Annotated in this window: 37 protein-coding genes, 4 tRNA genes, 2 pseudogenes and 1 riboswitch; of the genes and pseudogenes, 31 read left to right on the forward strand and 12 right to left on the reverse strand. The window is 59.7% G+C overall.

Features of this window, described 5'->3' with window-relative positions; genetic code table 11:
• Together J1G37_RS26630 and J1G37_RS26635 are read right to left on the reverse strand one after the other, a co-directional pair.
• Positions 1-370 (reverse strand): annotated as a pseudogene (locus tag J1G37_RS26630) (ribonucleotide-diphosphate reductase subunit beta); the annotation flags it as partial.
• 485 nt (positions 371-855) lie between these two features.
• On the reverse strand, positions 856-1,125 hold the full coding sequence (locus tag J1G37_RS26635; protein ID WP_207046536.1) for a DUF2790 domain-containing protein: 270 nt from the start codon (positions 1,123-1,125) through the stop codon (positions 856-858).
• A 397-nt stretch (positions 1,126-1,522) separates the two neighbouring features.
• Here J1G37_RS26635 and acs point away from each other — a divergent pair, with 397 nt between their 5' ends.
• The 7 genes from acs (at position 1,523) to argR (ending at position 9,569) form a co-directional block, all read left to right on the forward strand.
• A complete protein-coding gene (acs, locus tag J1G37_RS26640) occupies positions 1,523-3,478 on the forward strand; it encodes an acetate--CoA ligase (protein WP_017734150.1) in 1,956 nt (651 codons plus the stop codon).
• Between the two features lie 694 nt (positions 3,479-4,172).
• Positions 4,173-4,958, forward strand: a complete 786-nt coding sequence (locus J1G37_RS26645) for an ABC transporter substrate-binding protein (RefSeq protein WP_207046538.1) — start codon at positions 4,173-4,175, stop codon at positions 4,956-4,958.
• 91 nt (positions 4,959-5,049) lie between these two features.
• A complete protein-coding gene (locus J1G37_RS26650; protein ID WP_124528185.1) occupies positions 5,050-5,739 on the forward strand; it encodes an ABC transporter permease in 690 nt (229 codons plus the stop codon).
• Entirely contained in the window at positions 5,736-6,434 is a 699-nt protein-coding gene (locus J1G37_RS26655; RefSeq protein WP_207046540.1) for an ABC transporter permease, read from the forward strand. The genes J1G37_RS26650 and J1G37_RS26655 overlap by 4 nt, the downstream gene beginning before the upstream one ends.
• Before the next feature lies 1 nt (position 6,435).
• Positions 6,436-7,548 (forward strand): succinylglutamate desuccinylase/aspartoacylase family protein, encoded by a 1,113-nt coding sequence (locus tag J1G37_RS26660; RefSeq protein ID WP_207046542.1) that lies wholly within the window; start codon positions 6,436-6,438, stop codon positions 7,546-7,548.
• Positions 7,549-7,575: 27 nt separating this feature from the next.
• On the forward strand, positions 7,576-8,340 hold the full coding sequence (locus J1G37_RS26665; protein ID WP_124528187.1) for an ATP-binding cassette domain-containing protein: 765 nt from the start codon (positions 7,576-7,578) through the stop codon (positions 8,338-8,340).
• 248 nt (positions 8,341-8,588) lie between these two features.
• A complete protein-coding gene (gene argR / locus J1G37_RS26670) occupies positions 8,589-9,569 on the forward strand; it encodes a transcriptional regulator ArgR (RefSeq protein ID WP_207046544.1) in 981 nt (326 codons plus the stop codon).
• 3 nt (positions 9,570-9,572) lie between these two features.
• On the opposite strand, the gene J1G37_RS26675 is transcribed toward argR, so the two are convergent.
• Positions 9,573-15,452 (reverse strand): DUF6543 domain-containing protein, encoded by a 5,880-nt coding sequence (locus J1G37_RS26675; protein WP_207046546.1) that lies wholly within the window; start codon positions 15,450-15,452, stop codon positions 9,573-9,575.
• 245 nt (positions 15,453-15,697) lie between these two features.
• Between J1G37_RS26675 and J1G37_RS26680 the strand changes: the two genes are divergently transcribed.
• From J1G37_RS26680 to astE, 7 genes are all read left to right on the forward strand, one after another.
• Positions 15,698-16,918: an aspartate aminotransferase family protein gene (locus J1G37_RS26680; protein WP_207046548.1), complete on the forward strand. Its 1,221-nt coding sequence runs from the start codon at positions 15,698-15,700 to the stop codon at positions 16,916-16,918.
• 184 nt (positions 16,919-17,102) lie between these two features.
• On the forward strand, positions 17,103-18,122 hold the full coding sequence (aruF, locus tag J1G37_RS26685; protein WP_124528191.1) for an arginine/ornithine succinyltransferase subunit alpha: 1,020 nt from the start codon (positions 17,103-17,105) through the stop codon (positions 18,120-18,122).
• A gap of 51 nt (positions 18,123-18,173) precedes the next feature.
• The gene (gene astA, locus J1G37_RS26690; protein WP_124528192.1) at positions 18,174-19,199 is read left to right on the forward strand and encodes an arginine N-succinyltransferase; all 1,026 of its coding nucleotides are present in this window, start codon (positions 18,174-18,176) and stop codon (positions 19,197-19,199) included.
• On the forward strand, positions 19,196-20,665 hold the full coding sequence (gene astD, locus J1G37_RS26695; RefSeq protein WP_207046573.1) for a succinylglutamate-semialdehyde dehydrogenase: 1,470 nt from the start codon (positions 19,196-19,198) through the stop codon (positions 20,663-20,665). Before astA ends, astD begins: the two co-directional genes overlap by 4 nt.
• A 174-nt stretch (positions 20,666-20,839) precedes the next feature.
• The gene (gene astB, locus J1G37_RS26700; RefSeq protein WP_207046550.1) at positions 20,840-22,186 is read left to right on the forward strand and encodes an N-succinylarginine dihydrolase; all 1,347 of its coding nucleotides are present in this window, start codon (positions 20,840-20,842) and stop codon (positions 22,184-22,186) included.
• Positions 22,187-22,211: 25 nt separating this feature from the next.
• Positions 22,212-22,502, forward strand: a complete 291-nt coding sequence (locus J1G37_RS26705; protein WP_003214319.1) for a hypothetical protein — start codon at positions 22,212-22,214, stop codon at positions 22,500-22,502.
• Between the two features lie 12 nt (positions 22,503-22,514).
• Positions 22,515-23,525: a succinylglutamate desuccinylase gene (gene astE, locus J1G37_RS26710; protein WP_207046552.1), complete on the forward strand. Its 1,011-nt coding sequence runs from the start codon at positions 22,515-22,517 to the stop codon at positions 23,523-23,525.
• On the opposite strand, the gene J1G37_RS26715 is transcribed toward astE, so the two are convergent.
• Positions 23,518-25,014, reverse strand: a complete 1,497-nt coding sequence (locus J1G37_RS26715) for a M91 family zinc metallopeptidase (protein ID WP_207046553.1) — start codon at positions 25,012-25,014, stop codon at positions 23,518-23,520. The genes astE and J1G37_RS26715 overlap by 8 nt on opposite strands.
• A 131-nt stretch (positions 25,015-25,145) precedes the next feature.
• Positions 25,146-25,655 (reverse strand): 6,7-dimethyl-8-ribityllumazine synthase, encoded by a 510-nt coding sequence (locus J1G37_RS26720; protein ID WP_207046555.1) that lies wholly within the window; start codon positions 25,653-25,655, stop codon positions 25,146-25,148.
• A gap of 88 nt (positions 25,656-25,743) precedes the next feature.
• Positions 25,744-25,913: riboswitch (FMN riboswitch) on the reverse strand.
• Between the two features lie 190 nt (positions 25,914-26,103).
• On the opposite strand from J1G37_RS26720, the gene ltaE reads away from it, so the two are divergent.
• From ltaE to mgtE, 8 genes are all read left to right on the forward strand, one after another.
• Positions 26,104-27,108, forward strand: coding sequence for a low-specificity L-threonine aldolase (ltaE, locus tag J1G37_RS26725; protein WP_207046557.1), 1,005 nt, complete (start codon positions 26,104-26,106; stop codon positions 27,106-27,108).
• Positions 27,109-27,254: 146 nt separating this feature from the next.
• Positions 27,255-29,873, forward strand: a complete 2,619-nt coding sequence (gene alaS / locus J1G37_RS26730) for an alanine--tRNA ligase (protein ID WP_207046560.1) — start codon at positions 27,255-27,257, stop codon at positions 29,871-29,873.
• Between the two features lie 97 nt (positions 29,874-29,970).
• Entirely contained in the window at positions 29,971-31,212 is a 1,242-nt protein-coding gene (locus J1G37_RS26735) for an aspartate kinase (RefSeq protein ID WP_017738212.1), read from the forward strand.
• A 178-nt stretch (positions 31,213-31,390) separates the two neighbouring features.
• The gene (gene csrA / locus J1G37_RS26740) at positions 31,391-31,579 is read left to right on the forward strand and encodes a carbon storage regulator CsrA (RefSeq protein WP_003175645.1); all 189 of its coding nucleotides are present in this window, start codon (positions 31,391-31,393) and stop codon (positions 31,577-31,579) included.
• Positions 31,580-31,641: 62 nt separating this feature from the next.
• Positions 31,642-31,732: transfer RNA gene (locus J1G37_RS26745), tRNA-Ser, on the forward strand.
• A gap of 107 nt (positions 31,733-31,839) precedes the next feature.
• Positions 31,840-31,916, forward strand: a tRNA-Arg gene (locus tag J1G37_RS26750).
• Between the two features lie 72 nt (positions 31,917-31,988).
• Positions 31,989-32,065 (forward strand) — tRNA-Arg (locus tag J1G37_RS26755).
• Between the two features lie 349 nt (positions 32,066-32,414).
• On the forward strand, positions 32,415-33,857 hold the full coding sequence (mgtE, locus tag J1G37_RS26760; protein WP_017738211.1) for a magnesium transporter: 1,443 nt from the start codon (positions 32,415-32,417) through the stop codon (positions 33,855-33,857).
• A gap of 102 nt (positions 33,858-33,959) precedes the next feature.
• On the opposite strand, the gene J1G37_RS26765 is transcribed toward mgtE, so the two are convergent.
• From J1G37_RS26765 to J1G37_RS26775, 3 genes are all read right to left on the reverse strand, one after another.
• A complete protein-coding gene (locus J1G37_RS26765; RefSeq protein ID WP_003193592.1) occupies positions 33,960-34,286 on the reverse strand; it encodes an Arc family DNA-binding protein in 327 nt (108 codons plus the stop codon).
• Positions 34,287-34,677: 391 nt separating this feature from the next.
• Positions 34,678-34,857, reverse strand: a complete 180-nt coding sequence (locus J1G37_RS26770) for a PA3371 family protein (RefSeq protein ID WP_207046561.1) — start codon at positions 34,855-34,857, stop codon at positions 34,678-34,680.
• A gap of 10 nt (positions 34,858-34,867) precedes the next feature.
• Complete coding sequence (locus J1G37_RS26775) at positions 34,868-35,095, reverse strand: hypothetical protein (RefSeq protein WP_207046564.1); 228 nt, start codon at positions 35,093-35,095, stop codon at positions 34,868-34,870.
• Between the two features lie 325 nt (positions 35,096-35,420).
• On the opposite strand from J1G37_RS26775, the gene J1G37_RS26780 reads away from it, so the two are divergent.
• Positions 35,421-35,497 (forward strand) — tRNA-Arg (locus J1G37_RS26780).
• 267 nt (positions 35,498-35,764) lie between these two features.
• The gene (locus tag J1G37_RS26785) at positions 35,765-37,153 is read left to right on the forward strand and encodes an MFS transporter (protein ID WP_124528203.1); all 1,389 of its coding nucleotides are present in this window, start codon (positions 35,765-35,767) and stop codon (positions 37,151-37,153) included.
• 63 nt (positions 37,154-37,216) lie between these two features.
• Here the strand turns inward: J1G37_RS26785 and J1G37_RS26790 are convergent, their stop codons facing one another.
• The 4 genes from J1G37_RS26790 to flgA all read right to left on the reverse strand — a co-directional run bounded on the left by J1G37_RS26790 (position 37,217) and on the right by flgA (position 39,812).
• Positions 37,217-37,966 carry a flagellar brake protein gene (locus tag J1G37_RS26790; protein ID WP_207046565.1) on the reverse strand — a complete coding sequence of 250 codons (750 nt, stop codon included), beginning with the start codon at positions 37,964-37,966 and terminating at the stop codon, positions 37,217-37,219.
• Positions 37,967-38,062: 96 nt separating this feature from the next.
• Positions 38,063-38,533 (reverse strand): flagellar protein FlgN, encoded by a 471-nt coding sequence (locus tag J1G37_RS26795; RefSeq protein ID WP_207046567.1) that lies wholly within the window; start codon positions 38,531-38,533, stop codon positions 38,063-38,065.
• A 48-nt stretch (positions 38,534-38,581) separates the two neighbouring features.
• Complete coding sequence (flgM, locus tag J1G37_RS26800) at positions 38,582-38,905, reverse strand: flagellar biosynthesis anti-sigma factor FlgM (protein WP_017738197.1); 324 nt, start codon at positions 38,903-38,905, stop codon at positions 38,582-38,584.
• A gap of 142 nt (positions 38,906-39,047) precedes the next feature.
• Entirely contained in the window at positions 39,048-39,812 is a 765-nt protein-coding gene (gene flgA / locus J1G37_RS26805; RefSeq protein WP_207046569.1) for a flagellar basal body P-ring formation chaperone FlgA, read from the reverse strand.
• Positions 39,813-39,906: 94 nt separating this feature from the next.
• Here flgA and J1G37_RS26810 point away from each other — a divergent pair, with 94 nt between their 5' ends.
• From J1G37_RS26810 to J1G37_RS26840, 7 genes and pseudogenes are all read left to right on the forward strand, one after another.
• Positions 39,907-40,839, forward strand: a complete 933-nt coding sequence (locus tag J1G37_RS26810) for a chemotaxis protein CheV (protein WP_026136978.1) — start codon at positions 39,907-39,909, stop codon at positions 40,837-40,839.
• A gap of 42 nt (positions 40,840-40,881) precedes the next feature.
• Positions 40,882-41,709: a protein-glutamate O-methyltransferase CheR gene (gene cheR / locus J1G37_RS26815; RefSeq protein WP_016979774.1), complete on the forward strand. Its 828-nt coding sequence runs from the start codon at positions 40,882-40,884 to the stop codon at positions 41,707-41,709.
• Positions 41,710-42,017: 308 nt separating this feature from the next.
• On the forward strand, positions 42,018-42,425 hold the full coding sequence (gene flgB / locus J1G37_RS26820; RefSeq protein ID WP_017529461.1) for a flagellar basal body rod protein FlgB: 408 nt from the start codon (positions 42,018-42,020) through the stop codon (positions 42,423-42,425).
• A gap of 3 nt (positions 42,426-42,428) precedes the next feature.
• Positions 42,429-42,872: a flagellar basal body rod protein FlgC gene (flgC, locus tag J1G37_RS26825; RefSeq protein WP_124528208.1), complete on the forward strand. Its 444-nt coding sequence runs from the start codon at positions 42,429-42,431 to the stop codon at positions 42,870-42,872.
• Between the two features lie 16 nt (positions 42,873-42,888).
• Entirely contained in the window at positions 42,889-43,608 is a 720-nt protein-coding gene (gene flgD / locus J1G37_RS26830) for a flagellar hook assembly protein FlgD (protein ID WP_017738192.1), read from the forward strand.
• A gap of 31 nt (positions 43,609-43,639) precedes the next feature.
• Positions 43,640-44,956, forward strand: coding sequence for a flagellar hook protein FlgE (gene flgE, locus J1G37_RS26835; protein ID WP_207046571.1), 1,317 nt, complete (start codon positions 43,640-43,642; stop codon positions 44,954-44,956).
• Between the two features lie 145 nt (positions 44,957-45,101).
• Positions 45,102-45,493, forward strand: a pseudogene (locus tag J1G37_RS26840) (hypothetical protein); the annotation flags it as partial.

Raw genomic sequence — 45,493 nt, forward strand, 5'->3', positions numbered from 1 at the left:
CCTCTTGCGGCATCCAGTGGTTGGCGCAGCCGTCGAGGTACTTCTGCCAGGCCCAGTCGTACTTGAACGGCACGAGTTGGTTGAGGTCGGCGCGGCAGTTGATCATGCGCTTTTCGTCAACGGCGACGCGGGCGGAAGCGCCTTCGAGTTCGGCGAGGCCTTCGGCAACGTCGAGTTTGTCGAGGGCGGCCTTGGCGCGCACGATGGCGGCGGAGTCACTGGCGGTGACGGCGCGGGCTTCGATGGCGGCGGCAGCGCCGGCACCGTCGAGGCGATCCATGTTGGCTTCGGTGGCGTGGCCGGCGTTGGCGCCTTTAGCAGCGGCTACTTCGCCTTCTTCTTCTTTGTCGAATTCGTCCCAGCTCAGCATGACGTGTCGTCTCCTGCGTGAGGGCTCAAAGGTGCCCGTGTGAAACCGGATGGTTGGGTGTTCACACGGCCCAGAGGCCGCGGTGGATCTTAAGGAATCGTTTCTTGCAACAGCTCGCGCAGGCATTAAACGGAATCAGGGTTACGGGTGGTCTGCTTGAGGCTTGAGGGGCGGAGCGCAGGTGTTTGCTCCAGCGGGGCCTCAGGTCTGGCTCTTCATCCCAGTGTAAAGGGATATTGCAGGCCCGATTTACCCGCGCATTATAGGGAAAAAATCGGCTTTGTGTTGTGGCGGATGGTCACGGATCGCAGACAAAAAGCCTGCTTTTCAAGCCAAGGCACGGGTTTGCTGGGGTTGGCTGGAGGGACGAGCGGCAGGATTTTTTTCGAGGGCGCGCAGCGAGGGGAGGAGGGGGCGGTTTTTTTGCCGCAAGAACGATTTCTTGCGGCGAATAAGATCAGGTTCAACTTGCACTAACTAAGTGGTTATCCGTTAGAGCAACCATTCCCCATCACGTGGTAATTAAGAATATGACGCTGACCTTGCGAATCTTCATATTCCATCTTCACCGGTACAACTTCGCAGACTTCTGGAATGCTGCTCATGGACACTACTTTGGCCACATCCAGGTGCGTGCTGTAAGTGTAGTCTTCAACAATCGGGGCGTTGCGGCTAGCTACGTCAGTCGGGGCTTCGTCGGCCAGGGCGGCGGTGGCGCACAAGCTGCTGAGGGCCATAACTACTAGAGCTTTCATTTCTTTATTTACCTTATTCAGGGCGAAAGGGGCCACGGGGCCTTTGTGAGGCCGCGTGTGTAACTTAGGGTTGGTTGTTTCGGATTAACGTTGCCTTCGTGGGGGCTGTTACGGTGTTAATCACAGTGCCTGTGTTGGCGGAAGTGATTCTAGGCCTGCGGGTTATATTCATATACCCGTGCTTTTGATAAACACTGTTGGCGGTTTTTGTAACAATCCCGTGGTAAAGCTTTTTTCATTCTGGCGCAAAGCGCCACGGGCCGCGGGCCAGAGCCGCCAAAGCAGATAGCAGGGCAAAATGTAGGGGCTTGTTACTACCATCGTCGAATGGTTCTATGGGGCAGCCCCGGCTACAACAGGGCATACAAAAACAACTATTGTCACCGAGGTAAGAAAGATGAGTGCGGCTTCCCTGTACCCCGTTCGCCCCGAAGTAGCAGCCAATACGCTGACCGACGAGGCGACCTACAAGGCCATGTACCAGCAGTCGGTGGTCAACCCCGATGGTTTCTGGCGTGAGCAAGCCAAGCGCCTTGACTGGGTCAAGCCTTTCACCGCGGTGAAACAGACCTCGTTCGACGATCACCATGTCGATATCAAGTGGTTTGCCGATGGCACCCTGAACGTTTCCTACAACTGCCTGGACCGTCACCTCGCCGAACGTGGCGACCAGGCAGCCATCATCTGGGAAGGCGATGACCCTTCCGAAAGCCGCACCATCACCTACCGCGAACTGCATGAAGAAGTCTGCAAGTTCGCCAACGCCTTGCGCGGCCAGGATGTGCATCGCGGCGACGTGGTGACTATCTATATGCCGATGATCCCCGAAGCCGTGGTCGCCATGCTGGCGTGTACCCGAATCGGTGCGATTCACTCCGTGGTGTTTGGCGGTTTCTCGCCGGAGGCCCTGGCCGGTCGCATCATTGACTGTAAGTCGAAGGTGGTGATCACTGCCGACGAAGGCATCCGCGCCGGTAAGAAGATTCCGTTGAAGGCCAACGTCGATGACGCCCTGACCAACCCGGAAACCAGCAGCATCCAGAAAGTCATCGTGTGCAAGCGCACCAATGGCGCGATCAAGTGGAACCAGCACCGCGACATCTGGTACGAAGACCTGATGAAAGTGGCGGGCACGGTCTGCGCGCCTAAAGAGATGGGCGCCGAAGAAGCCCTCTTCATCCTTTATACCTCCGGCTCCACCGGCAAACCGAAGGGTGTGCAGCACACCACCGGTGGCTATCTGCTTTATGCCGCCCTGACCCACGAGCGCGTGTTTGACTACCGCCCGGGCGAGATCTACTGGTGCACCGCCGACGTCGGCTGGGTCACGGGCCACACCTATATCGTCTATGGCCCGCTGGCCAATGGCGCGACCACGCTGCTGTTCGAAGGCGTGCCGAACTACCCGGACATTACCCGCGTAGGCAAGATCGTCGACAAGCACAAGGTCAATATCCTCTACACCGCCCCGACCGCGATTCGCGCGATGATGGCTTCCGGCACCGCCGCCTGCGAAGGTGTGGATGGCAGCAGCTTGCGTCTGTTGGGTTCGGTGGGTGAGCCGATCAACCCGGAAGCGTGGGACTGGTACTACAAGAACGTCGGCCAATCCCGTTGCCCGATCGTTGACACCTGGTGGCAGACCGAAACCGGCGCCACCCTGATGAGCCCGCTGCCGGGCGCCCATGCGCTCAAGCCGGGTTCGGCGGCGCGGCCGTTCTTTGGTGTGGTGCCGGCGTTAGTGGACAACCTGGGCAACATCATCGAAGGCGCTGCCGAGGGCAACCTGGTGATTCTCGATTCATGGCCGGGCCAGGCGCGGACCCTGTACGGTGACCATGACCGTTTTGTCGACACTTACTTCAAGACCTTCCGTGGCATGTACTTCACCGGTGACGGCGCCCGTCGCGACGAAGACGGCTACTGGTGGATCACCGGGCGTGTGGATGACGTGTTGAACGTGTCCGGCCACCGCATGGGCACCGCCGAGATTGAAAGTGCCATGGTTGCCCACCCGAAAGTCGCCGAAGCGGCGGTGGTGGGTGTACCGCATGACATCAAGGGCCAGGGCATCTATGTGTATGTCACCCTCAAGAATGGCGAAGAGCCGAACGAAGCGCTGCGCCTGGAGTTGAAAAACTGGGTGCGCAAAGAGATCGGGCCAATTGCTTCGCCGGATGTGATCCAGTGGGCACCGGGCTTGCCGAAGACGCGTTCGGGGAAAATCATGCGGCGGATCCTGCGCAAGATTGCCACGGCTGAGTACGACGGGTTGGGGGATATCTCCACCCTGGCAGACCCGGGTGTGGTGGCGCATTTGATCGAGACGCACAAGACCATGAACGTCGCGTAAGGCGGGTTGCTGGTACAAAGCCCCATTCGGTGTAAGCCGGATGGGGCTTTTTTGTAGGATCTCAAAACCAACAGAGATCAAATGTGGGAGCTGGCTTGCCTGCGATGGCGGTGGGTCAGCGACACATCTGCCAGCTGAATCACCGCCATCGCAGGCAAGCCAGCTCCCACATGGGAATGCATTGCAAATCAGTGCTGGCGTTGCGCTGACAGACCCGCATAACCCTCAACCCAATAAATATCGGTTTCTCTCGTAGGGCATTTCTGAATGTTACCGCCGTCGTGAAATGTGTAACCCAACGCCCAAACATGAGGCGATGTGCTACACCTGTGCCCCGAAAAGCCGCATTCTAGACACCCCCGCAAATAAGATTAAACGCCAGACTTGCCGTGCTAGAAGGGTTTGCGAATAATAGGCCCGCAATTTGCAGCGTCTACAGGTTTAATGTCTTTTGTCTCTGCATAAAATTCAGGGGCTGTCAATGTGCTGGAACCGCTTTCTCAGTGCTTCTGTAAATTGTTGTCGCATTGAGGAAATATCGGCTTCCGGCCTGTCGTTAGAATGCCGATCACTCGCTCGTCGTCTCCGATGTTGAATCGGTGTAGGACGTAGCACCGCAATTCGGTTTTCCTTAAGTCGCATCGTGGGCCATGGCTCATACTGCTGTTTTGCCCTATACCGATGGAGTCCCAAGATGAAGAAACTCGTGCTGTTGGGCGCCCTGGCGCTGTCCGTGCTGTCCATGCAGGCTTTCGCTGAAGGCAAGCCTCTGAAAATTGGTATCGAAGCGGCTTACCCTCCGTTTGCCTCTAAAGCACCCGATGGCAGCATCGTCGGTTTTGACTACGACATCGGCAACGCCCTGTGCAAGCAGATGGACGTGAAGTGCACCTGGGTCGAGCAAGAGTTCGACGGCCTGATCCCTGCTCTGAAAGTGCGCAAGATCGACGCGATCCTGTCGTCCATGTCCATCACGGAAGATCGCAAGAAGTCCGTGGACTTCACCGGCCGCTATTACCTGAGCCCAGCGCAACTGGTGATGAAGGAAGGCACCACCGTCAGCGACAGCCTGGATGAGTTGAAGGGTAAGAAAATCGGCGTACAACGCGGTTCGATCCATGATCGCTTCGCCAAGGAAGTCCTGGCCCCTAAAGGCGCCACGGTTGTGCCTTACAGCTCGCAGAACGAAATCTACCTGGACGTGGAAGCCGGTCGCCTCGACGGCACCGTGGCCGACGCCACCCTGCTGCAGGACGGCTTCCTGAAGACGCCAGCCGGTAAAGGCTACGCGTTCGTGGGCCCACAGTTCACCGACGCCAAGTACTTCGGTGACGGCATCGGCATCGCCGTACGCAAAGGCGACAAGGAAAACCTCGACCGTATCAACGCAGCCATTGCCGCGATCCGTGCCAACGGTGAGTACAAAAAAATCCAGGACAAGTACTTCGATTTTGATATCTACGGCGCTGACGCTAAGTAAATCGTCCTAGCTGTCTGTCCGAAATGGCGCAAGCAACAGAATTCCTGCGGTTTGCGCCATTTTTTCATCCCCCTTTTCGAGGACCTGAATCATGTTGAAAGGCTACGGGGCCGTCATCCTCGATGGCGCATGGTTGACGCTTCAGCTCGCCTTGTCGTCCATGGCCTTGGCCATTGTTCTGGGTCTGATCGGGGTCGCGTTACGCCTGTCGCCGGTGCGCTGGTTGGCCTGGCTGGGTGACTTGTACTCCACAGTGATCCGCGGGATCCCTGACCTGGTGCTGATCCTGCTGATTTTCTACGGCGGCCAGGACCTGCTCAACCGCGTCGCGCCGATGCTGGGCTACGACGACTATATTGACTTGAACCCCTTGGCCGCCGGTATCGGCACCCTGGGTTTCATCTTTGGCGCTTACCTGTCGGAAACTTTCCGTGGCGCCTTCATGGCCATTCCCAAGGGCCAGGCCGAGGCCGGCCTTGCGTATGGCATGAGCAGTTTGCAGGTGTTTTTCCGGGTGATGGTGCCGCAGATGATCCGCCTGGCGATCCCTGGGTTCACCAACAACTGGTTGGTACTGACCAAGGCCACCGCGTTGATCTCGGTGGTGGGTTTGCAAGACATGATGTTCAAGGCCAAGCAGGCGGCAGACGCCACCCGCGAACCTTTTACCTTCTTCCTCGCAGTGGCGGCGATGTACCTGGTGATCACCAGCGTGTCGTTGCTGGCCTTGCGTCACCTTGAGAAGCGCTACTCGGTAGGCGTAAGGGCGGCTGATCTATGATCTTCGACTACAACGTCATCTGGGAGGCCATGCCGCTGTACCTTGGCGGCCTGCTGACCACCCTGAAACTGCTCGCCATCTCGCTGTTCTTCGGCCTGCTTGCCGCCTTGCCCCTGGGCTTGATGCGCGTGTCCAAGCAGCCGGTGGTCAACGGTGCGGCCTGGCTGTTTACCTATGTGATCCGCGGCACGCCGATGCTGGTGCAGCTGTTCCTGATCTACTACGGCCTGGCCCAGTTCGAAGCGGTACGCGAAAGCTTCCTGTGGCCACTGCTGTCCAGCGCCACCTTCTGTGCGTGCCTGGCGTTTGCGATCAACACCAGTGCGTACACCGCCGAGATCATTGCCGGTAGCCTCAAGGCCACGCCCAATGGCGAGATCGAAGCGGCCAAGGCCATGGGCATGTCGCGCTACAAGCTGTACCGCCGCATCCTGCTGCCGTCGGCCCTGCGCCGCGCGCTGCCGCAGTACAGCAACGAAGTGATCATGATGCTGCAGACCACCAGCCTGGCCTCCATCGTCACCCTGATCGACATCACCGGTGCCGCGCGCACGGTGAACGCCCAGTTCTACCTGCCGTTCGAAGCCTATATCACCGCCGGCGCGTTCTACCTGTGCCTGACCTTCATCCTGGTGCGCCTGTTCAAGTTGGCCGAGCGCCGCTGGCTGAGCTACCTGGCTCCACGGAAGCATTGAGATGGAACGTATCGATCATCTGTTGCCCTGGGGCCACCTGGGCTGCGAGCGCCAGTTGAGCGTGTTCCGCTTTGGCCGCGGCGAGCGCAAGGCCTATATCCAGGCCAGCCTGCACGCCGATGAATTGCCTGGCATGCGCGCGGCCTGGGAGCTGAAAAAGCGTCTTACCGAACTGGAACAGCAAGGCGCCCTCAACGGCGTGATCGAGCTGGTGCCAGTGGCCAACCCGATGGGCCTGGGCCAGTTGCTGCAAGGCAGCCACCAGGGGCGTTTCGAAGTGGGCAGCGGCAAGAATTTCAACCGTGATTTCGTCGAGTTGAGCGAACCGGTTGCCGCGCTGCTCGACGGCAAGCTGGGGGACGATCCCCACGCCAACGTGCGCCTGATCCGCCAGGCGATGAGCGCTGCACTGGACGCATTGCCCGCGCCAACCAGCCAGTTGCAAGGCATGCAACGCATCCTGCTGAGCCATGCCTGCACGTCGGACGTGGTGCTTGACCTGCATTGCGACGCCGAAGCCGCGCTGCACATGTACGCACTGCCGCAACACTGGCCGCAGTGGCGTTCGTTGTCGGCGCATCTGAATGTTAAGGTCGGCCTGCTGGCGGAAGATTCCGGCGGCAGTTCGTTTGATGAAGCCTGTTCGCTGCCGTGGCTGCGCTTGTCCCGCGCGTTCCCCGAGGCGCAGATCCCGCTGGCATGCCTGGCGACGACGCTGGAGTTGGGTGGGCAAGCCGATACCGGCCGCGACGAAGCGGTCTTTCACGCCGAAGGCATCCTCGCGTTCCTCGCCGAACAAGGCCTGATCAAGGGCGAATGGCCTGCGCCGCAACACGAACCCTGCGAGGGCATGCCCTTCGAAGGCACCGAGTTGCTGTTTGCCCCCCACGCCGGGGTGATCAGCTACCTGCGTAAAGCCGGTGACTGGGTTGAGGCCGGCGAAGCGATTTTTGAAGTGATTGATCCCCTGGAAGACCGCGTCAGCATCATCTGCGCCGGTACGTCGGGGGTATTGTTTGCCGTTGAACGGCTACGTTATGCCCAAGCGGGTTTCTGGCTGGCCAAGGTGGCGGGGCGCGAAGCGCTGCGTCACGGGCGCTTGCTCAACGACTGACCACCTGTTTTTGTGAGAACCGACCGCATGTACAAACTTGAAGTCCAAGACCTGCATAAACGCTATGGCAGTCATGAAGTGCTCAAAGGCGTGTCCCTGGCCGCCGCGGCCGGTGATGTGATCAGCATCATCGGATCCAGTGGTTCGGGCAAAAGTACCTTTTTGCGCTGCATCAACCTGCTGGAGCAACCCCACGCCGGCAAGATCCTGCTCAACAACGAAGAGCTGAAGCTGGTGGCCAACAAGGACGGCGCCATGAAGGCCGCCGACCCTAAACAGTTGCAACGCATGCGTTCGCGCCTGTCCATGGTGTTCCAGCATTTCAACCTGTGGTCGCACATGACGGCTATTGAAAACGTGATGGAAGCGCCGGTGCACGTGCTGGGCATGTCGAAAAAAGACGCCCGGGAAAAGGCCGAGCACTACCTGGCCAAAGTCGGCGTGGGCCATCGCAAGGATGCATTCCCCGGGCATATGTCCGGCGGTGAGCAGCAGCGTGTGGCGATTGCCCGTGCCCTGGCGATGGAACCGGAAGTGATGCTGTTTGACGAACCCACCTCGGCCCTCGACCCGGAACTGGTTGGCGAAGTGCTCAAGGTGATGCAGGACCTGGCCCAGGAAGGCCGCACCATGGTGGTGGTGACCCACGAAATGGGCTTTGCCCGTGAAGTGTCGAACCAGTTGGTGTTTTTGCACAAAGGCATCGTCGAAGAACGTGGCAACCCGCGTGAAGTGCTGGTGAACCCGCAGTCCGAGCGTTTGCAGCAGTTCTTGTCCGGTAGCTTGAAATAATCAAGGCTGCTTTTGTGCACTAAATTAGTGCATGCTTTGCAGCCTGAAGGCTGGCCTCGATCCCCTGTGGGAGCTGGCTTGCCTGCGATAGTGGTGTATCAGAAACAAATGTGCCAACTGACCCACCGCTATCGCAGGCAAGCCAGCTCCCACATTTGGAAACTCATCAGCTTTTAAGATTTGTGTTGGTTTACCGGCTAGCATTAGCCCCTGTCTTCATTACTGTTACTCGCTTCGGATAGCCCTCCATGACCGCCCATCGCATTGGTTTCCTGATTTGGCCCAGCACAAAAGCACTCACGCTTGCGCTGGCTGAGGAGGCCTTGCGCGTTGCTCAGCGGGTGCATCCCGATGTGGTCTACGAGCTGTCGTTCCTGCTCGCCGAGCCTGCCATCGACGGTGCCTGGCAACTGCCGGGCGAACCGTGGGCGGGTAAGCTCGAAGGCTTCCAGAAACTCTTCCTGCTGGCGGACGAGCCGCCGACCGTTATCGCCTCCCAACTCAGCACGGCCCTTAAACAACTGGTTCGCGCCGGTTGCGTGATCGGCGGTTTGTCGGCCGGCGTCTACCCACTGGCCCAACTCGGCCTGCTGGATGGCTACCGCGCCGCCGTGCACTGGCGCTGGCAGGACGATTTCGCCGAGCGCTTCCCCAAGGTCATCGCCACCAGCCATCTGTTTGACTGGGACCGCGACCGCCTCACCGCCTGCGGTGGCATGTCGGTACTCGACCTGCTGCTGGCGGTGTTGGCCCGTGACCACGGTGCTGAGCTGGCCGGTGCGGTCTCCGAGGAACTGGTGGTGGAACGCATCCGCGAAGGCGGCGAGCGCCAGCGCATTCCACTGCAAAACCGCCTCGGTTCCAGCCATCCCAAGCTGACCCAGGCGGTGTTGCTGATGGAGGCCAATATCGAAGAGCCGCTGACCACCGACGAAATCGCCCAGCACGTCTGCGTGTCGCGACGACAGCTTGAAAGGATTTTCAAGCAATACCTCAACCGCGTCCCCAGCCAGTATTACCTGGAGCTGCGCCTGAACAAGGCCCGCCAGATGCTGATGCAAACCAGCAAGTCGATCATCCAGATCGGCCTGTCGTGCGGCTTTTCCTCGGGGCCGCACTTCTCCAGCGCCTACCGCAATTTCTTTGGCGCCACCCCCCGTGAAGACCGCAACCAGCGCCGCAGCAGCAGCCCGTTTGAATTGTCGTCGGTGCCGGCCGAACGCGGCTAGCCGTTACTCCTCGTCCATGGGTTCCTCCAGCGGTTGTTGCACGGGGTTGCCCTGGGCATCCGTGGTCGCTTCGACGACCTCGAAGTCAATGCCAGTCCTTCGGTAGTACTCGCGCAGGTATTCAATGCTTTGCGCCGACCAGGGGTTGTCGCTCAGGTCACAATCCTCATGCAGGGTTTGCACCCTAGCGAGTAAGTCAGGTGTGATCTCGCGGATTTGGTTCTGGCTCAGGTCCAGATAGACCAGGCTGGCGTGTTGGAACAGGCCGGAGGGGAGCTCGGTTATCCGTGTGTTGCGTAAGTGCAGGGCGGTAAGCTGCTGCAGGTTGCTGACGTCCGGCGCGTGCCCCAAGGGGTTGTCACACAGGTTCAGGAATTCCAGGGTTTTCAGGTCGTTCACGGCGCGTGCGGAGGTCTCGGTGAGCGTTATTTCGCACCTGGACATTTCGAGTGTGGTCAGCTTTGGCAGCTCGAAGAGTACGCTGGGTAAGCCGCCTAGGGTGCACCGGTTCAAGTTCAGCGTTTGCAAGTTAGGGAAGCTGCGCAGGAAGTTATTGACCTGAACGGTGGTTGTCTCACCGGTAAATTCAAGTCTGGTGACATGTTCAAGGCGCGTGCGCAGTTCGGGCAGGGCACCCATGATGGGTGTTTCGATTTCCAGCCCGTATGTATTGATGTCATCCGGGTTTTCGTCGTCCAGCTCGCTTTCCCGGCGCCAGGCTTCTTCCAACTGGCGTTTGAAGTTGAGGCGGTTGAGTTGCTCTAAGGCACGGGTGCTCATGTCCAGGGGAACCCCCAGGTTCGGGTGTTGCGTCGGTACATCGAGGACCCATTCCTGTAGGTCGGAAGTCAGGTGTTCGTAGTCTGTTTCGAGGCGGGTGAGTTCTGCGTCGACATCACTCATTCCACCAGGCAGCGTAAACACGAAACCGTCCGCCGCGGTATCACTTAGGGTTGGATACAGACGACGGACCCATGCTCGCTGTGCAGTGGGCGCCTGAACGCTGAAGTGTTCCCGGGTGCGCTGACAGTAAAACTTGATTTGATCCAGGGCCTGCGGCGACAGCGGATTACCTGATAAGTCAAAGGCCTGGGTGACCTCCTCCGGCAGTGTGAAGAGGGCGGCAGGCAACTGCTTGATCGCGTTGTCGCTCAAGTTGATAAACTGGCGCGGCGGGTTGCTCAGCAGGCTCGACGGCACCACATCCAGCCCGGTGTTTCGCAACTGTATCGCGCTCAAGCCCGGCATTCGGGTGAAGTCTGGTAGTTCTCCCACCGGGTTGGCGTTCAGGTTCAGATGCTGTAGGGCGGGCATGCGCTCCAGCGCAGCGCGTGAAGTGGTGGAGAGGGTGATCGAACAATCTCTTAATGCCAGCATCCACAGTTTGGGCTGGGCGAGTATGACCTGCGGTATATCCCCCAGCCTGAATTTTTCCATATTGAGCACGCGCAGTTCAGGGAAGTTGCCGATGAACCCGGACAGGTTGAGTGTCTGGTTTGTGCCCACCAGCCCAATTGTATTGATGTGGCGCAAGGGAACGCTTATCGACGGCAGTTCCCCTGACAGGTTGTCGGGGATCATCAACGTATACTCAGGATCTCCCGCAGGCGTGGATTCACGCCGCCAACTGCGCTCCAGCAAGCTGCGCAGGTCGGTTCTGCGGGTGAGCTCTTGTGGGCTAAGGTCGGGGGCGTTCTTCCAGTGGGCGAGTTGCTGTTGCAGGGTTTGCAGCTCGCCAGCCAATTGGGCCAGTTCGATACGGCCAGCTTCCAGCGAGCCGGGTAAGCCGTAGATAAAACGATTGAGCCGGTCTTGGTTGAAGCTCGGATAAAGTGCTTGAGCGTCACGTATATCGGCTGGCGGCGCGTCGACTTCCCAGTAGGTGTCATGGTGTTGAAAAAAGGTCTTGACCCGCTCCATCGTCTCGCCCGACAGCGGGTTGTCGCTGAAGTCAAATTCTTCCGGGTGGCTGGGCGGGCGCTCGAAGAGCGCGGCAGGCAGCTCACGTATTTGATTGCCGTTGAACAGGGCGGTGTACAACTGGGGGCGGCTGACCAAACCGTCGGGTACCTGCGTGATGCCTGTCAGCGAAAAGTCGAGGCTGACCAGTGCAGGCATGGCTTCTACACTCGGCACCCGCCCCAACGGGTTGTCGAACAACACCAGGGTTTGCAAGCGGCTCATGGACGCGATCTGCGCCTGGCTTGTGGGGGTGAGCACAATGTTGCAACTGCTCAAGTCCAGCGTGGTCAAGCGTGGCATGTCGTAGATCTGTGGCGGTGGTGTGCCTAGGTCAAACCCTTCCATGCGCAGTTGCTGCAGGTGGAGAAAGCGCGTTAGAAACGCATTTGCGCCCGTAGTGTCGGTGCTGCCGGACAGGTTCAGCATTGAAACGTGGTCGAAGTTTGCTGTCATTACCGGCAACGGACCGAACGTTGGCAAATCCAGTTGCAGGCTGAACCCGTCGTTGGCCGCATTGTTTGCGGGATGAACAATCGGGGCTTCGCGCCGCCAACAACGTCTGATCCTCGATGCAATGCGGCGGCGGTTGCTGCGCTCGATTCGCTGTTGCATTGCCGACAGTGGGGAGCCAGTACGCGGGTGATTGCTGGGAACCTGTTGTTCCCAGGTTCTCAGGTCCTGGGTCATTCGCGCATATTCCTGGGCGAGCCGCGCAACTTCATTGGCCGCCCCCCCTGGCAAGGTGTGCAGATGGTTGAGCAGGCTTTGGATCTGGTCCGCGCGCAGCTGTGGATACAGGTTTCTTAAACGTCCCTCCACGGTAAGTTGCAGTGCAGGTTGTGGGGGATGCGCTGGGTATCCCGCGTCCATTCCCAGCAGGCGCTGGGTGTCCAGGTTGGGTTCGCGCGGCGCATCGATGCCCAGCACTTTTCGCAGTTCATCACGTGCCAGTGGGCGTTGGCGCAGGCGCTGTTTGAGCATCTCGCCCTGGTTGATGTGGAGGCCCAAGGCGTCTCGCTGTGCGTCCGGCAGTGCATTGAGAATGGCGGTGTACAAGTCGGTTTCACCGAACAGCGGGCCTTTTTCATCGTGGGGTACATAGCGGCCAGTGGCGGTGCGCACCAGTGTGCGCGGCACCGGCGCGTCATCGGGGCCGACCTGTAGCCAGCGTTCGCCAGCAGGCGTGAGGTGCCTGGCCTCCAGTCGGATTTGATCCGACCAGCCCGGTAGCAGTTTTAGCGTGTTCAGTGCCAGGCGATCACTGTCGACAGTGCCGCCGATGTGCAAATACTGCCCTTCATAGGCGCGATTCAGTCGCTGTTCGGCCAGTACGTTGCGGGCCATTTCCGCCAGGCGTGGGGGCGTGCGCCGGGCGTCCAGTGCCTGCCATTCGTGGCCGTTGGCCTGGGTGAGCAGCTGTTGGGCGAGCGGTGCGGGCAAGCCGGGGGCGGCATCCATCAGATGCTGGGCGTGGGGATTGCTGGCCATTTGTCGTTGGGCGTAGCGTGAGTCAAATAAGGCAGCGCGATTGTTCTCGGCAACCCGCGCCAGCTTTTTGCGCAGTTGCTTCACACGGTTGTCCAGGCTCAGTTCCGGATCGGCGGCACGTTCGCCGAACTGCGCACGGATTTCCTCCGGGCTCAGGGCTTGCAGGACGGTCTTGAGCAGCTCGCCATTGGCCAGTTGCGCTTCGGGAATCTGCACCACTGGCAGGTGGCTGTCACCAAACTCCCAGGTCGTTTTGCCTTCGGCATCCAGCATGCGCAGGGCGCGGGTCTTGGGCCAGTCGCCGTGGGTGGTGAGGAGCTGGAGTATGTCTTGCGGGTCGATCTGTGCGTGCTGTGCCGGGTCGTCGCTGTCGAGACGGTCGATCAAGGTTTGCAGGTTGCGGTCGATGCTCAGTCGCACGAGCGTATCGTCCAGCAGCGGGGGCACGGGGGCGCCGCGTACGTGCATCTTGCGTAGGTTATTTTCGTGGATGCCACTGATGTCCAGCGCCAGGTGCCGGTCGGCTTCGCTCAGCTCACTGACGCCGTGGCCCAGGCGCCGGAGCAAGGTCGGGCGGTCCCATTGCAACGGTGTGTCCAGCTCACTGTGCCACGCGCCCGCGCCGTTATGTTGCAGGCGCGGCATATAGGCCTCGGGACGCGTTGGGTGCTTGATCCCATAGCCTTCTTCGCCCGCCAGTTTTTCTACGGCGTACAGCTTGCCTTCCAACGGCAGCAGCGATTCGCCGCGCATCTGGTGCAGGCCTTGCGAGTTGACGCCCAGGCGCGGCGGCAGCGTGAGGTTTTGTTGATAAGGGGTGAGGTCGGGTTGCCAGTAGCGTTGGGTACCATTGGCGAGGGCGACGGGTTTGAAACGGTCAAAGAATTCCACGACCGGTGTAGGCAACACTTTGCGTAACTGCGCGAGGCCAATAACACTGCCCGCCGCGAACGTACCCACTTGCACCCACGTTTTCAGCACGGTCATCAGGTGGCCGAACGCTTCCTGGGGCAAGCCTTCAGCCCAGTCGATAATGCCTTCGAATTCATTATCGAGTATTTGCCAGGCCATATAGCCCAGCATCAACTCCCCCAGCCCGGGAACAAACGGCGCGACGATCAGGAGTGCGGCGTTGAGGATCGCCGATGCCACATTTGCAAATGAATCCCACAGTGCCCAGCGTGCATTACGGTCGACCGTGGCCGTGGATACCGCCTGGGTGCGCGCATCATTGAGGATCTGGTTGAGTTTTTGTTGATAGAGGTGCAACCACGCATCGCCCTGGATCGGTGTGGCGACAAATTGCAGTTTGGGATCGTCGGTGGGGTCTTTGCGCCATGGCGCCAAACTGCTGCCGCGCTCGGATGGGTGCCATTTGATCCGCTCCAGGCGTTGGCTCAGGTCGGCAAAAAATGCCCCCCGGTATTCATGGGCCACGAAACGGCTGAAAAACGTTTGGTAATCGCTATCGCGCAATTGGCGGGTGAGTTCCTGCTTGAACGCTAGCGGCGAAGGGTATTCCTTGAGCGGGTGCTGTGGGTCGTCCGGTACGTAGGCGACCAGGCGTGGTACCGCGCGGGTGGTTTGCAGATCAGGGGCGAGCAGCAGGATGCCTGTGAGTGGGGCGTCCATCATCTGCAGGTCGTGGCAACGCAGGGCCAGTTTGTCTAGCGCCAGATCGCTGTCGCCTTGCAGCAGCTGTTCGACCTGTTGCGCGAAGTCCTCCTGGATATCACCGCGCAGTCGCGCCAGTTGCAGGGCTGCGCGCAGGGCGGCTTTTTGGCTGGCGTCCACCTTAATGCGCATCACGGCAGCACTGACCGGCTCGTCCAGGCCCAGCTGTGTGCGCAGGTAGGTTTGGTAGTGCGCGCCGATATCCAGTTCGCGACACAGGCCGGTGAAGGCGGTCACACCTAGTTTTTTGCGGACGGCGGGCAGTGTTTCAAACTGCCCGCTGGCGTTGGGCTGGGTAATGAAGGTCGAGTCGGCCTCAAAGGCGCCTTTGACGGTTTCGTCGTGTTCGAAGTTGTGCAAGGCCGCGTCCAGCAATGACACGGTCCAGGTACGCGCGGCGCCGGTGGGGATCGAAAACCACGGCACGTGTTGAGGAATATAAAGGCGCAAGTACACCATCTCGCTATTGAGGTTCAGGTCATAGCGGGTCCGCAGCGCCTCCTCAAGCATTGTGCGGGCATATGCTCGCGGGTCTTGTACGTTTTTGAGCGCATCATCTACGGCATTTTGCGCGGCCCAATGTGCGGCATTCAGGCGCGATAGCTCTGCGTTTGCTGGGTGCGGTTGCGGTTTGGCCCGGGACAGAGCCTGTTGCTTGGTGCTCGACGCGGTGCCCAACCAGGCGGGGAAAGCCTCTTTCAGAAGCTGATAGTGGCTGTCGGGCTGTTCGGCAGTGTGCGTTGTCGGGGGCGTACTCATGCTCAATCTCTGATAGTCAGTAAAGCGCATCAGTAGATCAGCGTGTTTCAAGCCGCCGGCTCTAGATAGTTAGTTTAAACTGCGCCATTGCGACGCTATTTGTCGCATTGGCGTAAACCCGCCAAAAACGGGGGTTGGCGCTATAAGAAGTTGTCGCTTGGCGACAAGGCCCCACTTAAAACTGTCCTTACAATCCCTGCATCGCCCGCCAGTTCCAGGCAGGCGTTCCTCTTCAGGAGACTCCGATGTCCGTTGAGCAAGCCCCGGTGCAACGTGCCGATTTCGACCAGGTCATGGTGCCTAACTACGCACCTGCCGCCTTCATCCCCGTGCGTGGCGAAGGTTCCCGTGTCTGGGACCAGGCGGGCCGCGAGCTGATCGACTTTGCCGGCGGCATCGCGGTCAACGTATTGGGCCACGCCCACCCGGCGCTGGTCGGTGCGTTGACCGAACAGGCCAACAAGCTGTGGCACGTGTCCAACGTCTTCACCAATGAGCCGGCCTTGCGCCTGGCCCACAAGCTGATCGACGCCACCTTTGCCGAGCGCGTGTTCTTCTGCAACTCCGGCGCCGAGGCCAACGAGGCCGCCTTCAAGCTGGCCCGTCGCGTCGCGTTCGACCGTTTTGGCAGCGAGAAGTACGAGATCATCGCTGCGCTGAACAGCTTCCACGGCCGTACCCTGTTTACCGTCAACGTCGGTGGCCAGTCCAAGTACTCCGATGGTTTCGGGCCTAAAATCACCGGAATCACCCACGTGCCTTACAACGACCTGGCTGCGCTGAAAGCCGCCGTTTCGGACAAGACCTGTGCCGTGGTGCTGGAGCCGATCCAGGGCGAAGGCGGCGTACTGCCGGCCGAGCTGGCTTACCTGCAAGGTGCCCGTGAACTGTGCGACGCGCACGACGCGCTGCTGGTGTTCGACGAAGTGCAAACCGGCATGGGCCGCAGCGGCAAGCTGTTCGCCTACCAGCATTACGGCGTGACCCCGGACATCCTCACCAGTGCCAAGAGCCTGGGCGGCGGTTTCCCGATCGCGGCGATGCTTACCACCGAAGCGCTAGCCAAGCACCTGGTGGTCGGCACCCACGGCACCACCTACGGCGGCAACCCGCTGGCGTGTGCGGTGGCTGAAGCGGTGATCGACGTGATCAACACCCCCGAAGTGCTGGCTGGCGTGAACGCCAAGCACGCTCAGTTCAAGGCGCGCCTGGAGCAGATCGGCAAGCAGTACGGCATCTTCACCGAAGTGCGTGGCATGGGCCTGTTGCTCGGTTGCGTGTTGAGCGATGCGTTCAAGGGCAAAGCCAAGGACGTGTTCAACGCGGCCGAGAAAGAAAACCTGATGATCCTGCAAGCCGGCCCGGACGTGGTGCGCTTTGCGCCGAGCCTGGTGGTGGAAGAGGCAGATATCACTGAAGGTCTTGACCGTTTTGAACGTGCAGTAAAAACCCTTACACAAATCTGATTGGCCGGACCGGATCAAGTGTGGGAGCGGGCTTGCCCGCGATAGCGGTGGATCAGTCACCTGATTCATCAACTGACAGACTGCTATCGCGGGCAAGCCCGCTCCCACATTGGATTTATGTGAATCCAGATTCCGTGCCCGGCATTTTTTTCCCTATGAGTTTTTCGAGTTAAGGAGTGACACCATGCTGGTGATGCGCCCCGCGCAAATGGCTGATCTGGGCGAGGTACAGCGTCTGGCTGCGGACAGCCCGATTGGTGTCACCTCCTTGCCGGATGATGTCGAGCGCCTCAGCGACAAGATCGCCGCCAGCGAAGCGTCCTTCGCGGCCGAGGTGAGTTTCAACGGTGAAGAAAGCTATTTCTTCGTGCTTGAAGACACCGAGACCGGCAAGCTTGCCGGTTGCTCGGCCATTGTCGCGTCGGCCGGCTATTCGGAACCCTTCTACAGTTTTCGTAACGAGACCTTCGTGCACGCGTCCCGCGAGCTGAAGATCCACAACAAGATCCACGTGCTTTCCCAGTGCCACGACCTCACCGGCAACAGCCTGCTCACCAGCTTCTACGTGGTGCCCGAGCTGGTCGGTTCGCCGTGGTCGGAACTCAATTCCCGTGGCCGCCTGCTGTTCGTCGCCAGCCACCCCGAGCGCTTTGCCGACTCGGTGGTGACCGAGATCGTCGGCTACAGCGACGAGAACGGTGACTCACCGTTCTGGGACGCCATCGGTCGCAACTTCTTCGACCTCAACTACGCCGCCGCCGAGCGTCTGTGCGGGCTGAAAAGCCGTACCTTCCTCGCCGAGCTGATGCCGCACTACCCGATCTACGTGCCGCTGCTGCCCGACGAAGCCCAAGAGGCGATGGGCCAGGTGCATCCGCGTGCGCAGATCACCTTCGACATCCTGATGCGCGAAGGCTTCGAGACCGACCATTACATCGACATCTTCGACGGTGGCCCGACGCTGCATGCACGGGTTTCGGGCATTCGCTCGATTGCCCAGAGCCGCGTGGTACCGGTGAAGATCGGCGAGATGGCCAAGGGTGTCGGCCGCCAGTACCTGGTGAGCAATGCGTCGTTGCAGGATTACCGCGCGGTGCTGCTGGAGCTGGACTACGCGCCGGGTAAACCAGTGACCCTGGACCTGGCGGCGGCGGAAGCGCTGGGTGTCGGCGAAGGCGCCAGCGTGCGTTTGGTTGCGGTTTAAACACAGAGTTTCGCGGGTGGCTGGCAACGGCGGCCCGTCTGAGGAGATAGCATGATCGTTCGTCCCGTACGCAGCAGCGATTTACCTGCCCTGATTGATCTGGCGCGCAGCACCGGCACCGGCCTCACCACCTTGCCGGCCAACGAAGAGCGCCTGACCCACCGGGTTGGCTGGGCCGAGAAAACCTTTCGCGGCGAAGCCGGGCGCGGCGATGCCGACTACCTGTTCGTGCTGGAAAACGACGAAGGCCGCGTGGTGGGGATTTCCGCCATCGCTGGCGCCGTCGGCCTGCGCGAGCCGTGGTACAACTTCCGGGTCGGCCTGACGGTCAGCGCCTCCCAGGAGCTGAATATCTACCGCGAAATCCCCACGCTGTTTTTGGCCAACGACCTCACCGGCAATTCCGAGCTGTGCTCGTTGTTCCTGCACGCCGATTACCGCACCGGCCTCAACGGTCGCATGCTGGCCAAGGCGCGCATGCTGTTTATCGCCGAGTTCCCGCAGCTGTTCGGCAACAAGATCATCGCCGAGATGCGCGGTGTGTCCAACGACGCCGGGCGTTCGCCGTTCTGGGAAAGCCTGGGCCGTCATTTCTTCAAGATGGAATTCAGCCAGGCGGATTACCTCACCGGTGTGGGCAACAAGGCGTTTATCGCCGAGCTGATGCCGAAGTTTCCGCTGTACAGCTGCTTCCTGTCCGAGGATGCGCGCAACGTGATCGGCAAGGTCCACCCGGACACCGAGCCGGCGCTGAGCATGCTCAAGAGCGAAGGCTTCAGCTACCAGGGCTACGTCGATATCTTCGATGCGGGCCCGGCGGTGGAGTGTGAGACCAGCAAGATTCGTGCGGTGCGCGACAGCCAATCGCTGGTGCTGGCCATCGGCACGCCGGGGGACGACGCCACGCCGTTCCTGATCCATAACCGCAAGCGCGAGGAGTGCCGTATCACGGCCGCTCCAGCCCGTCTGGCGGCAGGCACGCTGGTGGTCGATCCACAGACCGCCAAGCGCCTGCAACTGGTGGTGGGTGATCAAGTGCGTGCTGTTCCGTTGTCTGCTGCTCGGGAGTCGAAATAATGAATTCGCTGTATATCGCAGGTAGCTGGCTGGCGGGCCAGGGTGAGTTGTTTGAATCGCGCAACCCGGTGACCCAGAAGGTGCTGTGGGCCGGTAATGGCGCCACCGCAGAACAGGTTGAGTCCGCTGTGCAGGCTGCACGCCAGGCGTTTCCGGCCTGGGCCAAGCGTTCGCTGGAAGAGCGCATCGGTGTGTTGGAAACCTTCGCCGCCACTCTGAAACAGCGCGCCGATGAAATCGCCCGCTGCATCGGTGAGGAAACCGGCAAACCGCTGTGGGAATCGGCCACGGAAGTCACCAGCATGGCCAACAAGATCGCCATCTCGGTGCAAAGCTACCGCGAGCGTACCGGCGAGAAGAGCGGCCCCTTGGGCGACGCCACCGCCGTGCTGCGCCACAAGCCCCACGGCGTGGTGGCGGTGTTTGGCCCGTACAACTTCCCCGGTCATCTGCCCAACGGGCATATCGTCCCGGCGCTGCTGGCGGGCAATACCGTGCTGTTCAAACCGAGCGAGCTGACGCCGAAAGTCGCCGAGTTGACCGTGCAATGCTGGATCGAAGCCGGTTTGCCGGCGGGCGTGTTGAACCTGCTGCAAGGCGCGCGGGAAACCGGTATTGCGCTGGCGGCGAACCCTGGGATCGACGGGTTGTTCTTCACCGGTTCCAGCCGCACTGGCAATCATCTGCACCAGCAATTCTCCGGGCGCCCGGACAAGATCCTCGCGCTGGAAATGGGCGGCAACAACCCGCTGGTGGTGGATGAAGTGGCCGATGTGGATGCGGCGGTCTACACCATTATCCAGTCGGCGTTTATCTCCGCTGGCCAGCGTTGCACTTGTGCCCGTCGCCTGCTGGTGCCGGAAGGCGCCTGGGGCGATGCGTTGCTGGCGCGCCTGGTGGCGGTCAGCGCGACCATCGAAGTGGGCGCATTTGATCAGCAGCCAGCGCCGTTCATGGGCTCGGTGATTTCCCTCGCGGCCGCCAAAGCCTTGATGGAGGCGCAGGAATTGATGCTCGCCAACGGCGCCGTGGCGCTGCTGGAAATGACCCAGCCGCAGGCTCAGGCCGCGCTGTTGACGCCAGGCATTATCGATGTGACCGGCGTCACTGAACGTGAAGACGAAGAACTGTTCGGCCCGTTGTTGCAGGTGATTCGCTACGCTGATTTTGCAGACGCGATTGCCGAGGCCAACAACACCCAGTACGGGCTGGCAGCAGGTTTGTTGTCGGACTCCGAAGCGCGTTACCAGCAATTCTGGCTGGAAAGCCGTGCGGGGATCGTCAACTGGAACAAACAACTGACCGGCGCGGCGAGTACTGCGCCGTTTGGTGGGGTAGGGGCCTCGGGCAACCATCGCGCCAGTGCGTATTACGCGGCGGATTATTGTGCGTATCCGGTGGCGTCGCTGGAAACGCCAAGCTTGGTAGTGCCCGCCACGCTGACCCCAGGTATTACGCTGAACTAAAGGTGGAAGCAGGCTTGTGTGGGAGCTGGCTTGCCTGCGATACAGGCAACTCGGTCTTTCAGGTACACCGAGGTGATGCCATCGCAGGCAAGCCAGCTCCCACAGTTGATCGGGTTTACAGATATAGACCTGCAATTAATGCCTATAAAAACAGATGTTCGTGGAGCCTCGCCGATGAAATCCTATGAAGTCAATTTTGACGGTCTAGTGGGGCCGACCCATAACTACGGCGGTTTGTCCTTTGGCAACGTCGCGTCCCAGAGCAACAGCCAGCAGCATTCCAACCCCAAGGAAGCGGCGTTGCAGGGCCTGCAAAAAATGAAAGCCCTGATGGACATGGGGTTTGTGCAAGGCGTGCTCGCACCGCAGGAGCGTCCCGACGTAGCCGCCTTGCGCCGCCTCGGTTTCAGCGGCAGCGACGCCCAAGTCATCCAGCAAGCCGCCAAGGATGCCATGCCATTGCTGGTTGCCAGTTGCTCGGCATCGAGCATGTGGGTGGCCAACGCCGCCACGGTCAGCCCAAGCGCCGACACTTTTGACGGCCGCGTGCATTTCACCGCCGCCAACCTGAACTGCAAGTACCACCGCAGCATCGAGCACCCGACCACCAGCCGCGTGCTGGGGGCGATGTTTGCCGATCAGAAGCACTTCGCCCACCACGCCGCGTTGCCGGCGGTGGCGCAGTTCGGTGACGAAGGCGCGGCCAACCACACGCGTTTTTGCCGCGAGTACGGTGACGCCGGCGTAGAGTTTTTTGTGTTCGGCCGCAGTGCGTTCGACAGCCGTTTCCCGGCGCCGCAAAAGTACCCGGCGCGCCAGACGCTTGAAGCGTCCCAAGCCGTCGCGCGCTTGCATGGCCTGAAGGATGAGGGCGTGGTCTACGCCCAGCAGAACCCGGCCGTGATCGATGCCGGTGTGTTCCACAACGACGTGATCGCCGTGGGCAACGGCGAAGTGCTGTTCTATCACGAGGACGCGTTCCTCAATACCGAACAGATGCTCGCAGAGCTGCAAGCCAAGTTGGGCAAGGTGGGCGGCAACTTCCAGTCCGTCTGCGTGCCCCGCGCCCTGGTCAGCGTCGAGGACGCGGTGCGTTCCTACCTGTTCAACAGCCAGTTGCTGACCCGCGCCGACGGCTCGATGCTGCTGATCGTGCCGGAAGAATGCCGCGCCAATGAACGCGTGTGGCATTACCTGCAAGGCCTGACCGCCTCCGGTGGGCTGATCCGCGAAGTGAAGGTGTTTGACCTCAAGCAAAGCATGCAGAACGGCGGTGGCCCGGCGTGCCTGCGTTTGCGCGTGGCGTTGAACGAAACGGAGCTGGCGGCGGTGAATCCAGGGGTTATCATGACCGCGCCGTTGTACGAAACACTGACCCAGTGGGTAGGCAAGCACTACCGCGACAGCCTGCGGGAAACCGATCTGGCTGACCCGCAGTTGTTGCTTGAATGCCGGACGGCACTGGATGAACTGACGCAAATCCTTAAACTGGGCTCGGTTTATCCTTTCCAGATCAATTAACGCCGCACGGCTGAGAGTTATATATATGACCACCGACACCCTGAAACTGATTCTTGAAGACACCGACGGCACCCAGCTGGAAACTTCCTGCACCCGCGTCGCCGTGGTGTGGCAGGGCAAGGAAATCTGGATCCAGCACGACGGCCGCGGCCAACTGCTGATCGGCGTGGACGTGGAAGAAGGCGATGCCGAATACGCCAACCTGCTGATGCGCCCATTGGCCACCAACCTGATGAGCCTGCAGCTGGAAATGGAACCTGCCGACGTTGAAGGTGACGACGACGATCACGTCCACGGCCCAGGCTGCAACCACTAAGGAAGTGTGCTTATGCTCGCCCTCGGCAAACTGCTTGAACTGACCCTCGCCGGTCGCGAACCGGCGCAAAAAATTCAACTGACTGTCGACGGCGTGCAGATGCGCTGGCTCAGCGAGGGCGCGCTGGAAGTGCGCCCGCCGCAGGGCAAGGACGATGGCGGCGACCTGCTGCTGTCGTCTGGCATCCATGGCAACGAAACGGCGCCGATCGAACTGCTCGACCGCCTGGTGCATGGCATCGCCCGTGGGGAGATCAAGCCCCGCAACCGTATTCTGTTCCTGTTCGGCAACCCCGAGGCCATGCGTCGCGGCGAGCGTTACCTGGAACTGGACGTCAACCGGCTGTTCAACGGCCGTCATGAACAAAACATCGGCCCGGAGGCGATGCGCGCCGCCGAGCTTGAGCAACTGGCCCGCAGCTTTTTCAGCCTGCCCGACCGCTCGCGCCTGCATTACGACCTGCACACCGCCATTCGCGGTTCGAAGATCGAGCAGTTTGCCCTGTACCCGTGGAAGGCTGGGCGCCAGCATTCGCGCCGCGAACTGGAGCGCCTGCGCGCGGCCGGCATGGAAGCGGTGCTGTTGCAGAACAAGACCTCCATTACCTTCACCGCGTTTACCTACGAACAGCTCGACGCCGAGGCTTTCACCCTGGAGCTGGGCAAGGCGCGACCGTTCGGGCAGAACCAGGGCGTGGATGTTTCGCGCCTGGAGACGCGCCTCAAGCAGATCATTGAAGGCACCGAACCGGCCGTCGATAGCCTTGACGGCCTGCAACTGTTTGCGGTGTCCCGCGAGGTGATCAAGCACAGTGACGCCTTCCTGCTGCACCTGCCGGCGGACGTGGAAAACTTCTCGCCGTTGGCCAAGGGCTTTTTGCTGGCAGAAGACGTGGCCAAGACGCGTTGGGTGATCGAAGAGGAGGGCGCGCGCATCATCTTCCCCAACCCGAAGGTCAAGAATGGCCTGCGGGCGGGGATCCTGATCGTGCCGATCTCGCAAGAGGCTGCTGCACTCAAATAACATGCCTTGCGTATTGTTTACGCAACGGTAAGCCCAGTTCTTCACGAATACCGTTTTCGGTGAATTGCGGTGGGTTGGTGTTGGTCGGCGGCGTCTGCGGGTCGTTATCAAAATCAAAGGGTGGCGCGTTGGTGGGCAGGCCCACCGCTTGCAATTCGAGATTGGCGATCGGCCTGCGGGGTTTGTTGCCGTCTTCACCATCCTCGCTTTCGCCCGGCAGCGAGCTGCCTGTTACAGCGTTGTAGGCGTGGCAAAGTTCGTGGTACAGCAATGGGATATTAGTCGTGTGGTTGCTGAGATAGGTGGTGTTGTAGTACACCGCACCGCCGTAGGTGGCGGTTCCAGGCTGATTGTCTCGAATAAAAGACGCCGGGTTTGAATGGTTGCGCGGCACAAACATGCCGTTGGCTTCATCTTGCAGCTCATAGATGTTGATCGGGGTGCCGCTGTGTCGTTCGGCCGCATGCAGTGCCTCAAACATTTTTTGCCCCTTGGGCGAGCTGGCCAATAACTGCAGATCGTCATTGACGCGTTGCTGGAACTGCGCGCTGCCGATCACCCGGATGCCGCTGTACTCCAGTGGCCTGGCGGTAATATCGATCACACGTGCTTGAGGGTGAGGGCAGGTTGCCGTGTCATCCAAGGGTGTCAGCCCGTGTGCGATGATTTGGCCAGCGGCTGAGAGACCGCTGTTGAGGTTTGCAAAAACGCGGTCCTCGGGTTTGAGCTGCGTGACCACATCCAACCCTTCGCTGGTGTACAGCGCGTTTGTGCCGGTGCCTGCTTGAAGAGTGTCGTTGCCCGGGCCGCCCACCAAAATGTTGTGGGCGCTGCCGCCGACCAGATAATCGTCGTCCTCCCCGCCATGGACAAACGCTTGGCCCGCATGGGCAATGACTTTGTCGTTACCAGGGCCCGCATAGACCGTCATATTGCCGTCGTCGAGGGCGATGACTTGGTCGTTGCCATCGCCGGCTTCGATGTAGCTGGTGCCTCGTCGGGTCAGGATCGTGTCGTTGCCTGGGCCTGCAAAAACTCGTGAGTAGCCGCCTCCGGCCCAGATGTGGTCGTCACCTGGGCCAGCGTTGATCAGGATGGGGCGGGTTACTTCGTCGCTGACATGAATCAGGTCGTTGCCACCCTGTGTATTGAACACTACGAATTGATTGAGCCCAACCAGGGTGACAATGAAGCGTTCAGTGTTGATCACGACGCTGAGACGGTCGGGTTCGAGGAGGCTCTCGACGAGGACTCGGTCAGCTTGATCGGTGGTGCTGAAGACGATGTAGTCGTGAAGATCATCCGCCAGTTCGCGTTCGACGGTGACCAGGGCGCTTTCATGCAGCGTAATGAATGCCACTGACTTAAGTGTTTCCGGGCCTCTGTGGAGGTCGCGGGTACGATCGACGGGGTGGCTGGCTCGACCGTCAATCATCCATTCGTTGTCGGGGCTGCGAAGTGCGGTAATGGGAGGGCGATTGTCTGGCATGTTGACTCCGTAAATGATGAGAGCGCTCATGAGGTGAGCGGCAACACCATTACATCGTCGGTACAGTATTCGGGGGGCTTAATTAGTTAGTGTGCCCAGTCGCAGCTCTATGCAACTGGGCAGCCACGGCATCAGCTGACGCGTTTGTGCAGCTCGCCTTGATAGATCGCACGCACCTTGTGCAGGGTGTCGGCGCAGGTCTTGGCGGCTTCCTGGCCCTTGTGCACAAAGTGATCGTGGAAGAATGCGTGGTGCTCGCTGCCCGCATGGAAGTGATGCGGCGTCAGCGACACCGAGAACACCGGCACTTCGGTTTCCAGCTGCACCTGCATCAGGCCGCTGACCACCGATTGCGCCACGAACTCGTGGCGGTAGATGCCGCCGTCCACCACCAGCGCGGCGGCAACGATACCGGCGTAGCGGCCGGTCTTGGCCAGCAGCTTGGCGTGCAGGGGCATTTCAAAGGCGCCGCCGACTTCGAAGAAATCGATGTCCGATTCCTGGTAGCCCTGGGCGATCATTTCGGCGAGGAAGCCTTTGCGCGATTGGTCGACAATATCCTTGTGCCAGCAGGCCTGGATAAACGCGACGCGCTCGCCGTGGTGGTTTTTGCTTTTGCTGTCGATTGCGGTGGGTTGCATGTTCTGACTCCTGTTTAAGAAAAAAACAGGGCGATATGAATCGAATGGGATTTAAGGGTACGCAAGACGAGCGGCCCTTAGGTGCCAATCCCGTTCTCTCTTCATCCGGACTATGACCGTCGGCCCCGGGATCACACCGGGTCTGCTGACCTTGGCGCCGTCCTGCGTGAGCAGTTCGAGGCGCCAAGCGCTCGCGGGCTATACACATTGCGTGTAATTACCGCCGGTGGGGAATTGCACCCCGCCCTGAGAACGTTGCCACCAGAACCCTGGCGGCGGAGAGTTTTTATCATGGTTTTTCAAAAACTGCACGGCTGCCGTATCGATAGGCTATATCGGTTTGTTTGGTTGGTATTCGATTGAATATGCCCAGGGCTTGATATTCCGTGGTGTTGCCCGCAGTAATGACCTTCAAAAGGACTTATCCAATCCCTAAGAGGCCTGTTTCATGTCTGTGATCGACCTGCGCAGCGACACCGTGACCCAACCCACCGCCGGCATGCGGGATGCCATGGCCAACGCCGCCAGCGGCGACGATGTGTATGGCGAAGACCCCAGCGTCAACCATCTGGAAGCCGAAATGGCCAAGCGCCTGGGCTTCGCCGCCGCGTTGTTCGTGCCCACTGGCACCATGAGCAACCTGCTGGCGTTGATGGCGCACTGTGAGCGCGGCGAGGAATACATCGTCGGTCAGCAAGCCCATACCTACAAATACGAAGGCGGTGGCGCGGCGGTGCTCGGTTCGATCCAGCCGCAGCCGCTGGAGGTGCAGGCGGACGGCTCCCTGGACCTGGACCAGGTGCTGGAGGCGATCAAGCCCGACGACTTCCACTTTGCCCGCACGCGCCTGCTGGCGTTGGAAAACACCATGCAAGGCAAGGTGCTGCCCCTGGAGTACCTGGCCAGGGCGCGGGCGCTTACCCGTGAACATGGCCTGGCGCTGCACTTGGACGGCGCGCGGATCTACAACGCGGCGGTCAAGCTGGGGGTGGATGCGCGAGAGATCGCCGGGTATTTCGATTCGGTCTCGGTGTGTTTGTCCAAAGGCCTGGGGGCGCCGATTGGCTCGGTGCTGTGTGGCTCTGCGGCGTTGATCGCCAAGGCGCGGCGTTTGCGCAAGATGGTCGGCGGCGGCATGCGCCAGGCCGGCTCGCTGGCGGCGGCGGGGCTGTACGCGCTGGATCACCAGGTGCAGCGCCTGGCCGACGACCATGCCAACGCGCAATGGCTGGGGGATGAGCTGCGCAAAGCCGGCTACACGGTGGAGCCGGTGCAGACCAACATGGTCTACGTGCAGATCGGCGACCAGGCCCAGGCGCTCAAGGCGTTTGCCGCCGAGCGCGGGATCAAGTTGAGCGCCGCACCGCGCCTGCGCATGGTCACCCATTTGGATGTGAGCCGCGCGCAGATCGAACAGGTGCTGGCGACATTCGTCGAATTTTCGCGCAAATGAGCCTGCACACCGTCTAATTGAACGTTTCAATCGTATAAACACGCTGTACCACCGGCAAAGGGCCGATATAATGCGGCCCTTTGCCGTCGCTCCGTCTGATGATGTTGCGCACTGGCCTTTGGCCGCAGCCTCCGTGGAAGAACCTAATGAAAAGCGCAGAAATCCGTGAAGCCTTCCTTCGCTTCTTCGAAGAGCAAGGCCACACCCGTGTAGCCTCCAGCTCCTTGATCCCAGGCAATGACCCAACCCTGCTGTTCACCAACGCGGGGATGAACCAGTTCAAGGACTGCTTCCTGGGCCAGGAAAAGCGCGCCTATACCCGCGCCACCAGCAGCCAGAAGTGCGTACGCGCCGGCGGCAAGAACAGTGACCTGGAAAACGTCGGTTACACCGCGCGTCACCACACGTTCTTCGAAATGCTGGGCAACTTCAGCTTTGGCGACTATTTCAAGAAAGATGCGATCACCTTCGCCTGGACCTTCCTGACTGGCGTGCTGAAGCTGCCGAAGGAAAAACTCTGGGTCACCGTGTATGCCACGGACGACGAAGCGTATGACATCTGGACCCAACACATCGGCGTGCCTGAAGAGCGCATGATCCGTATCGGCGACAACAAAGGCGCGCCGTACGCTTCCGACAACTTCTGGACCATGGGCGATACCGGCCCGTGCGGCCCTTGCACCGAGATCTTCTACGACCACGGCGCCGACATCTGGGGTGGCCCGCCGGGCTCGCCGGAAGAAGACGGCGACCGTTACATCGAGATCTGGAACAACGTGTTCATGCAGTTCAACCGCACCGCCGATGGCGTGTTGCATCCGCTGCCAGCGCCGTCGGTAGACACCGGCATGGGCCTGGAGCGGATCAGTGCGGTGATGCAGCACGTGCACTCCAACTATGAAATCGACCTGTTCACCAACCTGCTGAGCGCCTCGGCGGCGGCCATTGGCTGCGCCAACGAAAGCCAGTCTTCGCTCAAGGTGGTGTCGGACCACATCCGTTCCTGCGGTTTCCTGATCGCCGATGGCGTGCTGCCGTCGAACGAAGGCCGTGGTTATGTGCTGCGCCGCATCATCCGTCGCGCCTGCCGCCACGGGAACAAGCTGGGCGCCACCGGCAGCTTCTTCTACAAGATCGTTGCGGCACTGGTTGCCGAGATGGGCGAAGCCTTCCCGGAACTCAAGCAGCAGCAAGGCAACATCGAGCGCGTGCTCAAGGCCGAAGAAGAGCAGTTCTCCAAGACCCTGGACCACGGCCTGAAAATCCTCGAGCAGGACCTGGCTGGCCTCAAGGGCACCGTGGTGCCGGGCGACGTGGTGTTCAAGTTGTACGACACCTACGGCTTCCCGATGGACCTGACTGCCGACATCGCCCGTGAGCGCGAGCTGACCATCGACGAAGCCGGTTTTGAGCGTGAGATGGAAGCCCAGCGTGTGCGCGCGCGTTCCGCCAGCTCCTTTGGCCTGGACTACAACACCCTGGTCAAGGTTGATGTGCCGACCGAGTTCACTGGCTACAGCGCCACCGTGGGTTCGGCCAAGATCGTTGCCATTTATAAAGACGGCAAGTCGGTCGACGTGCTGAACGAAGGCGAAGAGGCCGTCGTGGTTCTGGACCAGACGCCGTTCTATGCCGAATCCGGTGGCCAGGTCGGTGACTGTGGTTTCCTGAGTTCGACGTCCGGTCGTTTTGACGTGCGCGACACTACCAAGACCGGCGGTGCGTTCCTGCATCACGGTGTGATGGTGCTGGGCAACCTGACGATCGGTGCGCCGGTCGATACCCAGGTCGATGCCGATGTACGCCACGCCACTGCACTGAATCACTCGGCCACGCACTTGCTGCACGCGGCATTGCGCCAGGTCCTGGGCGATCACGTCCAGCAGAAAGGCTCGTTGGTGGACAGCCAGCGCCTGCGTTTCGACTTCAGTCACTTTGAAGCGATCAAGCCTGAGCAGATCAAAGCGCTGGAAGACATCGTCAACGCCGAGATCCGCAAGAACACCCCGGTGCAAACCGAAGAAACCGATATCGAGACCGCCAAGGCCAAGGGCGCCATGGCGCTGTTCGGCGAGAAGTACGGCGACAGCGTGCGCGTACTGAGCATGGGCGGCGATTTCTCGGTGGAGCTGTGTGGCGGTATCCACGCCAACCGTACCGGTGACATTGCCCTGATGAAAATCATCAGTGAAGGCGGTGTGGCTTCCGGTGTGCGCCGTATTGAGGCAGTGACTGGCGCTGCGGCCCTGGCCTACCTCAATGCCGCCGAAGAACAACTCAAGGAAGCGGCCAGCCTGGTCAAGGGCAGCCGCGACAACCTGATCGACAAACTGTCCGCCGTGCTGGAGCGCAATCGCGCCCTGGAGAAACAGCTGGAGCAGTTGCAAGCCAAGGCAGCCAGCGCAGCGGGCGACGATCTGTCGGCCACGGCGCTGGACGTCAAGGGTGTGAAAGTCCTGGCGACACGCCTGGACGGTCAGGACGGCAAGGCGCTGTTGGCCTTGGTCGATCAGTTGAAGAACAAGCTCGGCCGCGCAGTGATCCTGCTCGGCGGTGTCCATGAGGATAAGGTCGTTCTGGTTGCCGGTGTAACCAAGGACCTGACTGGCCAACTCAAGGCCGGTGATTTGATGAAGCAAGCCGCTGCGGCAGTGGGCGGGAAGGGCGGTGGTCGTCCAGACATGGCACAAGGCGGTGGTGTAGACGCCGGTGCCCTGGACGCGGCCCTGGCCCTGACCGTGCCGTTTGTCGAGGCGGGTATTTAAGGCACTGGTGGCGGGCCCATGGTCTAGTCATGGGCGCGCGCAGGTGCTGGAAGATTGGTTTATTGGGCGCCCCTTTACGGGCTGAGGCGGCTTAGAAATGGCTTTGATCGTACAGAAATTTGGAGGCACCTCGGTCGGCTCCGTCGAACGAATCGAGCAGGTGGCCGACAAGGTTAAGAAATTCCGTGATGCCGGCGACGACCTGGTGGTGGTGCTGTCGGCCATGAGCGGCGAGACCAATCGCCTGATCGACCTGGCCAAGGCTATCAGTGGTGATCAACCGCCGCTGCCGCGTGAGCTGGATGTGATCGTGTCCACCGGTGAGCAGGTGACCATCGCCTTGCTGGCCATGGCGCTGAACAAACGCGGTGTGCCCGCGGTGTCCTACACTGGCAGCCAGGTACGCATCCTTACGGACAGCGCACATACCAAGGCGCGCATCCTGCAGATCGACGATCAGAAAATTCGTACTGATCTGAAAGCAGGGCGCGTGGTAGTTGTAGCGGGCTTCCAGGGTGTGGACGAGCACGGCAACATCACCACCCTCGGGCGTGGCGGTTCGGACACCACCGGCGTGGCGCTGGCAGCGGCTCTCAAGGCCGATGAATGCCAGATCTACACGGATGTGGACGGCGTCTATACCACTGACCCGCGTGTGGTGTCCGTGGCGCAGCGCCTGGACAAGATCACCTTTGAAGAGATGCTGGAAATGGCCAGCCTCGGTTCCAAGGTGTTGCAGATCCGCGCGGTGGAGTTCGCCGGCAAGTACAACGTTCCGCTGCGCGTATTGCACAGCTTCAAAGAGGGTCCGGGCACCCTCATTACTATTGATGAAGAGGAATCCATGGAACAGCCGATCATTTCCGGTATCGCTTTCAACCGTGATGAAGCCAAGCTGACTATCCGTGGCGTGCCAGACACCCCGGGCGTGGCTTTCAAGATTCTCGGCCCGATCAGCGACGCGAATGTTGAAGTCGACATGATCGTGCAGAACGTTTCCCACGATAACACCACCGATTTCACCTTCACTGTGCACCGCAACGAGTACGATGCGGCGCTGAAGATCCTGGAGAACACCGCCCGCGAGATTGGCGCCCGTGAAGTGGTTGGCGATACCAAGATCGCCAAGGTGTCCATCGTGGGTGTGGGCATGCGTTCCCATGCCGGCGTTGCCAGCCGCATGTTTGGTGCGCTGGCCAAGGAGAGCATCAACATCCAGATGATCTCTACGTCGGAGATCAAGGTCTCGGTGGTGATCGAAGAGAAGTACCTGGAGTTGGCTGTACGCGCGCTGCATACCGCGTTCGAGCTGGACGCTCCGGCCCGACAGGGCGAGTGATGTAGTAATGCCAGGAAGGCGCGGTTTACCGCGCCTTTCCTTTTTTTGTAGGGCGCATGTTCTTTTGCGTGGGCTCGACAATACTTAGGCGGGTAGGGCTATGGCCATTGGGTTGTAGGTCGAACGCCTTTTTTTTGCAGACTGTTGTTCCTGAACTGAAATGCGTGAGGAGAAAGGTATGCTGATTCTGACTCGTCGTTGCGCAGAAAGCCTGATTATCGGTGATGGCGAAATCACCGTGACCGTGCTCGGCGTCAAAGGCAATCAAGTGCGTATTGGGGTTAACGCTCCGAAAGAGGTAGCGGTCCACCGCGAGGAAATCTACCTGCGGATCAAGAAAGAGAAGGACGAAGAACCAAGCCTTTAATTTTTATCGTTTTTTATGTTTGCAAACGGGGAAGAACGTGGTTAATATACGCCCCGTGTTGCGGAGAGCTGGCCGAGTGGCCGAAGGCGCTCCCCTGCTAAGGGAGTACACCTCAAAAGGGTGTCGGGGGTTCGAATCCCCCGTTCTCCGCCATTATTTGCTTAGTACGTTGCAATCTGGTTTTTTCGTAAGTTGTTGAAAGTAAACGAAAAAATAGCTTTACATAGAGATTGAACGGCCTATAATGCGCGGCAACAAATGCACTCGTAGCTCAGCTGGATAGAGTACTCGGCTACGAACCGAGCGGTCACAGGTTCGAATCCTGTCGAGTGCACCATTTAAGAGTCAGTTGCAGCAATGCAGGTGACTTGGCTCCAACCAGTTGTGATCTGGTCTAAAAACACAATCTGCACTCGTAGCTCAGCTGGATAGAGTACTCGGCTACGAACCGAGCGGTCACAGGTTCGAATCCTGTCGAGTGCACCATACAAACAAAAAGCCCGCCTAGTGCGGGCTTTTTGCCGTCTGGGGTTTGAGTAGGATTTATCCCAGGTTTTATCTTTTCTCCTACGTCATGTGTTTTCCTTTCGGGCTGCGTCGTCGCAGTTCATAGATCCAGCCGTTGCTCAGCTTTTGCTCGCAAGCGCTTGTTCTTTCCAGTTTTTTGACGTTTAAAGCGGTCGGGCGGTGTATCATTGCGCCCGTCAGCCCCGCCGGGGCTTGTGGAATACCTCCATGGACTTACCCAGTAGTTACTCAGTACCCCGTTTTACCAATCATGAATTGACTGATTGATCCTTCCGGCGTGCCCCGCTGCTGGGAGTGGAGTTCGCCTATGACCGAAGTAGAAGTAAAGAAAACACAAGAAAGCCTGCAGGATCGCCTGGCTCAAGTCATCGAGCTGCTGCAGCGCCAGCGCGTGGTCGAAGATCTCACGCATCGCCAGGAAGGTCCGAACCACGACCGCGTCGAAAACCTGGTTCACCGGCAAAACCTCGTCGAGCTGCAGCGCAAGCTTGATGACCTGCACTCCGCCGACGTCGCCTATATTCTCGAAGCCTTGCCGCTGGATGATCGACTGACCCTCTGGCAGTTGGTCAAGGCTGACCGTGACGGCGACATCCTCCTCGAAGTATCCGACTCGGTGCGTGAAACCCTGATCGCCGACATGGACGATCACGAGCTCCTGGCTGCGGCCAAGGAGATGGATGCCGACGAACTCGCTGACTTGGCCCCCGAGCTGCCGCGTGACGTCGTGCATGAGCTGATGGAAGCCCTCGATGGCCAGCAGCGTGAGCGAGTGCGCTCCGCGCTGTCCTATGACGAGGACCAGGTCGGCGCCCTGATGGACTTCGAGATGGTCACCATCCGCGAAGACGTCAGCCTGGAAGTGGTATTGCGTTACCTGCGTCGCCTCAAAGAGCTGCCAGGCCACACCGACAAACTGTTCGTGGTGGATTACGAAGGCATCCTCAAGGGCGTGCTGCCGATCAAGCGTTTGCTGGTCAATGACCCGGACAAGAAAGTTGCGGATCTGATGGCCAGCGATACGGTGAGTTTTCACCCGGACGAAGATGCCTATGAAGCGGCGCAGGCGTTTGAGCGTTATGACTTGATCTCGGCCCCGGTGGTCGACAAGAACGGCAAGTTGATTGGCCGTTTGACCATCGATGAAATGGTCGACCTGATTCGTGAAGAAAGTGAGACTGAAGTCCTCAACATGGCGGGTCTGCGTGAAGAGGAAGATATTTTTGCCTCGGTCTGGCGCTCGCTGCAAAACCGTTGGGCCTGGTTGGCCGTCAACCTGATCACCGCCTTTATCGCTTCGCGGGTGATTGGCTTGTTCGAGGGGTCTATCGAGAAGTTGGTGGCGCTCGCTGCACTGATGCCGATTGTGGCCGGGATCGGCGGCAACTCGGGTAACCAGACGATCACGATGATTGTGCGCGCCATGGCGCTGGACCAGGTGAGTACCGCCAATTCATCTCGCCTGCTGCGCAAGGAGCTGGCGGTGGGCCTGATTAACGGCCTGGTGTGGGGTGGGGTGATCGGTGTGGTGGCTTACTTGCTGTACGGCAGTTGGTCGCTCGGCGTCGTGATGACGGCCGCCATGACCCTCAACCTGCTGCTGGCGGCGCTGATGGGGGTGTTGATCCCCATGACCCTGGCGCGCCTTGGGCGCGACCCTGCCATGGGCGCCAGCGTGATGATCACCGCGATGACCGACAGCGGCGGTTTCTTCATCTTCCTGGGGCTGGCAACAATCTTCCTGCTCTGATCCTGTCCTGAGGGGGCAACTCTGCCCCCTTGTTGCATCCCCTTTCCAAATTCCACGCAAAAAAAAGCCAGCATATAGCTGGCTTCGGCTTTCAGTCGTCTATCAATTGGCTTCTGCGGCCGCCTCAACGTCGTGCGCGATAAGCGAGACGAGAGCATTTTGCTGGCGGTGGGAGAGCTGACGAAAACGCTGCAGCAGTTCACGTTCGTGCAGCGACAGCTCGGGGCTGTCCAGGCGCATGCTCAACTCTTCGCCCAACGCACCTTCCTGAATAAGGCTTTGCTCCAGGCGCGCGATGATTTCGGAGTTCATGCTGCGGTGATGATTGCGAGCCACCTCGGCAATGCGTTCCCGCATTCCGTCTGGCAGACGTACGACGAACTTGTCAGCCGTACGGCTGGAATAAATTGCCTGTTTCAATGGGCGCATATATTTAACCGGTTAGTTCAGGGGAGCGGTTTTTGGAATTGGCCGCAAGCGATGAGAGTTAAGACAAGGCTCACGACCAAAGTTCAACCTGAATTGCAAAGAGGCCGCATCATGCCTCAGATTTGCCAGTTCCTTGGCGTCAATTCTGTGACAAATATTGAACTGCCTAAAGGCTTAATGCCAGCACTGATTTGCTTTTTTGCGGACTGGTTGGAAAACTTTTTGACGAAAAACTTCATCCAGCAATTTTCGCCCACACCCCGGCCGCAAAAGGGCTGAAGGGCGCACATCGTATAGCAATGTGGCCTTTTGCCCTTGATTTTAAGACTAGTGGCAATCTGCCGATTTACTAGCGCGAGGCGACATAAGGTAGGCGGTGGGAAGGGGCAGCTCAGCGCAACACGGGGTCGAATTTGATCCGCCGGCCGACGATGAGCGTCAGCAAGAGAAGGCTCGCAAACACACCGCTGGCAATGAAAGAGGTGGTTTGCTCGTCCTGGGCGTTGACGTTGAGTCCCAGAATGACAGCAGCCAAGGTCAGGCAAAGGAACAGCCAGGCAGGTTTGCTCATGGGTACGGCCTCAGAAAACCCAGTGTTCGGAGGAGGGTGCTGCTTGAGTGCCCTGTGTCAGGTGGATGTCGGATTGTGGCTTGGCGGTCATCACGGCCAGTTGCGGGCGCTGTTGCAAGTGATGCGGCACGGGTTGGTGGAGCTGCGCGGTGTCTTCGCTGTTGCCCGATTGGAAGTGGAACATCACCAATGCGGCCAGGGCCACGGTATTGAGAGCTAGCAGAAGCGCGCTGTTCATGATCATGTTCTCCGTGGATGGCGTGGCCAAATGGGTGTTGTAGGAGAAGTATTGCAGAACCCGTGCCAATGTTTTATCTCAATAAAATCAATGGTTTATATGATGTTTGAAGGCGTGTTTAATTGCAATTTGCAATGATGGCATTTTGGGGGAGTGCATTTTGCACGATGACGCCAAGTGCCCGGATTTGCTGGGGCAGGCCGTAGTTGCCGAGGCAGGCAGCGGCCTACACTCAAAAAGCCTACGGACGACATGACAAAACCCACCTCGGCCGTTAACATGCACGCCGTCCGTCGCACCGCCCCTGGCGCAGTCACGGCCATTTGTCCCAGTAGCTCAATTGGATAGAGCATCCCCCTCCTAAGGGGAAGGTTGGCCGTTCGAACCGGCCCTGGGACACCAGATCCAAAGCCCCGTACAGATCACTCTGGCGGGGCTTTTTTGTGGGCGTTCGGCAAAGAAGCGGCGAACCTTGCTGCGGTTCTGGGTTCACAGCAGGTGCCCGGCTTATTTATCGCGATCTGTGTATCTGACATGCAGCCGGGCAGCGTCTGACGGTTAAGCAAAATAATCCCCGGAAACAGTATGTGCCGCCTGTCCGGACCCGTCACCCAGGACTATCATGCCGATAGCCCTGTCCCTCACTGCAAGGAGCCGCTCGGAACGCCGATGCGCCAGATCTGGAAATCTTTTCGAGCCCTTTATTTCGCCTCCTTGATGATGCTGATCGGCTCCGGCCTGCTCAGTACCTACCTGGCCTTGCGCCTGGCGGCCGACCATGTGGACAGCCTGTGGGTCGGTGCGCTGATGGCGGCCAACTATTTTGGCCTGGTGCTGGGCGGCAAGATCGGGCATCGCCTGATCGCCCGGGTCGGGCATATCCGTGCGTATGCCACGTGTGCCGGGATTGTCGGTGCGGCGGTGCTGGGGCACGGGCTGATCGACTGGCTGCCAGCCTGGATTGTGCTGCGGATCATTGTCGGCCTGGGGATGATGTGCCAATACATGGTCATCGAGAGCTGGCTCAATGAGCAGGCGGACGCCAAGCAGCGCGGTGTGGTGTTCAGCGGCTACATGATCGCGTCCTACCTGGGGCTGGTGCTCGGCCAGTTGATCCTGGTGATGCATCCCCAGCTCGGTCTTGAATTGCTGATGCTGGTCGCGCTGTGCTTTGCCCTGTGCCTGGTGCCAGTGGCCATGACCCGGCGGATTCACCCGGCGCCGTTGCATCCTGCACCGATGGAGCCGCGTTTCTTTATCAAGCGGGTGCCGCAGTCGCTGAGCACGGTGCTGGGCGCGGGTCTGATCGTCGGTTCGTTCTACGGCCTGGCGCCGCTTTACGCGTCCCAGCAAGGCTTGACGACCGAGCAGGTCGGTCTGTTCATGGGCTCGTGCATTTTTGCCGGCCTGCTGGTGCAGTGGCCGCTGGGTTGGTTGTCTGACCGTTATGACCGGGCCTTGTTGATTCGCTGTTTTGCCTTGTGCCTGGCGGTCGCCGCGTTGCCATTGGCGATCATGACGCAGGTGCCGCTGGAGGTGCTGTTTGTGGCGGGCTTCCTGTGTTCGCTGGTGCAGTTCTGCCTTTACCCGTTGGCCGTGGCGTTTTCCAATGACCATGTTGAGGGTGACCGCCGCGTGTCGCTGACCGCCATGTTGCTGGTGACCTATGGCGTCGGTGCCAGTATCGGACCGCTGTTGGCCGGCGTGGTGATGAAGCTCTTCGGTAGTCAGATGCTCTACGCGTTCTTCAGTTTGTGTGCGCTGATCCTGGTGTGGCGCATCCGACCTAAGGCGGTGACGAATCTGCATCAGGTGGACGATGCGCCGCTGCATCACGTGGCGATGCCCGACAGCATGTCCAGCTCGCCGCTGGTGGCTGCGCTGGATCCGCGGGTCGATGAGCAGGTGGTGCAGGAGCAGATGCAGACCGCTGTGCCGGAAGAGCCTGAGCCTGAAGACGGGCCGCAGCCACCGGCGGATGAGCCCGCATTCGAAGGGCCGCCGGAGCCCCTGGGCCCGGAAGAGCACCCCCATGACCTGAGCAGGGCGCGCCCCTGAATGCAAAAACGGGCAGATCCCATGAGGATCTGCCCGTTTTTTTTTTGCGGTGTACTTTAAGGCTTAAAAGTCGTCGTCTTTGTCAAAGCGCCGCGCTTCGCGTTGCAGCTGGTACACAAAGCGCTCGACCTGGCGTTGCACCAACCCACTCATGTTGTGGAAACGCACGCCGGCAAAGGTGGTGTTGATCTTTTCTTCGAAGTGCAGGTAACGCAGTTCGACGGAGGTGGTCATGCTGCCGAAGGGCAGGGCGGCGATAAAGCGATCGTAGACCTGGCCCAGTTGCAGGCGGTCGGAGATGTCACCTTCAAAACGCAGTTTGCAGCCGGTGGCGGAGATGTCCAGCAGCTTGCCGCTGACCGGCGCCTTGAGTTTCTCGCCGCCCAGCTCGATGTTCACCAGTTGTGCCAGCTTCAGTGCGGCGCGAAAGGCATTGCGGCGCTGATGGTAGACCACCTCGTCCGGCATGCTGCCGGTGTAGATACGGTGGCCATCTTTTTCGCTGACGGTGTAGGTGCCGTTGCTTTCCCACGCGACGCGCACGCCTTCGTGGAAGCCTTCGATACGAAACGGTTCGCCGCTTTCCAGGAAGCGCTCGCCATCGCGCGGGATCATTTCGTCCAGTGCCAGGGTCTTGCTGTCCCGGTCGACGTCCACCAGGTAGCTTTGGAAGCGTTGGCTGCGTTCGTGGAAGGTAATGATCAGCGGGTCGTGGCTTTCTTGCAGCATCCGCAGGGTGCCGACAATTTCCAGAGGTGTAGTGAGTACCTTGGGTGGCTGCGGTGCATCTTCCGCATTAAGGGCGTTGAACACGGTTCTTCCATCTCCAGACAAAATACGACTACACGCAAGAACCGGCATTTTGCCAGCATGTAGCGCGCCTTGGATAGGGCGCGCTGTAAACCGGCGTCAGGCTTGGCTGCGGGTGCCTGGCTTGACCAGGCGTGAGGTGGAGCCTTGGGCGTTATACAGGGCCGGAGGCTCGCCGCCATGGAGTATACGCAACTGGTTGGCGGTGGTGGCTTGCTGCAATTGGATCGACTGGCCGTTGAGCAGGTTGGCTTCCTGGCATTGGCTGAGCAAGTGATTGAGTGCTTCGCTCTGCGCCAGCAGCTCGTCGCCGACGGAGGAATGGCTGGCGAGTTGGGCAAGGCCGTCGTGATCGGTTGGCAGGCCGAGGCTGGCCAGGATCTGGCTGCGCCTCTTGCCATGCTGTTCGAGGAGCACGATGAGCGACTGTTTGCGCGCCAGGATTTCTTCCAGCAAGCGCATATCCCGGCCGTAGAGGGCCAGGGATTCTTCTTTGAGCAGCTCGAGCAATTGTTGCGTCGGCGCCAGATCATCAATGATCAGTTGAAGCAGGGTTTCGTCGTGGTGCATGGCTGGCCTTGGGTTTTAAGCGTCCAAAAGCCCGGCGCAGGCCTTTGCCTAGCGCTCGGCTTCGAAGTTGAGCAGCTTGCTGGCTACACGGTTGCTGTCGACTTTGTAGCTGCCATCGGCGATTGCCTGTTTCAACTCGGCCACACGGGCGCTGTTGACTACCGGTTGATCGCGCAGCGAGTCAGTGACCTTCTGCAACTGTTGAGCCTCATTGCTCAGGTGTACGGATTCCCCGCTTTGGCTCGCGCCGGCCTGTTCTGCCTTGGCGGGCAGTGGCTGGGACTTGGCTTCTACGCTGTCCTTGGCACCGGTGGTGCGCGTGGAGCCGGGCAATGCCTGGGAATTATTTAAACGGCTGAAATCGATGACCATGATAAAAAAACCTCTGGGTATTTGGACGCTTGCCATGTTTTCGGCCATACCCGGACAAACTTTAGGCTCGATTGACAATAAACCTGCATGCGCACACGTCTGGTACACAGTGTAGGAAAAGCTGGCGCCTGATACCAGTTCTCTATAAAGCCACCTCGACCTGGCCGGGTGCCGTCACCCGTGCCTTGATCACGCGGTTGGAATTGAGGTTCTTGACCCTGATCTGTTCACTCATGCCGCCATTGGACAGCGCTTCCCCCGGCATTTTTACCTGCAAGGCACCGCTGCTGGCGGAAATCACCACCTGGTCGCCCTTGCGAATGACCTCGGCCTGTTCCAGGTGCACCAGCGTGATGACCTGATCGGTGACCACTGGTCGGGTCAATTTTTGCCCGACGGCCTGATCCACCGAGGTGAGATAGCCCTGGCTGATCAGGCTGATATCGCGCTCACGCAGCACAACATCGTCGAAACCGATGATGCCGGTGCGCTTCAGCGGCCGCGCCACCACCACCACATCGCGGAACAGCTTGACCTGCGCCGGCACGAACACCGTCCACGGCGCAGCGCCCTCGCAGCGTACTTTTACGGTCACGCGGCCAATCGGCTGGGCGGGACTTTCAAGGGTGGCTGTCAATTCCTTGTCGCACATTGGCATGCGCAGGCGCGGGTCGAGTTGGTTGACCTGGATTTCATAACGTCCGGGCGTCTGGGTGGTCGCCAGATAATCTTCTACAGTGAACTCAAGAAACCCTTGGGTGACGCCGATAAGTAGATCAGGCAAGGTGACGTTGTCCGCGCGGGCCGTGGTGCCCAAGCCCAAGGCAAGCAGCGCCAGCGGTACGCAAAACAAGCGGCAATACCGTGTCAGGTCAAGGTGTCGGGAAACTGTCGTTTTAATATCCATGACCAATAAATAGCAAAGCTCGTGCCGTTTAGTGTTGGGTGCGCGTCACTGCCCTTATAGGTATGGCCAAAGGTTTTAGCGTGGGAGTCAAGGCATGGCAGGAGTAATGGATTCAGTAAACCAGCGCACACAGCTGGTAGGGCAGAATCGCCTGGAGTTGTTGCTTTTTCGCCTGGATGGCAAACAGCTGTACGGCATCAACGTGTTCAAGGTGCGGGAAGTGCTGCAGTGCCCCAAGCTGACGATCATGCCCAAGTCCAGCCCGGTGGTGTGTGGCGTGGCCAACATCCGTGGCGCGACCATTCCGATCCTTGACCTGTCCCTGGCCACGGGCTCGGCAGGTTTGCAGGACCGCGAAAACCCTTTCGTGATCATCACCGAGTACAACACCAAGACCCAGGGTTTCCTGGTGCGCTCGGTGGAGCGCATCGTCAACATGAACTGGGAAGAGATCCATCCGCCGCCCAAGGGCACCGGCCGCGATCACTACCTCACGGCGGTGACGCGGGTGGACAATCAGTTGGTGGAAATCATCGACGTGGAGAAGATCCTCGCCGAAGTGGCGCCCACCTCGGAAGCGATTTCCGTCGGTGTGGTCGACGCCGAGACGGCGCACAAGGCGATTTCGCTGCGCGTGCTGACGGTGGATGACTCCTCGGTGGCGCGCAAGCAGGTGACCCGTTGCCTGCAAACCGTCGGCGTAGACGTGGTGGCCCTCAATGATGGGCGTCAGGCGCTGGACTACCTGCGCAAATTGGTCGATGAAGGCAAGAAACCGGAAGAAGAATTCTTGATGATGATTTCCGACATCGAGATGCCGGAAATGGACGGATACACCCTCACGGCCGAGATACGCAACGATCCACGCATGCAAAAATTGCATATCATCCTGCATACTTCATTGTCGGGCGTATTCAACCAGGCGATGGTCAAGAAGGTCGGTGCTGATGACTTCCTGGCCAAATTCCGTCCGGATGACCTGGCAAACCGGGTTGTCGACCGGATCAAGGCAGCAGATCACGGCTAGGGGATTTCCCCTGGCGGTCACACGATTTAAGAGGCGGTATCATTGTCTACGGGTAATTTGGATTTCGAACAGTTCCGGGTCTTCCTGGAAAAAGCCTGTGGCATATTGCTCGGTGAAAACAAGCAGTACCTGGTATCCAGCCGTCTCAACAAGCTGATGGAACAGCAGGGCATCAAGTCGTTGGGCGAGCTGGTGCAGCGTATCCAGGGGCAGCCGCGCAGCGGGCTCAAGGAAATGGTGGTCGATGCCATGACCACCAACGAAACCCTGTGGTTTCGTGACACCTACCCGTTTGAAGTGCTCAAGAGCAAAGTGCTGCCGGAAGCCATCAAGGCCAGCCCGGGCCAGCGCTTGCGCATCTGGTCGGCGGCCTGCTCCTCGGGGCAGGAACCGTATTCGATCTCGATGTCCATCGATGAGTTCGAGCGGACCAACATGGGCCAACTGAAGGCCGGTGCGCAGATTGTTGCCACCGACCTGTCCGGCACCATGCTCACCAACTGCAAGACCGGCGAGTACGACAGCCTGGCCTTGGGCCGGGGTTTGTCCCAGGAGCGCCTGCAACGTTACTTTGACCCGAAAGGGGCGGGGCGTTGGGCGGTCAAGGCGCCGATCAAGAGCCGCGTGGAGTTTCGCTCGTTCAACCTGCTCGACAGCTACGCCAGCCTGGGCAAGTTCGACATGGTGTTCTGCCGCAACGTGCTGATCTACTTCTCGGCCGAAGTGAAGAAAGACATCCTGTTGCGCATCCATGGCACCCTCAAGCGGGGTGGCTATCTGTTCCTCGGTGCTTCCGAAGCGCTGAACGGTTTGCCGGATCATTACCAGATGGTGCAGTGCAGCCCGGGCATCATTTACCAGGCTAAGTAAGTCGTACACGGTAAAAAATGTGGGAGCGGGCTTGCTCGCGAAAGCGCAGTGTCAGTCGATGCATGTATCAACTGACAGACTGCATTCGCGAGCAAGCCCGCTCCCACATTTGTTTTGCGGCAAGCCTTTCAATAGCGGCAACCCGGATTGCCGCTTTACTGGCGCTACGCGGAAACCGCTTGCCGCTTTTCTGGCATTGCCATCGGCAATCTGCCCTCAAACCCTTCAAATACGGGCTCTGCAAAAACTGGCACACACCTTGCTATAACCCTGTCAACGAACAGCAGGTCAGCCTAAAGGTTTCCGCCATGAGCATCAGCTTCGATAAAGCGCTCGGTATCCACGAACAAGCCCTGGGCTTCCGCGCCCAGCGTGCCGAAGTCCTGGCCAACAACATTGCCAACGCCGATACCCCGAACTACAAGGCTCGGGACCTGGACTTCTCCGCCGTGCTCGCTGCACAGCAGGACAAGACCAAGAACGGCACCTTCGCCTTGAACATGACCAACAACCGTCATATCGAAGCGCAAGGCCTGAGCAGTGGGGACGAGTCGCTGCTGTATCGCACGCCGATGCAGCCGTCGATCGACCAGAACACCGTCGACGCCCAGCTGGAGCAATCGGCTTACGCCGAGAACTCGGTGAACTTCCAGGCCAGCTTTACCCTGCTCAACAGCAAATTCAAAGGGCTGATGTCAGCCCTGCGTGGAGAGTAAGCCATGTCCCTGTCCAGTGTTTTCAATATTGCCGGTAGTGGCATGAGCGCCCAGACCACGCGTCTGAACACCGTCGCCAGTAACATCGCCAACGCCGAAACCGTGTCGTCGAGCATCGACCAGACCTACCGCGCCCGTCACCCGGTGTTCGCCACCATGTTCCAGGGCGGCCAGAGCGGTGGCAGCGATTCGCTGTTCCAGGACCAGGGCAATGCCGGTTCCGGCGTGCAGGTGCTGGGCGTGGTTGAAGACCAGAGCAATCTGGAAGCCCGCTACGAGCCTAACCACCCCGCCGCGAACGAAAAGGGTTACGTCTACTACCCCAACGTCAACGTGGTCGAGGAAATGGCTGACATGATTTCCGCCAGTCGCTCGTTCCAGACCAACGCGGAAATGATGAACACCGCCAAAGCCATGATGCAGAAGGTCCTGACCCTGGGTCAGTGATAAGGGGCGCCAAATAATGGCCATTGTTGATACCACTACCAACACGGCGGTCCAGGACCTTTTCAACACCAAGGTCAAGACCGCAACAAACAATGTCGCGAGCACCGCTACTGCTGCCACGGGCAACCAGTCCCTGGGCAAGGATGCGTTCCTGCAACTGCTGGTCACCCAGCTGAAGAACCAGAACCCGCTGTCGCCCCAGGACAACGGCGCGTTCGTCGCCCAATTGGCGCAATTCAGCAGCCTGGAAGGCATCAACACCCTGAACGACTCGGTGAATGCGATCTCCAGCAACTTCAGCTCGTCGCAAGCGTTGCAAGCGTCGTCGCTGGTGGGGCGTTCGATCATCACCCAGACCGACAAGGCCCTGGTGGATACGAGCAAGAGCATGACCGGTTCCGTCGCCGTTACGTCGGCGGTGGGCAATGTCTCGGTGAAGATCACCGACAAAGACGGCAACGTGGTCCGCACCGTCGATATGGGCGCGCAGAGCGCCGGTACGGCCGACTTTATCTGGGATGGCAAGAACGACAAGGGTGAGGTTGCCGCAGCGGGCACTTACACCTTTACCGCCACTACCAAGAATGACAAAGGCGACGCGGTTGTCCTGGCGACTTCCCTGCCAGCCACCGTCACCAGCGTGACATTGAGCAAGACCGGCGGCGAAATGCTGCTGAACCTTGCCGGCGGCATGGGCAGCGTCAAGCTGTCGCAAATTCAGACTATCGGTACATAGAGCCGGCTAAATACGGCAGAGGGAGAGAAACATGTCTTTTAACATCGGCCTTAGCGGCCTCTATGCGGCCAACAAACAACTGGACGTGACCGGCAACAACATCGCCAACGTCGCGACCACTGGCTTCAAATCGTCGCGTGCGGAATTCGCGGACATCTACGCCGCGTCCAAGCTCGGCACCGGCCAGAACACCATCGGCAACGGTGTGAACCTGGCGGCAGTGTCCCAGCAGTTCACCCAGGGTGAAGTGAACGCCAGCGGCGGCATCCTGGACATGGCGATCCAGGGTGGCGGTTTCTTCGTGCAGAAGGGCAGCGACGGTTCGCTGGAATACACCCGTAGCGGTGCCTTCCGTGCCGACAAAGACGGCTACATCACCAACAACACCGGCACCTCGCGCCTGCAAGGTTATGCGGCCGACGAGAATGGCAAGATCACCAAGGGTGGCCTGGTCGACCTGCAACTGAACCTGGCCAACCTGCCGCCAAAGGCGTCCACCAAAGTGGACTCCAGCAGCAACCTGAACTCCTCGGAGCCGGTCATCGATCAGAGCAAGAAGCCGTTTGATCCGCTGAAGACCGATACTTTCACCACGTCCTACAGCACCACGCTGTACGACTCACAGGGCAACGCCCACCCGATGGTGCAGTACGTGGTGAAGACCGACGCCAACGAATGGCAGTCGTACACCTTGATCGATGGCCGCAACCCTGACGGCACGCCGCCTACTGGCACAGCTCCGGACATGAAAGCGCCTGTGCCTTCGACGTTGACCTTCGACGGTGCCGGTAACCTCAAGAGCATCGTGACCGGCGGTGTGGCTGGCACGACCTTGACCATCAAGGATTGGGTGCCAGGTACGGTGACCGATGGCGTATGGAAGGCCAATGACGCGACGGCGAACAAGGACGGCATTGCGATCAACATGTCCAACGTCACCCAATACAACTCGGCCACCTACCGTAACCCGCCGGTCACCGATGGCTACGCCACCGGCCAGATCACCGGCCTGAAAGTCGACGGTAACGGCGTGCTGTTCGCCACCTTCAGCAACCAGCAGAGCAAGGCCATCGGCCAGATCTCCCTAGCCAGCTTCAACAACGAACAGGGCCTGCAACCTGCCGGCGGCACCACCTGGAGAGAGACGTTCGCGTCGGGTCAGCCGGGCTATGACTCCCCGCAAGCTGGCACCCTGGGTTCGATCGTGGCCGGCTCCCTGGAGAACTCCAACGTCAACCTGACCAACGAGCTGGTGGACTTGATCAAGGCCCAGAGCAACTACCAGGCGAACGCCAAGACCATCTCCACCCAGAGCACCATCATGCAGACCATCATTCAGATGACCTGATGCCAAGGCGCTGTACCCGTGATTAAAAACCCCTCGAACGAGGGGTTTTTTTTGCCTTACAAATAGGCGCGGAACGCCCTGCGCCCCCTGCGCCACCCAAAAGTCCGTAAGCCGTTGAGCTCTGAATTATTGGACAGGAGTGGCTATGGACCGTATGTGGGGAAGGGGCGTAAGTGTCGTCGGCCCGCGTTTTGATGCTGCGGGAGCAGGTTTCTACCCGAAGCAGGCAAGTGCAACCGGCGATATCAAGGATGACTCTGCGGAAAAAAAGGACGCGGTTGCAAAACTGCTGAAGGCACTTGATGACGCGCAGGCTACGGGTAAAAACCAGACGGTTCAGGACCTGCGTGACAAGCTCAATGAGATGCGCAAGGAGTTGGGTGACGAGAAGCTAAAGGCGATTCTTGAACAGTTGAGGAGCGAATGGGCCAGTCGATGGCTGGAGCTTTTGAAGCAACTGTTTCCGGACTTGTTTCCGGATGCACCTGCACCTCCTGCTCCAGGGCCGTCGCCCTCGCCCCGTGGAGGTGGAGGTGG

This window comes from Pseudomonas sp. Marseille-Q1929, assembly GCF_017316265.1.
Lineage (GTDB): Bacteria > Pseudomonadota > Gammaproteobacteria > Pseudomonadales > Pseudomonadaceae > Aquipseudomonas.

Coding starts and splice junctions, on each gene's coding strand:
- J1G37_RS26635 (WP_207046536.1), bottom strand. CDS start 1,125: ATGAAAGCTCTAGTAGTTATGGCCCTCAGCAGCTTGTGCGCCACCGCC.
- acs (WP_017734150.1), top strand. CDS start 1,523: ATGAGTGCGGCTTCCCTGTACCCCGTTCGCCCCGAAGTAGCAGCCAAT.
- J1G37_RS26645 (WP_207046538.1), top strand. CDS start 4,173: ATGAAGAAACTCGTGCTGTTGGGCGCCCTGGCGCTGTCCGTGCTGTCC.
- J1G37_RS26650 (WP_124528185.1), top strand. CDS start 5,050: ATGTTGAAAGGCTACGGGGCCGTCATCCTCGATGGCGCATGGTTGACG.
- J1G37_RS26655 (WP_207046540.1), top strand. CDS start 5,736: ATGATCTTCGACTACAACGTCATCTGGGAGGCCATGCCGCTGTACCTT.
- J1G37_RS26660 (WP_207046542.1), top strand. CDS start 6,436: ATGGAACGTATCGATCATCTGTTGCCCTGGGGCCACCTGGGCTGCGAG.
- J1G37_RS26665 (WP_124528187.1), top strand. CDS start 7,576: ATGTACAAACTTGAAGTCCAAGACCTGCATAAACGCTATGGCAGTCAT.
- argR (WP_207046544.1), top strand. CDS start 8,589: ATGACCGCCCATCGCATTGGTTTCCTGATTTGGCCCAGCACAAAAGCA.
- J1G37_RS26675 (WP_207046546.1), bottom strand. CDS start 15,452: ATGAGTACGCCCCCGACAACGCACACTGCCGAACAGCCCGACAGCCAC.
- J1G37_RS26680 (WP_207046548.1), top strand. CDS start 15,698: ATGTCCGTTGAGCAAGCCCCGGTGCAACGTGCCGATTTCGACCAGGTC.
- aruF (WP_124528191.1), top strand. CDS start 17,103: ATGCTGGTGATGCGCCCCGCGCAAATGGCTGATCTGGGCGAGGTACAG.
- astA (WP_124528192.1), top strand. CDS start 18,174: ATGATCGTTCGTCCCGTACGCAGCAGCGATTTACCTGCCCTGATTGAT.
- astB (WP_207046550.1), top strand. CDS start 20,840: ATGAAATCCTATGAAGTCAATTTTGACGGTCTAGTGGGGCCGACCCAT.
- J1G37_RS26705 (WP_003214319.1), top strand. CDS start 22,212: ATGACCACCGACACCCTGAAACTGATTCTTGAAGACACCGACGGCACC.
- astE (WP_207046552.1), top strand. CDS start 22,515: ATGCTCGCCCTCGGCAAACTGCTTGAACTGACCCTCGCCGGTCGCGAA.
- J1G37_RS26715 (WP_207046553.1), bottom strand. CDS start 25,014: ATGCCAGACAATCGCCCTCCCATTACCGCACTTCGCAGCCCCGACAAC.
- J1G37_RS26720 (WP_207046555.1), bottom strand. CDS start 25,655: ATGCAACCCACCGCAATCGACAGCAAAAGCAAAAACCACCACGGCGAG.
- ltaE (WP_207046557.1), top strand. CDS start 26,104: ATGTCTGTGATCGACCTGCGCAGCGACACCGTGACCCAACCCACCGCC.
- alaS (WP_207046560.1), top strand. CDS start 27,255: ATGAAAAGCGCAGAAATCCGTGAAGCCTTCCTTCGCTTCTTCGAAGAG.
- J1G37_RS26735 (WP_017738212.1), top strand. CDS start 29,971: ATGGCTTTGATCGTACAGAAATTTGGAGGCACCTCGGTCGGCTCCGTC.
- csrA (WP_003175645.1), top strand. CDS start 31,391: ATGCTGATTCTGACTCGTCGTTGCGCAGAAAGCCTGATTATCGGTGAT.
- mgtE (WP_017738211.1), top strand. CDS start 32,415: ATGACCGAAGTAGAAGTAAAGAAAACACAAGAAAGCCTGCAGGATCGC.
- J1G37_RS26765 (WP_003193592.1), bottom strand. CDS start 34,286: ATGCGCCCATTGAAACAGGCAATTTATTCCAGCCGTACGGCTGACAAG.
- J1G37_RS26770 (WP_207046561.1), bottom strand. CDS start 34,857: ATGAGCAAACCTGCCTGGCTGTTCCTTTGCCTGACCTTGGCTGCTGTC.
- J1G37_RS26775 (WP_207046564.1), bottom strand. CDS start 35,095: ATGAACAGCGCGCTTCTGCTAGCTCTCAATACCGTGGCCCTGGCCGCA.
- J1G37_RS26785 (WP_124528203.1), top strand. CDS start 35,765: ATGCGCCAGATCTGGAAATCTTTTCGAGCCCTTTATTTCGCCTCCTTG.
- J1G37_RS26795 (WP_207046567.1), bottom strand. CDS start 38,533: ATGCACCACGACGAAACCCTGCTTCAACTGATCATTGATGATCTGGCG.
- flgM (WP_017738197.1), bottom strand. CDS start 38,905: ATGGTCATCGATTTCAGCCGTTTAAATAATTCCCAGGCATTGCCCGGC.
- flgA (WP_207046569.1), bottom strand. CDS start 39,812: ATGGATATTAAAACGACAGTTTCCCGACACCTTGACCTGACACGGTAT.
- J1G37_RS26810 (WP_026136978.1), top strand. CDS start 39,907: ATGGCAGGAGTAATGGATTCAGTAAACCAGCGCACACAGCTGGTAGGG.
- flgB (WP_017529461.1), top strand. CDS start 42,018: ATGAGCATCAGCTTCGATAAAGCGCTCGGTATCCACGAACAAGCCCTG.
- flgC (WP_124528208.1), top strand. CDS start 42,429: ATGTCCCTGTCCAGTGTTTTCAATATTGCCGGTAGTGGCATGAGCGCC.
- flgD (WP_017738192.1), top strand. CDS start 42,889: ATGGCCATTGTTGATACCACTACCAACACGGCGGTCCAGGACCTTTTC.
- flgE (WP_207046571.1), top strand. CDS start 43,640: ATGTCTTTTAACATCGGCCTTAGCGGCCTCTATGCGGCCAACAAACAA.